50 protein-coding genes (1 of these 50 running past the window's edge) are annotated in these 55,950 nt (G+C 71.6%); 29 read left to right on the top strand and 21 right to left on the bottom strand.

The features are described 5' to 3' along the window. Positions 1-1,472, bottom strand: the 5' portion of a protein-coding gene (locus ACIBAG_RS16135; protein ID WP_399105362.1) for an FAD-binding dehydrogenase. Its footprint begins 202 nt before the window's first position; 1,472 of the gene's 1,674 nt are visible here — the first part of the coding sequence; its start codon is at positions 1,470-1,472; the stop codon falls past the left edge of the window. Between the two features lie 32 nt (positions 1,473-1,504). Further along, positions 1,505-2,131 carry a TetR/AcrR family transcriptional regulator gene (locus ACIBAG_RS16130; RefSeq protein ID WP_399105360.1) on the bottom strand — a complete coding sequence of 209 codons (627 nt, stop codon included), beginning with the start codon at positions 2,129-2,131 and terminating at the stop codon, positions 1,505-1,507. 123 nt (positions 2,132-2,254) lie between these two features. On the opposite strand from ACIBAG_RS16130, the gene ACIBAG_RS16125 reads away from it, so the two are divergent. The 4 genes from ACIBAG_RS16125 (at position 2,255) to ACIBAG_RS16110 (ending at position 6,245) form a co-directional block, all read left to right on the top strand. Next, positions 2,255-2,884, top strand: a complete 630-nt coding sequence (locus tag ACIBAG_RS16125) for an alpha-ketoglutarate-dependent dioxygenase AlkB family protein (protein ID WP_399105358.1) — start codon at positions 2,255-2,257, stop codon at positions 2,882-2,884. 113 nt (positions 2,885-2,997) lie between these two features. Further along, complete coding sequence (locus ACIBAG_RS16120; protein ID WP_399105356.1) at positions 2,998-4,176, top strand: acyltransferase; 1,179 nt, start codon at positions 2,998-3,000, stop codon at positions 4,174-4,176. A gap of 49 nt (positions 4,177-4,225) precedes the next feature. After that, entirely contained in the window at positions 4,226-4,972 is a 747-nt protein-coding gene (locus ACIBAG_RS16115; protein ID WP_399105354.1) for an MBL fold metallo-hydrolase, read from the top strand. Between the two features lie 40 nt (positions 4,973-5,012). After that, positions 5,013-6,245, top strand: a complete 1,233-nt coding sequence (locus ACIBAG_RS16110; RefSeq protein WP_399105352.1) for a DUF4032 domain-containing protein — start codon at positions 5,013-5,015, stop codon at positions 6,243-6,245. 9 nt (positions 6,246-6,254) lie between these two features. Here ACIBAG_RS16110 and ACIBAG_RS16105 read toward each other — a convergent pair whose 3' ends face one another. Continuing rightward, a complete protein-coding gene (locus ACIBAG_RS16105; RefSeq protein WP_399105350.1) occupies positions 6,255-7,127 on the bottom strand; it encodes a universal stress protein in 873 nt (290 codons plus the stop codon). A gap of 62 nt (positions 7,128-7,189) precedes the next feature. On the opposite strand from ACIBAG_RS16105, the gene ACIBAG_RS16100 reads away from it, so the two are divergent. From ACIBAG_RS16100 to ACIBAG_RS16085, 4 genes are all read left to right on the top strand, one after another. Continuing rightward, positions 7,190-7,543, top strand: a complete 354-nt coding sequence (locus ACIBAG_RS16100) for a VOC family protein (protein WP_399105348.1) — start codon at positions 7,190-7,192, stop codon at positions 7,541-7,543. 167 nt (positions 7,544-7,710) lie between these two features. Then, complete coding sequence (locus ACIBAG_RS16095; protein ID WP_399105346.1) at positions 7,711-9,387, top strand: FAD-dependent oxidoreductase; 1,677 nt, start codon at positions 7,711-7,713, stop codon at positions 9,385-9,387. Then, a complete protein-coding gene (locus ACIBAG_RS16090; RefSeq protein ID WP_399105344.1) occupies positions 9,384-10,829 on the top strand; it encodes an ATP-binding protein in 1,446 nt (481 codons plus the stop codon). The genes ACIBAG_RS16095 and ACIBAG_RS16090 overlap by 4 nt, the downstream gene beginning before the upstream one ends. Next, positions 10,826-11,179 (top strand): UBP-type zinc finger domain-containing protein, encoded by a 354-nt coding sequence (locus ACIBAG_RS16085; protein WP_399105342.1) that lies wholly within the window; start codon positions 10,826-10,828, stop codon positions 11,177-11,179. The genes ACIBAG_RS16090 and ACIBAG_RS16085 overlap by 4 nt, the downstream gene beginning before the upstream one ends. Positions 11,180-11,192: 13 nt before the next feature. Here the strand turns inward: ACIBAG_RS16085 and ACIBAG_RS16080 are convergent, their stop codons facing one another. The 4 genes from ACIBAG_RS16080 to ACIBAG_RS16065 form a co-directional block, all read right to left on the bottom strand. Continuing rightward, entirely contained in the window at positions 11,193-12,386 is a 1,194-nt protein-coding gene (locus ACIBAG_RS16080) for an SGNH/GDSL hydrolase family protein (protein WP_399105340.1), read from the bottom strand. Then, the gene (locus ACIBAG_RS16075) at positions 12,383-14,758 is read right to left on the bottom strand and encodes a glycosyl hydrolase family 95 catalytic domain-containing protein (protein WP_399105338.1); all 2,376 of its coding nucleotides are present in this window, start codon (positions 14,756-14,758) and stop codon (positions 12,383-12,385) included. The genes ACIBAG_RS16080 and ACIBAG_RS16075 overlap by 4 nt, the downstream gene beginning before the upstream one ends. A 62-nt stretch (positions 14,759-14,820) precedes the next feature. Beyond that, positions 14,821-16,632: an alpha-galactosidase D gene (locus ACIBAG_RS16070; RefSeq protein WP_399105336.1), complete on the bottom strand. Its 1,812-nt coding sequence runs from the start codon at positions 16,630-16,632 to the stop codon at positions 14,821-14,823. Positions 16,633-16,664: 32 nt separating this feature from the next. Next, on the bottom strand, positions 16,665-17,843 hold the full coding sequence (locus ACIBAG_RS16065) for an ROK family protein (RefSeq protein WP_399105334.1): 1,179 nt from the start codon (positions 17,841-17,843) through the stop codon (positions 16,665-16,667). 205 nt (positions 17,844-18,048) lie between these two features. Between ACIBAG_RS16065 and ACIBAG_RS16060 the strand changes: the two genes are divergently transcribed. From ACIBAG_RS16060 to ACIBAG_RS16030, 7 genes are all read left to right on the top strand, one after another. After that, positions 18,049-19,293, top strand: a complete 1,245-nt coding sequence (locus ACIBAG_RS16060) for a serine hydrolase domain-containing protein (RefSeq protein WP_399105332.1) — start codon at positions 18,049-18,051, stop codon at positions 19,291-19,293. Between the two features lie 149 nt (positions 19,294-19,442). Further along, positions 19,443-20,822, top strand: coding sequence for a CAP domain-containing protein (locus ACIBAG_RS16055; RefSeq protein ID WP_399105330.1), 1,380 nt, complete (start codon positions 19,443-19,445; stop codon positions 20,820-20,822). 66 nt (positions 20,823-20,888) lie between these two features. Further along, the gene (locus tag ACIBAG_RS16050) at positions 20,889-21,566 is read left to right on the top strand and encodes an AIM24 family protein (RefSeq protein WP_399105328.1); all 678 of its coding nucleotides are present in this window, start codon (positions 20,889-20,891) and stop codon (positions 21,564-21,566) included. 203 nt (positions 21,567-21,769) lie between these two features. Further along, positions 21,770-22,906, top strand: coding sequence for a tetratricopeptide repeat protein (locus tag ACIBAG_RS16045; protein ID WP_399105326.1), 1,137 nt, complete (start codon positions 21,770-21,772; stop codon positions 22,904-22,906). Further along, entirely contained in the window at positions 22,903-23,991 is a 1,089-nt protein-coding gene (locus tag ACIBAG_RS16040) for a polyprenyl synthetase family protein (protein WP_399105324.1), read from the top strand. Before ACIBAG_RS16045 ends, ACIBAG_RS16040 begins: the two co-directional genes overlap by 4 nt. 162 nt (positions 23,992-24,153) lie before the next feature. After that, entirely contained in the window at positions 24,154-25,113 is a 960-nt protein-coding gene (locus ACIBAG_RS16035) for a threonine/serine dehydratase (protein ID WP_399105322.1), read from the top strand. A gap of 156 nt (positions 25,114-25,269) precedes the next feature. Then, on the top strand, positions 25,270-26,865 hold the full coding sequence (locus ACIBAG_RS16030; protein ID WP_399105320.1) for a serine/threonine protein kinase: 1,596 nt from the start codon (positions 25,270-25,272) through the stop codon (positions 26,863-26,865). Here the strand turns inward: ACIBAG_RS16030 and ACIBAG_RS16025 are convergent, their stop codons facing one another. Next, positions 26,866-28,302 (bottom strand): serine hydrolase domain-containing protein, encoded by a 1,437-nt coding sequence (locus tag ACIBAG_RS16025; protein ID WP_399105318.1) that lies wholly within the window; start codon positions 28,300-28,302, stop codon positions 26,866-26,868. A gap of 116 nt (positions 28,303-28,418) precedes the next feature. Here ACIBAG_RS16025 and ACIBAG_RS16020 point away from each other — a divergent pair, with 116 nt between their 5' ends. Together ACIBAG_RS16020 and ACIBAG_RS16015 are read left to right on the top strand one after the other, a co-directional pair. Continuing rightward, on the top strand, positions 28,419-29,390 hold the full coding sequence (locus ACIBAG_RS16020) for an LLM class F420-dependent oxidoreductase (protein WP_399105316.1): 972 nt from the start codon (positions 28,419-28,421) through the stop codon (positions 29,388-29,390). A gap of 123 nt (positions 29,391-29,513) precedes the next feature. Further along, positions 29,514-30,557, top strand: coding sequence for a hypothetical protein (locus ACIBAG_RS16015; protein WP_399105314.1), 1,044 nt, complete (start codon positions 29,514-29,516; stop codon positions 30,555-30,557). A gap of 69 nt (positions 30,558-30,626) precedes the next feature. On the opposite strand, the gene ACIBAG_RS16010 is transcribed toward ACIBAG_RS16015, so the two are convergent. Then, a complete protein-coding gene (locus ACIBAG_RS16010; protein ID WP_399105312.1) occupies positions 30,627-31,109 on the bottom strand; it encodes a DUF6328 family protein in 483 nt (160 codons plus the stop codon). Between the two features lie 82 nt (positions 31,110-31,191). Then, positions 31,192-32,175 (bottom strand): aldo/keto reductase, encoded by a 984-nt coding sequence (locus tag ACIBAG_RS16005; RefSeq protein ID WP_399105310.1) that lies wholly within the window; start codon positions 32,173-32,175, stop codon positions 31,192-31,194. A gap of 136 nt (positions 32,176-32,311) precedes the next feature. Here ACIBAG_RS16005 and ACIBAG_RS16000 point away from each other — a divergent pair, with 136 nt between their 5' ends. Further along, positions 32,312-34,003 (top strand): cholesterol oxidase substrate-binding domain-containing protein, encoded by a 1,692-nt coding sequence (locus ACIBAG_RS16000; RefSeq protein ID WP_399105308.1) that lies wholly within the window; start codon positions 32,312-32,314, stop codon positions 34,001-34,003. On the opposite strand, the gene ACIBAG_RS15995 is transcribed toward ACIBAG_RS16000, so the two are convergent. Beyond that, positions 33,996-35,222 carry an FAD-dependent monooxygenase gene (locus ACIBAG_RS15995; RefSeq protein ID WP_399105306.1) on the bottom strand — a complete coding sequence of 409 codons (1,227 nt, stop codon included), beginning with the start codon at positions 35,220-35,222 and terminating at the stop codon, positions 33,996-33,998. The genes ACIBAG_RS16000 and ACIBAG_RS15995 overlap by 8 nt on opposite strands. A 342-nt stretch (positions 35,223-35,564) precedes the next feature. On the opposite strand from ACIBAG_RS15995, the gene ACIBAG_RS15990 reads away from it, so the two are divergent. Together ACIBAG_RS15990 and ACIBAG_RS15985 are read left to right on the top strand one after the other, a co-directional pair. Continuing rightward, positions 35,565-35,939, top strand: coding sequence for a tyrosinase cofactor (locus tag ACIBAG_RS15990; RefSeq protein WP_399105304.1), 375 nt, complete (start codon positions 35,565-35,567; stop codon positions 35,937-35,939). Between the two features lie 32 nt (positions 35,940-35,971). Next, positions 35,972-36,796, top strand: coding sequence for a tyrosinase family protein (locus ACIBAG_RS15985; RefSeq protein WP_399105302.1), 825 nt, complete (start codon positions 35,972-35,974; stop codon positions 36,794-36,796). 25 nt (positions 36,797-36,821) lie between these two features. Here ACIBAG_RS15985 and ACIBAG_RS15980 read toward each other — a convergent pair whose 3' ends face one another. Both ACIBAG_RS15980 and ACIBAG_RS15975 read right to left on the bottom strand, forming a co-directional pair. Then, positions 36,822-37,502 carry a ribonuclease H gene (locus ACIBAG_RS15980; protein WP_399105300.1) on the bottom strand — a complete coding sequence of 227 codons (681 nt, stop codon included), beginning with the start codon at positions 37,500-37,502 and terminating at the stop codon, positions 36,822-36,824. A 47-nt stretch (positions 37,503-37,549) separates the two neighbouring features. After that, positions 37,550-38,353: a VOC family protein gene (locus ACIBAG_RS15975; protein WP_399105298.1), complete on the bottom strand. Its 804-nt coding sequence runs from the start codon at positions 38,351-38,353 to the stop codon at positions 37,550-37,552. A gap of 150 nt (positions 38,354-38,503) precedes the next feature. On the opposite strand from ACIBAG_RS15975, the gene ACIBAG_RS15970 reads away from it, so the two are divergent. The 5 genes from ACIBAG_RS15970 (at position 38,504) to ACIBAG_RS15950 (ending at position 44,222) form a co-directional block, all read left to right on the top strand. Next, complete coding sequence (locus ACIBAG_RS15970) at positions 38,504-39,511, top strand: zinc-binding alcohol dehydrogenase family protein (protein WP_399105441.1); 1,008 nt, start codon at positions 38,504-38,506, stop codon at positions 39,509-39,511. A 256-nt stretch (positions 39,512-39,767) separates the two neighbouring features. Further along, positions 39,768-41,210: a family 2B encapsulin nanocompartment shell protein gene (locus ACIBAG_RS15965; RefSeq protein ID WP_399105296.1), complete on the top strand. Its 1,443-nt coding sequence runs from the start codon at positions 39,768-39,770 to the stop codon at positions 41,208-41,210. Positions 41,211-41,226: 16 nt separating this feature from the next. Continuing rightward, complete coding sequence (locus ACIBAG_RS15960; protein WP_399105294.1) at positions 41,227-42,273, top strand: family 2 encapsulin nanocompartment cargo protein terpene cyclase; 1,047 nt, start codon at positions 41,227-41,229, stop codon at positions 42,271-42,273. A 50-nt stretch (positions 42,274-42,323) separates the two neighbouring features. Then, on the top strand, positions 42,324-43,202 hold the full coding sequence (locus ACIBAG_RS15955; protein WP_399105292.1) for a geranyl diphosphate 2-C-methyltransferase: 879 nt from the start codon (positions 42,324-42,326) through the stop codon (positions 43,200-43,202). Positions 43,203-43,319: 117 nt separating this feature from the next. Further along, positions 43,320-44,222 (top strand): SGNH/GDSL hydrolase family protein, encoded by a 903-nt coding sequence (locus tag ACIBAG_RS15950; protein WP_399105290.1) that lies wholly within the window; start codon positions 43,320-43,322, stop codon positions 44,220-44,222. A 31-nt stretch (positions 44,223-44,253) separates the two neighbouring features. Here the strand turns inward: ACIBAG_RS15950 and ACIBAG_RS15945 are convergent, their stop codons facing one another. Continuing rightward, positions 44,254-44,736 (bottom strand): VOC family protein, encoded by a 483-nt coding sequence (locus ACIBAG_RS15945; RefSeq protein ID WP_399105288.1) that lies wholly within the window; start codon positions 44,734-44,736, stop codon positions 44,254-44,256. A 122-nt stretch (positions 44,737-44,858) separates the two neighbouring features. On the opposite strand from ACIBAG_RS15945, the gene ACIBAG_RS15940 reads away from it, so the two are divergent. The 3 genes from ACIBAG_RS15940 to ACIBAG_RS15930 all read left to right on the top strand — a co-directional run bounded on the left by ACIBAG_RS15940 (position 44,859) and on the right by ACIBAG_RS15930 (position 47,423). Beyond that, positions 44,859-46,070 carry an epoxide hydrolase family protein gene (locus ACIBAG_RS15940; protein ID WP_399105286.1) on the top strand — a complete coding sequence of 404 codons (1,212 nt, stop codon included), beginning with the start codon at positions 44,859-44,861 and terminating at the stop codon, positions 46,068-46,070. Between the two features lie 110 nt (positions 46,071-46,180). Beyond that, positions 46,181-46,819, top strand: coding sequence for a ClpP family protease (locus tag ACIBAG_RS15935; protein ID WP_399105284.1), 639 nt, complete (start codon positions 46,181-46,183; stop codon positions 46,817-46,819). Position 46,820: 1 nt separating this feature from the next. Then, positions 46,821-47,423 carry a ClpP family protease gene (locus ACIBAG_RS15930; RefSeq protein WP_399105282.1) on the top strand — a complete coding sequence of 201 codons (603 nt, stop codon included), beginning with the start codon at positions 46,821-46,823 and terminating at the stop codon, positions 47,421-47,423. Positions 47,424-47,438: 15 nt separating this feature from the next. On the opposite strand, the gene ACIBAG_RS15925 is transcribed toward ACIBAG_RS15930, so the two are convergent. The 3 genes from ACIBAG_RS15925 to ACIBAG_RS15915 form a co-directional block, all read right to left on the bottom strand. Beyond that, entirely contained in the window at positions 47,439-47,936 is a 498-nt protein-coding gene (locus ACIBAG_RS15925; RefSeq protein ID WP_399105280.1) for a helix-turn-helix domain-containing protein, read from the bottom strand. Positions 47,937-48,026: 90 nt separating this feature from the next. Beyond that, positions 48,027-48,482 (bottom strand): ATP-binding protein, encoded by a 456-nt coding sequence (locus ACIBAG_RS15920; protein WP_399105278.1) that lies wholly within the window; start codon positions 48,480-48,482, stop codon positions 48,027-48,029. 99 nt (positions 48,483-48,581) lie between these two features. Beyond that, positions 48,582-49,835: a DUF6777 domain-containing protein gene (locus ACIBAG_RS15915; RefSeq protein ID WP_399105276.1), complete on the bottom strand. Its 1,254-nt coding sequence runs from the start codon at positions 49,833-49,835 to the stop codon at positions 48,582-48,584. 178 nt (positions 49,836-50,013) lie between these two features. On the opposite strand from ACIBAG_RS15915, the gene ACIBAG_RS15910 reads away from it, so the two are divergent. Next, the gene (locus tag ACIBAG_RS15910) at positions 50,014-51,300 is read left to right on the top strand and encodes a streptophobe family protein (RefSeq protein WP_399105274.1); all 1,287 of its coding nucleotides are present in this window, start codon (positions 50,014-50,016) and stop codon (positions 51,298-51,300) included. 73 nt (positions 51,301-51,373) lie between these two features. Here the strand turns inward: ACIBAG_RS15910 and ACIBAG_RS15905 are convergent, their stop codons facing one another. The 4 genes from ACIBAG_RS15905 to ACIBAG_RS15890 form a co-directional block, all read right to left on the bottom strand. Further along, positions 51,374-52,372 (bottom strand): serine/threonine-protein kinase, encoded by a 999-nt coding sequence (locus ACIBAG_RS15905; RefSeq protein ID WP_399105272.1) that lies wholly within the window; start codon positions 52,370-52,372, stop codon positions 51,374-51,376. Next, on the bottom strand, positions 52,362-52,907 hold the full coding sequence (locus ACIBAG_RS15900) for a hypothetical protein (protein WP_399105270.1): 546 nt from the start codon (positions 52,905-52,907) through the stop codon (positions 52,362-52,364). The genes ACIBAG_RS15905 and ACIBAG_RS15900 overlap by 11 nt, the downstream gene beginning before the upstream one ends. A gap of 10 nt (positions 52,908-52,917) precedes the next feature. Continuing rightward, positions 52,918-55,266 carry an FHA domain-containing protein gene (locus ACIBAG_RS15895; RefSeq protein WP_399105268.1) on the bottom strand — a complete coding sequence of 783 codons (2,349 nt, stop codon included), beginning with the start codon at positions 55,264-55,266 and terminating at the stop codon, positions 52,918-52,920. Positions 55,267-55,337: 71 nt separating this feature from the next. Next, positions 55,338-55,748 carry a hypothetical protein gene (locus ACIBAG_RS15890; protein WP_399105266.1) on the bottom strand — a complete coding sequence of 137 codons (411 nt, stop codon included), beginning with the start codon at positions 55,746-55,748 and terminating at the stop codon, positions 55,338-55,340. Positions 55,749-55,950: the final 202 nt, after the last annotated feature.

Below are 55,950 nucleotides of genomic sequence, written 5' to 3'. Positions count from 1 at the left end.
AGGGTCTTGCGGGTCAGGACGTGCAGTTTGACGCCGATGAGGGGGCCGGCCGCCGGGTCGAGGAGGCGGTGCGGGGTGGCGACGCGGCCGAGGCGGTCGCCGATGTAGCGGCGGGCGTTGCGGATGCCCTGGACCTGGGCGTCCTTGCTGTACGGGTTGGTGATCTGGAGGTCGCGGGCCTCGATCTGGCGCCGGATGTCCGCGGCGTCGAGGAGCGGCTTGTCCGTCAACTGGTTCATCTTCTCGACCAGCTGCTCCAGGGCCGGGGCGGTGACGAAGTCGGCGCCGTTGCGCAGGAAGGCCGCCACCGGGCCCGGGGCGCCCTTGCCGAGCACCCGCTCCCTCAGGAAGCCCGCGCGGTCCTTGGCGGTGATGTCGGGGTTCTGCTCGGAGCCCGAGAGCGCGAACTCCTTCTCGATGATCTTCTGGCTGAGGATGAACCAGGAGTGGTCGTAACCGGCGATGTCCTCGTTCGTCCGCAGGTACTTCAGGGTGCTGAGGGTGTCGTAGCCCGGCAGGCACGGATCGGGCAGGCGGCGGCCGAGGGCGTCGAACCACATCGACGACGGGCCGGGCAGGATGCGGATGCCGTGGCCGGGCCAGATCGGGTCCCAGTTCTGCAGGCCCTCGGTGTAGTGCCACATGCGGTCGCGGTTGACCAGCCGAACGCCCGCCTCCGCGCTGATGTCGAGCATGCGTCCGTCGACGTAGGCGGGGACGCCGGTGACCATCTCGGCGGGCGGGGTGCCGAGCCGCTCGGGCCAGTAGCGGCGGACGATGTCGTGGTCGGCGCCGATGCCGCCGGTCGTCACGACGACCGCCTGGGCGGTCAGCTCGAACTCGCCGACGCGCTCGCGGCTGGAGGCGACACCCCGGGGCGAGCTGTCCTCGGCCAGGACGGTGCCGCGCACCCCGCGCGCGGAGCCGTCCTCGAGGACGAGCTCGTCGACCTGGTGCCGGTGGTAGAAGGTGAGCAGCCCGTCGCGCGCGGCCTGCTTGGCGTACCGCACGAACGGCTCCACGACGCCCGTGCCCGTGCCCCAGGCGATGTGGAACCGCGGCACGGAGTTGCCGTGGCCGTGGGCGCGCAGGTCGCCGCGCTCGGCCCAGCCCACGGTCGGCAGGAACTTGATGCCGTGCGTGTCCAGCCAGGCCCGCTTCTCGCCGGCCGCGAACTCGACGTAGGCCCGCGCCCAGCGCACCGCCCAGGAGTCCTCGTCGTCCACCCGGTCGAACTGGGCGCTGCCCTGCCAGTCGTTCCAGGCCAGGTCGAGGGAGTCCTTGATGCCCAGGCGCCGCTGCTCCGGGGAGTCGACGAGGAACAGCCCGCCGAAGGACCAGAACGCCTGCCCGCCGAGGTTGGCGGCGTTCTCCTGGTCCACCAGCGCGACCCTGCGGCCCCGGCTGGTCAGTTCGCTCGCGGCGACCAGGCCCGCGAGTCCCGCTCCGACGACGATGACGTCGGCATCCATGGCGACCGTCCCTTCCTCATTGGGTGGTGGCGCTATTCGGTGGGGGTGCTGCCGTCGGTGAGCAGCGCGGTGAGCAGTTGCTTCAGCCAGGCGCGGGCGTGCTCGACGTCCTTGTCCAGCAGCAATTGGGTGGTGACTCCGTCGTAGGCGGCGACCACGGCGTGAGCAGCGCCGTCGATGTCGCCGAGCACGGCGGGCAGTGCGGTGTGTCCCCGCGCCCGGGCGAGCCGGTCGGCGATCGCGCCGCGCAACCGCGCGCGGTGTTCCAGCAGGGTGTGGGCGACGGCCGGATCGCGCGCGGCATGCACCAGGAAGTCCGTCTTCACCAGCAGCCAGTCGCGGTCCAGGAGCAGCACCTCGGTCACCCGGTCCACGGCGGCGGGCACATCCAGGTCCGGCCCGTCCAGGGCGAGCGCGCCCGACACCTGGTCCGCGATCAGGTCCGCGCGCTGCTGGTAGAGCGCGAAGAACAGCTCGTCCAGGCTGGCGAAGTTGGAGTAGAAGGCGCCCCTGCTGTAGCCGGCGGCCTCGCAGACCTCCTCGATGGAGACGCGGCCGAACCCCTTGGCGGCGAATACCGCGAACGCGGCGTCCAGGAGGTTGGCCCGCGTGCGGACCCGACGCTTGGTGACGCGCCTGGTCGTCTCCTCCACCACCATGTCCCGACCTCCGTTCGATACATGAATGTATCCGATACAGCAATGTATCCAAAGGGGCAGGTCGAGAATCCAAGACGGGATTTCAATAGGAACAGATATTCGATTCAGGGGTACGCTGGAACCATGGCCACGCACCTCCAGGGCTCCCTGTTCGACCAGACCGACGAGCTGCGGCTCGGCTCCCTCACCGGGATCCTCCGTACGCGACTCACCCATGGCGCCTGGATCGACGTCCTGCCCGGCTGGCTCAGCGGGGCCGACGCCCTGTTCGAACAGCTGGCCGCGGAGGTGCCGTGGCGGGCGGAGCGGCGCACGATGTACGACCACGTCGTCGACGTACCGCGCCTGCTCGCCTTCTACGGCGCGGACGACGTGCTCCCCCATCCCGTGCTCGCCGACGCCCGCGACGCGCTGACCGCGCACTACGGCGAAGAGCTGGGCGAACCGTTCACGACGGCGGGGCTGTGCTACTACCGCGACGGCCGGGACAGCGTCGCCTGGCACGGGGACCGGATCGGGCGCGGCGCGCGGGAGGACACGATGGTGGCGATCCTCTCCGTGGGCGCGCCCCGGGATCTGCTGCTGCGTCCGATGCGCGGCGGCGGCGCGACGGTACGCCGTCCGTTGGGACACGGCGACCTCATCGTGATGGGGGGCTCCTGTCAGCGGACCTGGGAGCACTCGGTACCGAAGACCACGCGTGCCACGGGACCGCGCATCAGCATCCAGTTCCGCCCGCGCGGCGTGCACTGAGGCTCGCTTCAGAGGCGGCCGCTCCGGGCGCACGCGGGGCTGCCTCCGGCGGACGGTGCCGGAGGCGGCCCTTCCTCTGGGCGAAGCCCTGCCGTGCCCCCACACTGGGGCGGGTGAGCACGCAGGCACCGGCCACCGCTCCCCGGCGCGGCGAACTGGACGCGCTGCGGGTCCTCGTCGTCCTCGGGCTGGTCTTCTTCCACTCCGGCCTCGTGTTCTCGCCGGACGACGACTTCTACGTCAAGAACGCCGAGACGACCGACGCCGTCACCGTGCTCGCCGGTTTCGCGGTCGTCTGGGCGATGCCCATGCTGTTCCTGGTCGCCGGGCTCGGCTCCCGGTACTCGATCCGCCGACGCGGACCCGCCCGCTTCAGCCGTGAACGGCTGCTGCGCCTGGGCGTTCCGCTGGTCTTCGCGACGCTCGTGCTGTGCCCGCTCCCCCAGTGGCTGCGGCTGCGGGCCGCCGATCCGGGCTACGACGAGTCGTACTGGCGTTTCTGGCCCCGTTTCCTCACCGTCCGCCCGGACCTGGCCGACTTCCCCTTCGTCCTCGACGGGGAGTACTTCGAGACCGGGCACCTGTGGTTCGTCGTGCTGCTGCTGACCTTCAGCCTGCTCCTCGCCCCGGTCGCGGCTCCGCTCGCGGACGGGGCCGAGCGCGCGGGACGGACGGTGGAGCGGCGCCCCGCCCTGCTCCTCCTGCCCGCCCTGCCGCTCGCCGCGATCAACGCGTTCCTGGGCATGGAGGAGGGCTTCGCGGGCTGGAACCGCTGGGCCTACCTGGTGTTCTTCCTCTTCGGTTACGCCCTCGCCGACGACGGACGCGTCCGCGCCGCGCTGCGCCGGCTCGCCGTGCCGGTGGGGGTTGCCGGGCTGGTGCTGTTCGCGGGGACCGCGCCCGGGTTCCTCTCCCTGGACGACCCGTTCACCGAGTGGAGCCCGTTCGCCCTGGTGACCAGGGCGGTGTTCGGGGCGGCGGGCTGGTGCTGGGTGGTGGCGATCCTCGGGCTTCTCGACCGGCGGCCGCGCGAGGCCGGGCCGCCCTCGCGCGCGATGGTCTATCTCGGGCTCGCCGCCCTGCCGTTGTACGTGCTGCACCAGCCGGTCGTGGTCGCCCTCGCTTACGGCGTGGTGGGCCGGCCGGCGCCGATCGTCGTCGAGTACGCCGTGATCGTGACCGGTTCGCTGGCCGTGATCCTCGTGCTGTACGAGTGCGTGGTGCGCAGGACGCGGCTGACGCGGTTCCTGTTCGGGATGCGTCCGGCCCCGCCGGAGGCGCATTCACCCTGATCTGCTTTGCTGTGTCCGTCGGGCACGGACCTCACCACGCGGGGCGATCATGCGGGCAGATGTGCAGCAAGTCGCGGACGGCACCCATCTGGTGCACGGCAGCAACACGAACTGGGTGATCCTCGCCGAGGGCGACGCGGTCACGCTGATCGACACCGGTTATCCCGGCGACCGGGCCACGCTCCTCGCCTCGCTCGCGCAGGTGGGGAGTTCACCGGAGGCGGTCACGGCCGTACTGATCACCCACGCGCACACGGACCACCTGGGCAACGCCGAGTACCTGCGCGACACCTACGGCACGCCCATATACCTCCACGAGGCCGAAGTGCCGCACGCCCGCCGGGAGTTCCTGCACCAGGTGAACGTGGGGACGGTCCTGAGGAACGGCTGGCGGCCGGGTGTGCTGCCCTGGGCGATCCACGCGATCCGCTCCGGCGGCACCGCGCACGTGCCGGTCACCTCGCCCGAGGCGTTCCCCTCGGCCGGTCCGCTGGACCTGCCCGGCCGTCCCGTCCCCGTGCACACGCCGGGCCACACCGACGGGCACTGCGCCTACCACCTGCCCGACGCCGGTGTGGTGATCGCGGGCGATGCCCTGGTGAGCGGGCATCCCACCTCGCGGATCAAGGGGCCGCAGCTGCTGCCGGACATGTTCCACCGCGAGCGTGCCCGGGCCGTGGCCTCGCTGGCCGTATTCGAAGGCCTCAAGGGCGACGTGCTGCTGCCCGGGCACGGACCGTCGCACCGCGGATCGGTGCGGGAAGCCGCTCTTCAGGCCCGCGAGCGCGCACTTTAAGGTGAGGTGACGATCACCGCGAGGCGAGGACGAACGGCCCATGGCACTGCAGATCAGCGCGACGAACCCGGAGCATCCCGCGCTCCTGCTGGAGCTGCCCTGGCACCTGCCCCTGGAGGAGTGGCCGGAGGAGGTCCTGGTCCCGCTTCCGCGCGGCATCTCACGGCACATCGTGCGTTACGCCCGCGCCGGCAGCGAGGTGATCGCCGTCAAAGAGCTCGCCGAGCGCCCGGCGCTGCGCGAGTACGAGCTGCTGCGGGACCTGGACCGGCTCGGCATCCCGGCGGTGGACCCGCTGGCCGTCGTCACCGGCCGCACCGACGCGGGCGGCGACCCGCTGGAGTCGGTGCTGGTCACCCGGCACCTGCGCGGCTCGCAGCCGTACCGCTCGATGTTCGAGACGACGATGCGTCCGGCGACCATGCACCGCCTCATGGACGCGCTCGCCGTGCTGCTGGTCCGCCTCCACCTCGCCGGGTTCGCCTGGGGAGACTGCTCCCTGTCGAACACTCTGTTCCGGCGGGACGCGGGCGCGTACGCCGCGTACCTGGTGGACGCCGAGACCGGCGACCTGCACCCGCAGCTGAGCGACGGCCAGCGCGACTACGACCTGGACCTCGCCCGCGTCAACATCAGCGGTGAGCTGCTGGACCTGGAGGCGTCCGGGGCGCTGCACCCCTCGGTGGACCCGATCGAGTTCGGCACCGAGATCTGCGCCCGCTACCGGAGCCTGTGGCAGGAGCTGACCCGCACCTCGGTGTACCCGGCGGGCAAGTACCACTACATAGAGCGCCGGATACGCCGCCTGAACGAACTCGGTTTCGACGTGGCCGAGATGCAGATCGAGCACGCCGCGAACGGCGACACGGTCACCTTCGTGCCCAAGGTCGTCGACGCCGGCCACCACCAGCGTCAACTGCTGCGTCTCACCGGCCTGGACGCCGAGGAGAACCAGGCCCGGCGGCTCCTGAACGACCTGGAGAGCTGGATGGCCACCCAGGACGACTACGCCCCGGGCGACCCCCTCGGCGCCCGCCCCGAGGTGCTCGCGCACCGCTGGGTACGCGACGTCTTCCGGCCCACGGTGCGAGCCGTACCACTGGAGCTGCGCGGCTCCATGGACCCGGCCGAGATCTACCACGAACTGCTCGAACACCGCTGGTACCTGTCCGAGCGGGCGCAGCACGACATCGGGCTGGACGCGGTGGTCGAGGACTACATCAAGAACATCCTGCCCACGGCCCGGGAGACGCTCCAGCCGACCGCCGAGTGACACAGGCTCTCAGGCCGGCGGTACCACCGCCACCGGGCAGTCGGCGTGGTGCAGAACACCGTGCGCCACCGACCCGATCCGGGCACCCACGGCCGTACGGCGGGCGCGGCGCCCGACGACCATCAGCTGGGCCCGACCGGCGACCGACAGCAGCACCTGCCCGGCGCTGCCCATCTCGACGTGCTCGACGACATGGACGTCCGGGAAGCGTTCCCGCCACGGCAGCAGCGCCTCGCCCAGAGCCTTCTTCTCGTACGGCTCCAGGCCTCCGGCGTCGTCGAGGAGCTTCAGGGAGGCCGGGCTGTAGGCGAACAGCGGCGGCAGGGTCCAGGCCCGTACGGCACGCACGGTCGCTCCGCGCGCGGCGGCCGTCTCGAAGGCGAACCGCAACGCGGCGGCGCTGTCGTCCGCGTTGCCGTGCTGACCGACGACGATCTCGCGCCCGGCGGCCTCGGCGGAGGCCCGGTCCCCGGCCCGTACGAGAACGACGGGCCGCGCGGCCCCGGCGATCACCTGCTGTCCGACGGAGCCGAGCAGGAACCCGACGACCGCGCCGTGGCCCCGCGATCCCAGCACCAGCATCTCGGCGTCCGCCGCCGCGGCGACCAGCGTCTCGGCCGCCGGGCCGTCGAGGACGTCGGTGGTGACGTCGAGGCCCTGGTGCCGTTCGGTGACGGAACGGGCGGCCTCGGTCAGCCCCTCCCGCACCCACCGGACCTGGGTGTCCGGGTCCCCCGCGTCGATCGTCTCGTGCGGCTGGAACCTCCAGGCGTGCACCACCCGCAGGCCGAGCCCCCGGCGGACCGCCTCCCGGGCGGCCCAGGCCAGCCCGGCGAGACTCTCCTCCGATCCGTCGACCCCTACCGTGATCGGGCGCGTCATTCCGGCTGCCTCCTCAAGTCGCGATCTCGTCCGTCGGGCCCAGTCTTCACTACCCTGCAGCCATGGCTTTGGAGTGGGAGCAACTGAACGTCGACGCGGCCGATCCCGTGGCCCTGGGGCGCTGGTGGGCCGAGGCGCTCGGATGGGTCGTGGTGAACGACTCGGCCGAGGAGTACGAGATCCGGCCCGGGAAGGACCGCCTGCCCGGACTGCTCTTCGCGCCCGTCCCGGAGGGGAAGACCGTCAAGAACCGCCTGCACCTCGACTTCCGCCCCGACGACCAGGACGCCGAGGTGACCCGCCTCCTGGCACTCGGCGCGCGCCACGCGGACGTCGGCCAGGGCGACGAGCCGTGGGTGGTGCTCGCCGACCCCGAGGGCAACGAGTTCTGCGTGCTCGCCGCGCGCCACCCCTGACGACGACCGACGGCGGCCGCGCCGGGCGCCCTCGGAGTTCTCCCACCTGTCGCGTACCTGAGCGAAGCGGGCGGATCGAACATACGATGGCCGGGAGTCGGCTCGACGACCCGCCCCCTGAGGACGCTCGCCGTCGCGCCGAGAAGCGACGCCGGGGTGGGAGACGCATGGCACAGGCCGCCGAAGCAGCGCGGACCGTCATCCTGACCGTGGACGACGACCCGGGAGTGTCCCGGGCGGTCGCCCGTGACCTGCGCCGGCGCTACGGCGAGTCGCACCGGATCGTGCGCGCGGAGTCCGGCGAGTCCGCGTTGCAGGCACTGCGCGAGCTCAAGCTGCGCGGTGATCTCGTCGCCGTGATCCTGGCCGACTACCGCATGCCGCAGATGAACGGCATCGAGTTCCTGGAACAGGCCCTGGACGTGTACCCGGGCGCGCGCCGGGTGCTGCTGACCGCGTACGCGGACACGAACGCGGCGATCGACGCGATCAACGTCGTGGATCTCGATCACTATCTGCTCAAGCCGTGGGACCCGCCGGAGGAGAAGCTCTACCCGGTCCTGGACGACCTGCTGGAGGCATGGCGGCGCAGCGACTTCCGGCCGGTGCCGAGCACCAAGGTGGTCGGGCACCGCTGGTCGGCGCGTTCGTCGGAGGTGCGGGAGTTCCTGGCCCGCAACCAGGTGCCGTACCGCTGGTACTCGGCCGACGAGCCCGAGGGGCAGCGGCTGCTGGCCGCCGCCGGGCAGGACGGGCAGCGGCTGCCGCTGGTGGTCACGCCGGACGGCACGCCCCTCGTGGCGCCCGAGGCACCCGAACTGGCCGCGCAGGTGGGCCTGGCGACGACACCGACGGCGGACTTCTACGACCTCGTCGTCATCGGCGGCGGCCCGGCCGGGCTCGGCGCCGCCGTGTACGGGGCGTCCGAGGGGCTGCGGACCGTGCTGGTGGAGCGGTCGGCGACCGGCGGGCAGGCCGGGCAGAGCTCCCGGATCGAGAACTACCTCGGCTTCCCGGACGGTGTGTCGGGGGCGCAGCTCACGGACCGGGCGCGGCGGCAGGCGACGAAGTTCGGTGCCGAGATCCTCACCGCGCGCGAGGTGACCGGACTCGAGGTCAGCGGCGCCGCCCGGATCGTACGGTTCTCGGACGGCTCGGCGGTCGCCGCGCACAGCGTGATCCTGGCGACCGGCGTGTCCTACCGGCAGTTGCAGGCGCCGGGCTGCGACGACCTGACCGGTTGCGGGGTGTACTACGGGTCGGCTCTGACGGAGGCCCCGGCCTGCCACGGACAGGACGTGTACATCGTCGGCGGCGCCAACTCGGCCGGGCAGGCGGCGATGTATCTGTCGCGGGGCGCCAAGTCGGTGACGCTGCTGGTGCGCGGTGAGTCGCTGTCGGCGTCGATGTCGCACTACCTGATCCAGCAGATCGACGAGGCGCCGAACATCTCGGTACGCGCCCGGACCGTCGTCGAGGCCGCGCACGGCTCGGACCACCTGGAGCAGCTGACGCTGCGCGACGTGGACAGCGGGCGGACGGAACTCGTCGACGCGCAGTGGATGTTCGTGTTCATCGGCGCGGCCCCGCTCACCGACTGGCTGGGCGAGACGGTGCTGCGGGACGAGCGCGGGTTCATCCTGGCCGGGCCCGACCTGACCTCCGGCGGGCTGCCGCCGGCGGGCTGGGAGCTGGACCGGCCGCCGTACCACCTGGAGACCAACGTTCCCGGTGTGTTCGTGGCGGGCGACGCGCGTGCGGAGTCCGCGAAGCGGGTCGCGTCCGCCGTCGGTGAGGGAGCCATGGCCGTGATGCTCGTCCACCGTTATCTGGAGCAGTCATGAGCGGTCAGCCGATGCCGTGCAACCCCCAGGAGATCGGGGCGCTGTTCCTGTTCGAGAAGCTCACGCCCGAGCAGCTCGGCAGGCTGTGCAGCGAGGGACGGGTGGAGAGGTTCGAGCCGGGACCGGTGTACACCGAGGGAGATCCCGCCACCTGCTTCTACGTGATGGTCGAGGGCACGGTCGTACTGTCCCGGCGCGTCGGCGGTGACGACGTGGAGGTCACCCGAACCTCCCAGCGCGGTGTGTACTCCGGGGCCTGGCAGGCCTACCTCGGGGACCGGGTGCCGCAGGTCTACAACAGCTCGATGCGGGTCACGGAGCCGACGCGGTTCTTCGTCCTGCCCGCCGAGACCTTCGCGGCAGTGATCCGCGACTGGTTCCCGATGGCCCTGCACCTGCTGGAAGGCCTCTTCTTCGGGCAGAAGAGCACCCAGTTGGCCATCAACCAACGCGAACGGCTGCTGGCGCTGGGCTCGTTGTCCGCCGGTCTCACCCACGAGCTCAACAACCCCGCGGCGGCTGCCGTACGGGCCACCGCGACGCTGCGCGAGCGGGTCGGCAAGATGCGGCACAAGCTGGCCGTCATCACGCAGGGGTCGTACTCCCCCGAGGTCATCGCGAACCTCGTCGACATCCAGGAACGCACCGCCGAGCGGGTCGCCAAGGCCCCCACGCTCAGTCCGCTGGAGGCCGCCGACCGGGAGGACACGGTCACCGACTGGCTCGACGACCACGACATCCCGCAGGGCTGGCGGATCGCGCCCACCTTCGTGCAGGCCGGTCTCGACGTGGACTGGCTGGACCAGGTCGCCGCGGCGGTCGACGAGGAGATCCTGCCGAGCGCGATCGGGTGGCTCAACTACACCGTGGAGACCGAGCTGTTGATGGACGAGATCAACGACTCGACCGCCCGCATCTCGCAGCTCGTCGACGCCGCCAAGCAGTACTCCCAGCTCGACCGCGCGCCCTTCCAGAACGCCGACGTGCACGAACTCCTCGACAGCACCCTGCTGATGCTGTCCGGCAAGATCGGCCGGCGGATCAGGGTCGTCAAGGAGTACGACCGTACGCTGCCGAAGATCCCCGCGTACCCGGCGGAGCTCAACCAGGTGTGGACGAACCTCATCGACAACGCGGTGTCCGCGATCAACAGCGCGGGCGGCGAAGGGACGTTGACCGTGCGGACGGCTCCGGATCACGACCGGCTGCTGGTGGAGTTCCGGGACACGGGGGTGGGCATCCCGGCGGAGATCCGCGGCCGGATCTTCGATCCGTTCTTCACCACGAAGCCCGTGGGTGAGGGCACCGGGCTCGGTTTGGACATCTCCTGGCGGATCGTGGTCAACAAGCATCACGGCAACATCCAGGTGGAGTCGGAGCCCGGTGACACGCGGTTCCAGGTGCTGCTGCCGCTGGCAGCGGCCGAGGAGGAGTCCGAATGACCAGCGACGACGGAATCGATCCGAGCGTGCCGCCGAGCGGGAGCGGGTGTGCCGAATGCGACGCCGACGGGGGGTGGTGGTTCCATCTGCGGCGGTGCGCGCAGTGCGGGCACGTGGGCTGTTGTGACAGTTCACCCGCCAAGCACGCCACCGCGCACTTCCGACAGACCGGGCATCCGTTCGTGCAGAGCTTCGAGCCGGGTGAGGAGTGGTTCTGGAACTACGCCACGAACGAGATCTACGAGTCGGGGCCCGAGCTCGCGGCACCGGTGAGCCATCCCGCGGACCAGCCGTCGCCGGGGCCCGCGGGACGGGTTCCGCAGGACTGGGCGAAGACGCTGCGCGCCTGAGGTCCGGTGCCGATCAGCCGGTGACGTCGCAGTCCAGCGCGTTCAGGTCGACGGCGTCGGCCATGGCCTGCATGCCCTTGTCGTTGGGGTGTATGCGGTCGCCGCCGTCGAGGGCGGGCAGCATCCTCGCCCGGTCGTAGGGGCTGCGCAGGATTCGGTCGAAGTCGGTGACGGCGTCGAACTCGCCGCTGCCGCGGATGAAGTCGTTGACCTCCTGGCGTACGGCCTCGGCGGCCGGGTCCCATTCGTGCCAGCCCTTGAAGGGGCCGATGGTCGCGCCGACGACGCACTTGCCGGCCGCGTGCGCCCGGTCGACGATCTCGCGGTAGCCCTCGATCAGGTCGTCGGCCGTGACGCCCGTGTGGGCCTTGATGTCGTTCACCCCCTGGAAGAGGAACACGGTCCGCACGCCCGGCTGCGACAGGACGTCCCGCTCCAGCCTGTTCAGCGCACTCTGACCGGGGCCGTCCGCGAGCACCTTGTTCCCGGACATGCCCTCGTTGGCCACGCCCTTCACCGCCGTGTCCGCCCGCTGCAGGCGGCGCGCCAGGTAGTCGGGCCAGCGACGGTTGAGGTCGGAGGTGGACTGCCAGCCGTCGGTGATGGAGTCGCCGAGGGCCACCACCGCGCCCGTGCCCTGCGAGGCGTGTACGGAGACGGCGTCGAGGTAGAACCAGGAGCCGGTCGGGATCGTCCAGGCGGCGCCGCTCTCCTCGGCGGTGTGGTCGCCCTGGGTGGCGTACGAGGTCTGCATGGCCATCCAGTGGCCGCTCGCCGGGCCACCCGCGTCCGGGCTGTGCAGGCTGACGACCAAGTTGGTCGCGGCGGGCAGCCGGCCGGGCAGCGGGTCGCTCCATACGGTGGCGCCCGCCGGCACGGTGACCGTGCGCGCGCCGCCGAAGCTCAGGCGCCGGTTGCTGCCCGGTCGTAGCTCAGCGCCCTGCTTCTGGATGCCCGCGTAGACGCTGTCGATGGTGAGCGGCCGGTCCCCGAAGGCGTTGGAGAGCCGGATCCGCAGGTCGGTTCCGGCCGCGCTGGTGTGCACGACGAGGCGGTAGCCGCGGCCGGCGACTCCGTCGCCCATGCGGTCGGCGCTCGCCGCCCAGGTGACGACGCCGCTGCCGTCGGCGGCCGTCCGGGCGGCGGGCGCGGACTGACAGGCGGCGACCGTCAGCAGGACGACGGCCAGCGGGAGCGCGGGCCTCACCGGGCGAGGCCCTTCAGCGTGACGGAGGCGCCGGGGTTCAGGGTGACCGTGCGCGACACGTGGCCGTACGCGACCGCCGTGGCGCGGCCGCCGACGCTGCGGACGCGGACCTCGGTCGGTTTCCCGTCGCGCCAGCTCAGGTCGATCTCGAAGCCGCCGCGTGCGGCCACGCCCTTGATGAACCCCGAGGCGGCCCAGGCGTCCGGGAGCGCGGGGAGGAGTTCGATGTGTCCCGGCCGGGAGTACAGCAGCATCTCCACCATCGCGGCCGGCGTGCCGAAGTTGGCGTCGATCTGGAAGATGCCCCGGCCGCGTTCCGCCTCGTAGATGTCGAAGAGGTTGAAGGCCGTGCCGTTGCTGCCGTCGGTCGAGGGGCGCAGGTTGTCGACGACCAGTCGGTAGGCGTTGTCGGCGTTCTTCAGGCGGGCCCAGCACAGGCTGCGCCAGGCGTTGGCCCAGCCGAAGCTGTCCATGCCGCGTGCGGTGAGCAGGGCGGTGGCGCCGGCGACGATGCCGGAAGGGGTGGAGCCGTCGGGGCGGATGCGGTCGCCGGGGAACAGGCCGTAGAGCGGGGACAGGTGCCGGTGCGTCGTCTCACCCAGGTTGTCCGGCGACATCCACTCCTCCAGCCACCCGGTGGTCGGGCTGACCCGGGGCAGGTACAGCTTTCCGCGCAGTGCGGCGATCGTGTCCGCGTGGTCGGTGTCCCTCCGCAGCTCGGCCGCCGCGGTGCAGTAGTTGCCGAACAGCGCCCACACCAGTTCCTGAGCATAGGTGATGCCCTTGGCGTCCTGCGGGCCGTGCTCGGGAGACCAGTCGCTGTCGTCGACGAGCACCTCCTTCGCGGTGCCGGGCAGGGTGACGGCGATCAGCCGCGCCTCCCAGAACTCGCAGGCGCCCTTGAGGAGCGGGTAGATCTTCTTCAGGTACTCCCGGGACCCGGTGTACTCGTAGTGCTCCCACAGGGTGGTGCAGAGCCAGGCGTTGCCCGCCGGGTGCCACCACCAGCCGGATCCGCCGTAGGGGTTGGTGGAGAAGGCGACGGCCCAACCGGCGGTCCTTCCCGAGGAGTTGCGGTAGCGGTTGCGCGGGTCGTCGAACAGGCGGCGGGTGAGGTCGGTCCAGGACGGCAGCTGGGCGACGCAGTAGTCGGCGAGGGCGTCGAAGCACGGCTGCAGTGCCGTGCGGTCGGCCATCCAGTAGTTCATCTGGATGTTGATGTCGGTGTGGTAGTCGCCCATCCAGTCCGGGTCGTTGCCGTCCAGCCACAGGCCCTGCAGCCCCATGGGCAGGCTGTCGCGCGAGCCGGTGATCATGAGGTAGCGGCCGTACTGGAGGTAGGCCGCTTCCAGTTCGGGGTCGGGTTCCGGGTCGCGGCTGCGGGCGTGCAGGCGCTCCCAGGTGTCCAGTTCGCGTTGCGCGGCCGTGGACGTGCCCAGGGAGAGGCCGAGTCGTCCGTACAGGGCGCGGTAGTCGGCGACGTGGGTGCGGCGCAGGGCGCCGGCCGATTCCGCGGCGGCGGCGCGGACCTTCGTACGGGCCAGTCGCTCGGGGTCGAGGGCGAGGTCGCGGAAGCCGGCCGCGGCGTCGGGTGCGTAGTCGGTGCCGGCGCTGACGACCACGGTGAGGTCCGCGCAGCCGGAGAAGTCGATGCGGGTGCCGTGCACGGTGACCTTGCCGCCGCTGCCGCGGGCCTTGACGGCGGCGCCGTAGCGCAGGCCGTTGGGGAGGGTCGCGCCGAAGGACCCGGCGGCGGTGGGCTGTTCGCCGTGGGTGCCGGTGAGGGTGATGGTCCCGGTGTAGCGGCCGCCGCCGCTCTGGGTGAAGTGCAGGACGATGACGTCGTCGGGGTGGCTGGCGTACATCTCGCGCCGGTAGGTGACGCCGGAGCGGACATAGGTGCTGGTGACCAGGCCCTGGGCCAGGTCGAGCATGCGGCGGTAGCCGTTGACGGCGCCGAGGTCGTGGTCGGGGAGGTCGACGGTGAGCCGGGCGAGCAGCGTGAACGAGCCGAAGTCGGAGCGGCCGTAGGGGAACTGGCCGTGCTGGTCGAGGGTGTCGTTGAGGCCGCCGGTCCACATGGTGGCGTCGGTGATCAGCAGCAGTTCGCGGCCGGGGTCGTTGCTCGCGAGGGCGCCGATACGGCCGTTGCCGATCGGGAGGCCCTGTTCGATCAGCGAGCCCTCGTCGCCGGGCGCCCGCCACCACAGTCGGTGGCGGGAGGAGTCGGCGGGGAGCGGGACTTCGGCGGGGCGGGCGGGTGCGGCGGAGGCGGTGAAGGCGGGCAGCGAGCCGAGGGCGGTGATGAGGCCTGCGGTGCTGGCGAGGGAGAGGAGGGTTCTTCGGCTCGGCTCGTTCGGGCTGGAGTTCATGTGCGGCTCCGAAGGCGTCTGGGCCGGGGCCCGGCGCGCGGCCGGGCCCCGATGGAGGGAGGTCAAAGAGACGTCTGTACGTCGACGCGGTCGATGTCCGGCGCGTAGCCGGTGCCGCTGTCGAACGTGATCGTGTTGGCCCCGGCCTTCAGCTTCACCGGCACGTGGACGCTGTTGACGGTGGACCAGTCCCCGGTGGACGCGAACTTGTGAGAGGTGGCGCCGCCTGCGTTGGCGGAGACGAGGACCGTACGGGAGTCACCGCTGACGTAGGCGACCTTGATCTGGTAGGTGCCGGCCCTGGCGACCACGATGTCGTTGACGGTGACCTTGCCGCCCGTGTAGAGGTTGCCGATCTTGCGGCCGCCGGAGCAGGCTGCGCAGTCGGCCACGGAGGCGTTGCCGCTGAGGGTGTTGGTGCCCGCCTCGGCCTCGTGGGCGGTCCAGGCGAGGTCCGTGCCGCGCGCGGTGACGGTGAACAGGCGCGAGCCGTGCGCGGGGAGCGCCTGGGTGATCTTGTCGGTGTAGGTGCCGAGGTTCTCCTTGTTCCACACGTCGCGCACGGAGGCCCTGCCCCCGAAGCCGAGGGTCGACCAGTCGGCGGTCACGGAGGCGGGTGCGTCGGCGAGGTTGAACAGGGCGACGGTGTAGGTGCCGTCGGGGTTCTTGGCGGCCCACACCTGCTGCGGGTCGGAGGCGGTGACGGGCTCGGCGGGCGGTCCGCCGCGCTGGTTGATGGCGATGACCTCGCGGTCGGTCAGCAGCCGCAGGCCGTAGGAGTCGAGCCTGGTGAGGTCGTCGCCGGTGTACAGCGGGGACTTGGCTATCGCCCACAGGGTAGCGTAGCTCTGCCGCTCGGCCTTGGTGAGGCCGTCCATCTCACCGTTGCCGACGTTGAGGGAGTCGAGGTCGTTCCAGCCGCCGGGGCCGGCGTGGGCGGTCCAGGCCGGGGCGTCGTCCCAGCGGTCGTCGACGGAGTTCTCCCAGGTGACCAGGGTGTTGCAGTAGCACTCGACGTCGGTGTCGATGCGCCAGCCGTTGGAGTACTTCTTCCAGTCCTCGACGTGGCTGTAGGCGAGGGACCAGGAGAGCTCCAGGTGGATCGGGCGGCCGGCGGACCTGATGGCCTTCTGCCAGGCGGCGACATCGGCGACGTTGTCGTAGTTGTCGCCGCTCTTGAAGGAGCCGGGGCCGACGCCGTCGAGCTTCAGGAAGTCGTAGCCCCAGTCGGCGAACATCCGCGCCTGGGAGTCGATGTACTTCTGCGCGCAGGGGTCGGAGAAGTCGATCTTGTAGGCGCTGTCCCAGCCGTTGGTCGTGCGCAGGTCGTCGTACACGATGTCGCCGGTCGTGCAGCCCTCGGCGTTCCAGATCGGGTTCCCGCCGTCGTTGTAGGCGCCCTTCTCCAGGCCGACCGGGAGGTAGATGCCGGCCTTGAGGCCCTTGGCGTGGATACGGTCGGCGACGGCCTTCATGCCGCTGGGGAAGCGCTTCGGGTCGGCCTGCTGCCGGCCGTACTCGTCGAACCGCGGCGTCCAGGACCAGTCCATCCACCAGCCGGCGTCGATGTTGACGTATTCGTAGCCGTACTTCTTCAGTTTGGCGGCCATGGCGTCGGCCTGCTTGATGACGTTCGCCTCGGACAGATAGCTGTAGTCGCCCTTCGGGTTGAGACCCGGGTACTTCGACGACTGCATGGTCCAGCTCGTCCAGCCCATGTAGGGCTTGGCGGCCACGGGCGTGGTGACGGCCGGGGTCTCGGTGGTCCCGGCCCGCGCGGCGGGCACGGCGGCGGTGACCGCGGCGGTGAGGGCCAGGACCACCACGGTTCTCAGGGCGCGTACGGGCATGACGGAGTACGAGGATGACCGCATGGGTCGTACCTCCCGGGGTCGGTTCAGCGGCGCTACCGCTGGTCGTCGGCTCTGATGAAGGACTGGATTGCGGTGGCCGCGGCCCCGCGCGCCCACTCCTCGAAGGGCAGCGGGCGGGTCTGTACGTCGCACTCGGCGGCGGAGCCGAACGCGGCCGCGGCGAACGCGTCGCGGATCTGTTCGGCGAACAGGTCATGGGCGGCGAGACCCTCGCCGGAGATGATCACCCGCTCGGGGCCGAGCAGGTTGGCCACGGTGGCGATGCCGCGGCCGATCGCCTCGCCCGCGCGGGCGTACGCCTCGCGCGCACCCGCGTTCCCCCGGTGGGCCAGCGCCACGGCCTCGGCGGTGTCGGCGACTTCGAGGCCCGTGGTCTCGCGGATCCGCCGAAGGATCGCGGCGTCCCCCGCGATGGCCTCCACGCAGCCGCGGTTGCCGCAGTGGCAGTGCGGGCCGGCGGGGTCGACCGTCACATGGCCGATCTCTCCGGCCACACCGTGCGCTCCGGCCACCACCCGGCCGTGCACCACGAGGCCGCAGCCGATGCCGGCGCCGACCGTGACGACGGCGAAGCCGGACAGGCCCACGCCTGCGCCGAACCACTGCTCGGCGACGGTGAGGGCCCGGACGTCGTTGTCGACGGTGACCGGCAACCCGGTGGTCGTGGCGGCGAGTTCGGCGAGCGGAACATCCCGCCACTCCAGGAACGGCGAGTAGCGGACGACGCCCGCGCCCCGGTCGACATCACCGGAGACGGCGATACCGAGGCCGAGGACCGGGATCCCCAAATCGCCCGCCTCCGCGAGCAGTTCGCCCGCCAGCCCGGCGACGGAGGTCAGCACCCCCTTGGGTTCGCGGTCCGGGAGCGGGGCGTGCCGGGCGACGCGGATGCGGCAGCACAGGTCGGTGAGCACCGCGATGATCTCGTCGCCGGTCACCTTGACGCCGATGAACAGGGCCCGTCCCCCGTCGACCCGCACCGGGTTGGCGGGGCGGCCGAGCGCGGGACGGGCCTGGTCGTCCGCGCCCTCCACCAGGTATCCGGCCTCGATGAGCGGCCGTACCGCCTTCGTGACGGCGGCCGGGGACAGTCCCGCGCGCCGGGCCACCTCCAGGCGGGTGAGGGGCCCGTGGCTGAGAACCGTGGTGAAGATCTGCGAGGCGGCCGGCGTGCTCGCCGGGAAGGCCTCGGCGCGGCGGATCGAGGACATGCCCGGGAACCTAGAGTCATTATTTTCCGCCGTCAATAAAAGAAGCAGGATTCGCGGAGGCGGCCGCCGAGGAGCCCCACCCGGTGATCCATGACTGTCCAACTGCGCGGCGCTCGTGGCGATGTGACGGGGCGCGAGGAGTTGCCCGGCGCGAGGGTGATCGTTCTCGTATCAGCGGCACATCGACGGAAACGGGAGAAGGCGGATGGTCTCAGCAACGGTGGTCAGGGGTATGGCGGTGGCGGCGACCCTGGTGTCGCTCCTGGCGGTGCCCGCACACGCCGTGTCCTCGCCACCAGGCGCCACCAGGGCCCACACCTCGGCGAGTGCCCTGCCTCAGCCCGACGTCAAGGGCCTGTGGAGCGTCCTGCACACGGTGCGCCGGCAGGGCGCCCCCGGCGCGATGGCACGGCTCGACGACCACGGCACGGTCCACTGGGCGGCCACGGGTGTCGCCGACCGCAAGACCGAACGGACCATCAGCAACGCCGACCGGTTCCGCATCGGCAGCGTCACCAAGGTCTTCTCCGCCGTCGTCCTGCTGCAACTGGCCGACGAGAAGAAGCTGAAGCTCGACGCCCCGGTCAACCGCTATCTGCCGGGTCTGCTCCCCGACGACCGCATCACGGTGCGGCATGTGCTCAGCCACCGCAGCGGCCTGCACGACTACACCAACGAGATGTTCGCGCAGACGGTTCCCGGCTTCGAGGCGGTCCGAAGGAAGGTCTTCACCTACCGGCAACTGGTGAACCGGTCCCTGAGCAAGCCACGGACCACCGAGCCCGGCGGCGCGTACTCCTACTCCAACACCAACTTCGTCGTCGCCGGAATGCTCATCGAGAAGCTGACCGGCCACTCCGTGCGCACCGAGTACGAGAACCGCATCTTCGGCCCGCTGGACCTGCGCGACACCTTCTACGTACACCCCGGCACGAAGCTCCCCGGCCGCCACGCCCGTGGCTATCTCACCCCGGACGCGGCGGGCGCGGCGCTCGTCGACTCGACCGAGCAGACCGTGTCCTGGGCGCAGAGCGCGGGCGCGGTCATCTCCAGCACAAGCGACCTCAACACCTTCCTGTCGGCGCTGCTCGGCGGCCGCCTGACCTCCCGGGCACAGCTCGCCCAGATGCAGCGCTGGGTGGCGTCGGGGACGAACCAGGAGTACGGGCTCGGGTTGCGGCGCCGCCGGCTGTCGTGCGGGATCCGGGTGTACGGCCACACGGGCGCCGTCCAGGGTTACTACACCTACGCGTTCGCGTCCGAGGACGGCAGGCGCAGCCTCACCGCACTCGCCAACACCTCCAACAACGGCACGGTCCTCAACTCCCTGCTGGGCACCCTGGAGTCCTCGTTCTGCGGCAAGGAGGCGAAGGCGCGCCCGGTCACCGCACCGGTCGAGCGGCCCGAGGACACCGCGCCGGGGAACCGGCTGCGCCCGAACGCGGACTGAGCCGCGCACGTCGGGCGGGAACCCATGAGATCCGGTGGACGTTTTCCGGACATCCCCTTCACCGGATCTCGCACCACCACCAAGGTCCACCCGACTTCGAACCACCCACCCGGATCCACCGGATCTCGACCACCCACCTGGACGGCACGATGAGCGAGTTGGTTCCCGGGGGCAATCTGCCCCTCCCGGGCGGCAGCGTGACCGTACGGGTGCCCGGCCCCTTCGACGTGTCCGCGCTCGTCACCGACGACAGCGGCAAGGTCCGGGGCGACGCCGACTTCGTGTTCTACAACCAGCCGTCCGCACCCGGGGCCCGGCTCCACGGCGACACCCTGACCGTGGACCCGCCCCGACTGCGGCACGGGGCGACCCGGGTCACGGTGGTCGTCAGCCCCGCCGACCCCGGAACTGCCCTGGGCCGGCTGCCCGCCCCCACACTCCATGTCACCGGCCCGGGCGGCCGGGCGATCGCCCGGTTCGCCCCACCGCGCCCGCGGCAGGAGACCGTGCTGCTGCTCGCGGAGATCTACCGACGCGGCGACGGCTGGAAGCTGCGGGCCCTGGGGCAGGGGTACGCGGACGGACTGGCCGGGATCGCGCGTGACTTCGGCGTGGACGTCGTCGAGGACGCGACGCCGCCGCCCGCGCTGTCGGCACCCGCGCAGCCGGCAGCCGGCACTCCGCCGATGCCCACCGCACGGCCCACGATGCACACCCTGTCCGCCGTCGCCGCCCCACCGGTCACCTCCCCCGACCCCGACGGCTTCCTCGGCCTGGTCAACTCCGCCCGCGCCGGAGCTGGTTCACCCGCGGTCACCCTCGACGCCCGCCTCGCCACCGCCGCTCAGGCCCACGCCGCCGCCATGGCCGCGGCGGGACGGCTCGGCGTCGAGGGCCACGACGGCGTCTCGGTGTACCAGCGCGTCACCGCGGCCGGGTACGCGTATGTCACCGTCGGCGAGCACCTGGTCTCCGGCCCGCGCACACCGGCCGAGTTCGTCGCGTACTGCCTGCGCACCGAGCAGGCAGGCCGCACCCTGCACGACCCGGCCTTCAACCACGCCGCCCTGGGGTACGTCAGGGGCGGCCCCTCGGGCGACACGTACTGGACCGCTCTGTGGGCCCGGCCGCTCACGCCGGGGGATCTGTCCCGCACGGCGGCGGAGGTCGTCGGCCTCACCAACCGGGAGCGGGCCGGGGCCGGGCTGCGTCCCCTGGCCGTCGATCCCGCACTCGGCACCGCCGCGCAGGCCTACAGCGCCGACATGGCGGCCCGCGCCTTCTACTCCCACACCTCGCCCGAGGGAAGCCGGCCCTGGGACCGGGCCGCCGCCGCGGGCTCCCGCATGCGCACGATCGGCGAGAACATCGCGTGTGGCCAGCGCTCCCCCGCCGAGGTAGTGGAGGGCTGGATGAACAGCCCCGGCCACCGCGCCAACATCCTCAAGCGGGACTTCACCCACATCGGGATCGGCTTCGCGGGCGGCGGCCCTGCGGGCACCTACTGGACACAGCTCTTCGGCGCGTGACGGAGCTCGCGACGCAGACACGAGGCGAGCTGGCCGGAACGGGGCCGTCCGGGACACGATGCCCCCATGAAGGGTGACCTCTTTTCCAGCGAGCACATGGTCCAGCCGGCCACGGCGCCGGGTATGACGATCGAGAACGCCAAGTGCATCAAGTACGCGGTGAACGGCGAGATGCACGCCCGCCAGGGCGCGATGGTGGCCTACCGCGGCAACCTCCAGTTCGAGCGCAAGGGCCAGGGCGTGGGCGGCATGCTCAAGCGAGCCGTGACCGGTGAGGGGCTGCCGCTGATGGCGGTGCGCGGGCAGGGCGAGGCCTGGTTCGCGCACGAGGCGCAGAACTGCTTCGTCGTCGACGTCGATCCCGGGGACGAGTTCACGGTCAACGGCCGCAACGTCCTGTGTTTCGACGCCTCGTTGTCGTACCGGATAGCGACGGTGAAGGGTTCGGGCATCGCCGGTGGCGGCCTGTTCAACAGCGTCTTCTCGGGTCAGGGCAGGCTGGGGCTGGTCTGTGAGGGCAATCCCCTGGTGATCCCCGTCTCACCCGAGTACCCGGTGTACGTCGACACGGACGCGGTGGTCGGCTGGACCGCCGGCCTGCAGACCTCGCTGCACCGCTCCCAGTCCCTGGGCTCGATGCTGCGCGGCGGCTCCGGGGAGGCGGTGCAGCTGATGCTGCAGGGCCAGGGTTACGTCGTCGTGCGCCCGAGTGAGGCGACGCCGCCGAAGGCCCAGCAGCACTGACGCCTCCCGTGAGGTGATCTGCGCCTCACGAGCAACCCGGTCCGCCCAACCGGCGTCTTGATCGACAACAAGCGAACAACATCAGGTGATCGTCCACAGCTGACGCCCTGGCCCTTTGGGCCAGGGCTGGTTTTCGACGCACTATACCCTCCATGTATACACACCGCGTATAGATGGCGTGTATACCGGATCGAGAGGCATACATGTACGGCAAGGCATTCGCCCCGGAGTACCAGGGCGCCCTGACCACCCTGTCCGTCAACTCCTCGCTGACCGACGTACTGGCCGCCGGTACCGAGCAGTTGGCGGCGGCCGAGCGGGCCGGGCAGCATGGCGAGGCGGCGCGTTCGGGGCTCGCGGTCGCCGAGGCGCACCGCCGACTGGGGCAGGTCGGTGACGCGGACCGGGCGTGGAAGGCCAGCTACCGTGCCGCCCGGGAGGCCGGCGACACCGGGGCGATGGCCTGGGCGCTGTGGAGCGGCGGCACCCTGGCCCGGCAGCGCGGTGCCTTTCCCCTGGCCCGGCGGCTGCTGCAGCTCGCGGCCGACCTCGGCGAGCGCGGCGGCGACATCGTCGTACGGGGCTACTCGCTGGCCGGTCTGGCGGAGACGGGCCGGATCCAGGGCGACTACGAGGCCGTCCACCGGCTGCACGAGCAGTTGCTGGCCGAGGCCCGGCGGCGCGGCGAGGCGCGGCACACGGTGTGGGCGCTGGAGGGCATCGCCCAGATCCATCGCAACACCGGGTCGTACGACACCGCGTACGCCCTGTTCGAGGAGGCCGCCGAGATCGCCGCGCGGGCCGAGGACCGGCGGGGTCACGCCTGGGCGCTGCGCGGGCTCGCCGACATCGTCTCCGTCCGGGACGGTGACACGGAGCGAGCGCTGGGTCTGCTGTCCGAGGCCGAGGCCGTCTGCCGTGCCATGAAGCTGTCCAGCGCGCTGGCCTACAACCACAAGATGCGCGGCAACGTCTTCTACCGCGCCGGGCGTTACGCCGAGGCCCGCGGCATGTACGAGCTGGCGCTCACGGAGTTCCGTGCCATGAGCGAGCCGCGCGGGGAGGCACTGTCCCGGCTCGGGCTGGTCAAGTCGCGGGCCCGGCTGGGGCGCGATCTGGCCGAGACGGCGGCCGAACTGGCCGAGCTGGCGAGGGTGTTGGAACGGATCGGGCTGCGACACGCACGGGAGATGGTCGCCCGGGCGCAGGAGGAGTTCGGCGCCGGGGAGGGCTCTGAGGGGCAGGAGGACGCGGCGGGGATGGCCGTGGCAGGTGCCCGTAGCGGTACCGGTACCGGTGCCCGTGCCGGTGCTCGTGCCGGGGCGGTGACCGCACGGTGACGGCGATCCCTTCGGCGGTGCGGACTCCGTTCGACGCCCATCAGAACAGCTCGCCGACGCACACTTTCGCTTCGTCGGCGCCCGCAGCCGACGTCCGCCAGGTCCTCGGCCGCTGCCGCGCCTTGGTGCGGCCCGCGCTGCGTGACGCCGTGGGACGTATGCATCCCTGGGTCGGTGAGATGGCCGCCTATTCCTTCGGCTGGTGCGAGGTGGGCGGCGCTCCGGCCGCCGCCCCCGGCGGGAAGGGCGTACGGCAGGCGCTGGCCGTGCTCGGCGCCGAGGCGGCCGGTGCTCCCGGGCAGGCCGGGGTGCCCGGGGCGGTCGCGGTGGAGCTGGTGCACGTCTTCTCCCTGCTGCACGACGACATCATGGACGGTGACACGATCCGGCGCCGCCGCCCCACCGTGTGGCAGGCGTACGGCACAGGACCCGCCGTTCTCGCGGGCGACGCCCTGTTCGCGCTGGCCGTCGAGACGCTCGCCGAGGCACCGGCGGGTCCGCGGGCGGTGCGGCTGCTGTCCGCGGCGTTGCAGGACCTGGTGCGCGGTCAGGCGGACGACCTGCTGTTCGCCGCGCGTGCGTGGACGGGGCCGGAGCGGGTCCGGCCGGCCGAGTACCGGGCGATGGCCGAGCACAAGACGGGCTCCCTGCTGGGCTGTGCGGCGGCACTGGGTGCTCTGCTCGGCGGTGCGCCACCCGCTTGCGTCGCCGCCCTCGACCGTGCGGGACGACATCTGGGCGTCGCCTTCCAGGTGGTCGACGATCTGCTGGGCATCTGGGGCGACCCCGCCGTCACCGGCAAACCCGTGCACGGCGATCTGCGGGAGCGGAAGAAGACGTTCCCGGTACTGGCCGCGCTCGACTCCCCCGCTGCCGGCCGTCTCCCCGCCCTGCTGGAGTCGGCCGCCGACCCCGCCGACGCGGCCACGCTGATCGAGGAGTCGGGAGGCCGCTCGGCCGCGCTGGCCGAAGCGCGGCGCCATGTGATCGCCGCTGAGGCGGCGCTCGCCGATGTGCCGCTCGAGGCAGGGGCCGCCGGCGAGCTCAGGTCACTGATCGACTTCCTTGTGCGGCGCGATGTGTGACAGCTCGGTCAGCGACTCGGGGACGGACGGCGTCCACGCCGTGCGGCGGTGATCGACGCATCGCCGTGGCGCGCGCCGAGTGACCGAGTTGACCGGGACCGGGTCCCGCGTCAGGGTGCGAAGCGGTGCGGATCACCGCCCCGCGCCGGAAGGGTGACTGCCTTGATCGGGATCTCGGACATCGAAGCCGCGGCCGGCCTCATCGCCGGACACGTCGTACGCACCCCGACCGTACCCAGCCCGGGCCTCACGGAACTGCTCGGCGTCCCGGTCTCGGCGAAGCTCGAACTGCTCCAGCGCACCGGCTCGTTCAAGGCGCGTGGGGCGACGGCGAAGCTGCTCTCGCTGAGCGACGCCCAGCGCGCCGCCGGAGTCGTGGCGGTCAGCGGCGGCAACCACGGAATCGCCCTGGCGATGACGGCCGCCGCCCTCGATGTGAAGGCCACGGTGGTGATGCCGCGCTCGGCGCCCGCCCGCGCCGTCGAGATCGCCCGGAACGCCGGAGCATCCGTGCGTCTGACCGACGACATGGACAGCGCGTTCTCGCTCGTCACGAGGTTGCGGGACGAAGGGCTGACGCTCGTCCACCCCTTCGACGACCCCGTGGTGATCGCCGGTCAGGGCACCGTCGGCCTGGAGTTCGCCGAGGACGCCGGCGAACTCACGGACGTGCTCGTCAGCGTCGGAGGCGGAGGCCTCGTCGCGGGCGTCGCGGTGGCGCTGCGGGCCCGTCGGCCGGACGTGCGGATCTGGGGTGTGGAGACCGAAGGCGCCGAGGCCATGTCCCGGGCACTGGCGGCGGGCGGGCCGGTGCCGGTGACACTGTCGTCGATCGTGACCACCTTGAGCGCGCCGAGCGTGTCCCGACTGACGTACGAGCATGTGTCCGCCCTCGTCGGCGAGGTGCTCGTGGTCCCGGACCGGGAGGCGGTGCGCGGTGTGCTCGACCTCGCCGAACACGCCAAGGTGTGGACCGAGCCCGCCGCCGGCTGTCTGCTGCCCGCGGCACGACGGGTTCGGGAGCGGGTCGGGGAGGGCGCACGCCTCGGGCTCGTCGTGTGCGGGGGCAACGCGACGACCTCGGACATGCTGCGCTGGACGGCGGATTTCGGTCTCCACTGAAGCCCCTCGGCTCAATTCCCATGGGTTTTCCGTTTCTTACTCACGCGTAAGAAACAACGGAAAAGAGCCGCCCTTTAGTTGTGGATTTCATTGAACGCTTCGCGCCACACCTCTCGTACTTCCTGTGAGAAATGAGAGCCAGGGGTTCAGCGAGGGATGGCCATGGTCAAGGCGCGCGTCTCCACAGCCGAGTTGGTCGCCGGAAGGTATCGGCTCGTCGATGTCGTCCATCGCGAGACGAACCGCGTCAGTTACTACGGCGAGGACATCGAGACCGGACACACGTGCCTCCTCACTCAGATCGGGCTGCCCGACGACACCGGCCCGGACGACCGGCGCCGGGCGACGTCGCGGATCCTGCGAACGTCCGAGCGGATCGGGCTGCTGCGTCCGGGCCGGGTCGCCACCGTTCTCGCGGCCGTCGAGGAGTCCGGGAGCCTGTGGATCGTCACCGAGTGGGTGGAGGGCACGCCCCTGAGTGAACTCCTCGCCCAGCAGGGCACGTTCAACTATGTCCGGGCCGCCCGCATCGGCCTCGAGCTGCTCGACGTGCTGGAGGCCGCACACGTCGCGGGCATCACCCATGGCGAGCTGAGCCCGGGCCAGGTGTTCGTGCGCGACGACGGCTCCGTCGTCGTCACCGGCTTCGGGCTGGCCGGCGCCACCCTCGCACCCCGGGTCGCCGCGCCGTCGTACGCCTCGCCGGAACAGGCCCGCGACGAGCGCATCGGCCCGGCCTCCGACCTGTGGGCGCTCGGCGCGATCCTCTACACGATGGTCGAGGGGCGCCCGCCGTACCGTGAACGCGACCGGCCCGAGGCCACGCTGAAGGGCGTGGACCGGCTTCCGCTGCGCGCCCCGGTGCGTGCCGGGCCGCTCACCCAGGCCGTGCAGGGGCTGCTGCGCAAGGACTCCCGGGAGCGGCTGAGCAGACCGGTGGTCCGTGACGCGTTCGTGCGTGTCCTCAACGAGGACCCCGAGGCCGCCCTGCAGGAGATGCCGCGCGCCCGCGTGCGCGGTCGGTGCGCCGTCGGGCCGGCCTGGGGCAGACGCGCCATGGTCGTCGGTACGGCCCTGGCGGTGGTCAGCGTCGCGGCCGCCGTACTCGTGGTGACCAACGGCCGGCCCGACGACTCGGACCCGTCGGCGGCCGGCACCGCGCCCGGTCCGTCGGCCACCGCCGGGACGCCGACCGGCGCCCCCTCCACCCCCACGGGCAGCCCGACCCCCACCCAGGAGCCGACGGAGGCAGGCACGCCCACCGCTTCTCCCACGGACCCGGCCCTGCCCGACGGCTACCGGACGTACGAGTCACCGGAGGGCTTCTCCGTGGCCCTGCCCGAGGGATGGAAGCCGCTGCGCACCCAGCGCGCCTCGGACCTGGCGTACCGGGTCTTCTTCAGCGCCGACGGCGATCCGCGCAAGCTGGCGATCACCTACAGCGAGCGCCTTGGCCCGGACCCCGTCGCCGTGTGGCGCGACGACGTCGAGCCGGGCCTGGAGGAGTGGAGCGGTTTCCGGCGGATCGGCGAGATCGAGGCGACCACGTACCAGGGATACCGGGCCGCCGACATGGAGTGGCTCTCGGAGAAGGAGGGCACCCGGGTGCGCACCTTCGGCCGCGGCTTCCTCATCGCCGAGCACCGTGGCTACTCGTTGCGCTGGACGACCCCGGAAGGCGACTGGGACGACCCCGGGAACCAGGAGGCCCTGGAGGTCTTCCTGCGGACCTTCCGGGTGCCCGGGGACTGATCAGACCGACGCGCGGGCTGCCCGCATCGCCCGCAGGGGCAGGCCGTGCAGCGGATCCGTGCGCCAACTCGCCTTGAACGTGCGGTCCTTGAGCGAGCACCTCACATCGAGGTGGTGCGGCGTCTCCAGGAAGGCCAGGTCCACGACCAGAGTGTCCGGGTCGGTCCACCCGCCGCTCACCGCGGTGGGCACCGGCTCCTCGGCGACGGTCCACCCGGTCTCCCCGAGCCGCACGCGCAGCGGGTGGCCGTCCTCGGTGAGCGTCAGCGTCCAGCCGTCCGTGTGCTGCTCGAGGTCGATGGCGGTCAGCCCGGGCACGTGGCCGCAGACCCCGCCGTCCGGGGTGAAAGCGGCGGCGGTCCAGGCCTCGGCCTGCTCGGGCGGTGCGGGCTTGCCGGCCGCGGGCGGCAGCGCGAGGCCCGCCAGCCGCTCGGCCAGGGCCTCGTCCGCCGCCTCGCCGCCGGTCACGGGCGCGGGCCCGAACGCGGGCAGCAGATGCTCCCAGACCAGGTTCAGCAGGGCCTGCATGTCCCAGGTGTCCGCGGTCGTCGCGATCACGGCGTCCTGCTCGGGCAGCACGATGCAGAACTGGCCGAACGCGCCGTCACCGCGGTAGCCGTGCCGGGACATCCAGAACTTGAAGCCGTACCCCTGCTGCCAGTCGCCCCCCGGCATGACACCCGCGTTCGGGATCTGCGGACGGGTGGCCTCGGTCACCCACCACTCGGGCAGCAGCCGCTCGCCCTCCCACACCCCGCCCCGCAGATACAGCTGGCCGAGCCTGGCGACGGCGTCGGTCGTGGCGTGCAGCCCGCTGAAGCCGAGCTCCCGGCCGCTGCGGTCGCACAGCCACGACACGTCGCCGATGCCGAGCGGGTCCAGCAGGCGGGGCCGGAGAAACTCGGTCAGCGACTGGCCACTGGCGCGCTGCACGATGGCGGAGAGGGTGAAGGTGGCGGGCTGGTTGTAGGCGAAGACGGTGCCCGGGTCGCGGGTTGGCGGTATCAGCAGGAACCCGCGCACGAGGTCCTCGCGGTCGAGGTCGCGCGCGTCGAAGAGGGTGTCGCTCTCGTGGCCACTGGCCATGGACGCCACGTGCCGCACGAGCATCGCGCGGCTGCGCGGATCGGTGATGTCGGCGTCGAGCTCGGGGAAGTACGAGATCACCGGGTCGTCGAGCCGTATCAGCCCCTCGGCGGCGGCGATTCCGGCGGCGGTCGCGGTGAAGCTCTTGCTGATCGAGTAGAGCAGGTGCGGGCGTTCGGGCGTGTACGGCGCCCACCAGCCGGAGGCGACGAGGTGGCCGTGCCGCAGGATCATCAGGCTGTGCGGCTCGATGTCGGGGGCGGAGTCGAGGGCGTCGAGGAAGGCGAGGACACCGCAGGCGTCGACGCCCTGCGCGGCGGGGGTGCTCGAGGGCAGAGGGCGAGCAGGCATACGGGCATCCTCTCCCGGCACTCGTTCGGTGAGCGAGCGAGTTTCGCACCGCGAACCGCGGCGGCGCACCCCGTCCGTCCCGTTTTCATCACCTGCGGGCCGGGGACTCGGCCCGCATGGTGCAGATCGGATACACAATGATGACCGAGCAGGCCGGCCCCCGGGAGCTGGTGGACCACCTGGTCCGCGCCGAGGAGGCGGGCTTCGACTTCTCCGTGACCTCCGACCACTACTTTCCGTGGCTGGCATCGCAGGGTCACTCGCCGTACGCGTGGAGTGTGCTCGGCGCCGCCGCCCAGGCCACGTCCCGGATTCCGCTGATGACCTATGTGACGTGTCCGTCGTTCCGCTATCACCCGGCCGTGGTGGCGCAGAAGGCGGCCACGATGCAGTTGCTGTCCGAGGGCCGGTTCCGGCTGGGGCTCGGCTCGGGCGAGAACCTCAACGAGCATGTCGTCGGCGGCGGTTGGCCGTCCGTGGACGTGCGGCACGAGATGCTCGAGGAAGCGGTGGAGATCATCCGGGCACTCTTCGAGGGCGGCCATGTGAACCGTCGCGGCACGCACTTCGACGTGGAGTCGGCCCGCCTGTGGGACCTGCCGGACCGGCCGGCGCCCATCGGGATCGCGGTGTCCGGGGAGCAGTCCTGCGAGCTCGCGGGCAGGCTCGGCGACCTGGTGATCGCCACGGAGCCCAAGGCGGACCTGCTGGCGGCCTTCGACCGGCACGGCGGCGCGGGCAAGCCGCGCGTCGGGCAACTGCCGGTCTGCTACGACCCCGACCGCGACAGCGCGATCAAGCGCGCCCACTCCATGTTCCGCTGGTTCGGCGGCGGCTGGAAGGTCAACTCGGAGCTGCCGCACCCGGATTCCTTCGAGGCGGCGACCCAGTTCGTCACTCTTGACGATGTCGCCGAGTCCATCCCGTGCGGCGACGACCCGGACACCTTCGTCGAGGCCGTGCGCCCGTACGCGCAGGCCGGGTTCACCGAGATCGCCCTGGTGCAGATCGGCGGCGAGGAGCAGATCCCCTACATCGACTGGGCGAGGAGCACGCTGCTGCCCGCCCTGCGGGACGCTCTCGGCTGACCGCTCGCCCAGCGCACCGGGCGCCGCGGGGACACCGCGACAGCGCGACAGCGCCGTCCACGGGTGCCATAAGCTGCCTGTCTGCACTTGTGCCGACCGAGCAGCCCTACAGGAGAGTCGCCCGTGACCCTTGCGTTCGTCCCGCCCGAGACGTCCCCCGCGCCCGAGACCCCGCTGTCCGACCTCGTGGCGCGGGACGCGCGCGAGTTCGGGGTCTACGCGCGGACCGGAGGGTGGGCCTTCGGCCTGATGGTGGCCCGCAGCGTGCGGCCCGGCGGCCAGAGCGCGGGCGAGACGCCGAAGGTGTCCGCGAAGGAGTTCGCCGAGCTCGCCGGGTGCTCTCCCGAGCGCGTCATGCGCTACTACAAGGCCTGGGACCGGGCCGCCGACGACGGCCTCGTCCCGCACTTCGAGGCGCTCGCGCCGGGCCAGGAGGTCCAGCTGCCGGACGCCGACGTGTGGCTCAGCTACTACGTCTCCCGCAACAGCGCCACCTCCGAGCGCGGCACCGCCATCGCCAAGGCCGCCGAGGCCGAGGGCATCCGCCCGACGAAGGCCCTGGAGGTCGCCGAGAACCCCACCGCGCTGCGCGCCGCGATCCTCGCCGACCCCTCGACCGCCCGCGCGGCCCGCCAGGCGCTCCTCGACCGGGTCCGTGAAGACCCGGAGCTGCAAGCCGAGTTGGCGCGGGACGTGGTCCGCACCGAGGAGCTGAAGAAGGCCGTGGCCGGCGAGAGCCGGGCGGCCGAACGGATCGACTACGTCCGCCAGATCGCCGAGTCCGGCCAGATCAAGACGCCCGCCGGGCAGACCGTCGACGCTCCGGTGGACCTGCGCCAGGAGGCCGAGCGGCACCTGTCGCTCATCGACGAGCTGGACGACGACGAGGATGCCGGTGATTGGGCCACCGAGGCCTACGGCACCATGAAGTCGCTCGTCGTCGAGGCCGTGGAGGCCGATCCGGAACTGCGCGTGCAGGAGCGGCGGACGAAGTTCTACAACAGCCTGCAGCGGGCGACGAAGGTCTTCGAGGAGCTGACCTTCGACGATGTGCAGGAGTTCGCCGAGGACGACATGGTCCAGCACCTGGAGGAGCTCCAGCAGGCCATCGCCACATGCATCGCCGCGCTGCGCGGGGCACCCGCGGGCTCGGCGCGACCGGAGTAGCCGCGTTCGTCCCTCGTTCCGCCGACGCGCCGCCGCTCACCCTGTGCGCCACTCACTCTGTGTAGCGTCTCACTCCGTGTAGCGGCGGCGTGTCCACAGCGGCAGCACGAACCAGCACAGCAGGTACCAGACGACCACGCCCGTGACCAGCCAGGGCACATAGCCGTCGTGCGTGGCCACCCTCAGGATCAGCAGGAGCGAGGACGCCATCACGGCGAGGAGCAGGATCAGGCCGACGAGGGTCAGCCGGGAGGCCCACGTCACCGCCTGCGGTTTGATGCGCCGCCCGGACACCAGACGGTGCAGGGACACCGGACCGATCAGGGCGCCGGTGGCGGCGGCGCCCAGGACGACGGTCACGATGTAGATGGTCTGCTCGGTGCCGTCGAGCGTGTCGTACTTCGGCGTGAACACGACGGTGAGCAGGAAACCGAACAGGATCTGGACGCCCATCTGGGCCACCCGGACCTCCTGGAGGAGCTCGCCCCACATACGGTCGGCGCGCTCGTCCGCGGTCTCGTCGCGTCCCGTCCGTCTGTCCCTCTCGGCCATGCGAGCCGGGTAACCCCGGCGCTGAGGCCTCAAACGACGGGGCTCCGGGAGCGGCGGGGCGCCGCTCCCGGGCCGCAGGCGGCTACCAGCGGTGCTCGACCTGGTCCTTGATCCGCCGGTCGTAGAGGTCCTGGATGGCGGCGAGCGTCTCGTCGGACAGGTCCGGCAGCGCGGCGGCTGCCGCGTTGGCGTGGGCCTGTTCGGGCGAGCGGGCGCCCGGGATCACGGTGGTCACGCCCGGCTGCTGGATGACCCAGCGCAGCGCCAGCTGGGCCGGGGTGAAGCCCTCGGGGGCGAGGGCGGAGAACTCGGCGGCCGCCTCCACACCGGAGTCGTAGTCGACGCCGGAGAAGGTCTCGCCCTGGTCGAAGGACTCGCCGTGGCGGTTGTAGGTGCGGTGGTCGTTGGCCGGGAAGACGGTGTCCTTGGTGTACTTGCCCGACAGCAGGCCGGAGGCCAGCGGGACGCGGGCGATGATGCCGACACCCGCCTCCTGGGCGGCGGGCAGCACCTCGCGCAGGGGCTTCATACGGAACGCGTTCAGGATGATCTGCACGCTGGCCACGCCGGGCCGGGCGATCGCGGTCAGCGCCTCCTCGCAGGTCTCCACGCTGACGCCGTACGCCGCGATGCGCTCCTCCTCGACTAGGGTGTCCAGGGCGTCGAACACCTCGTCAGTGGAGTAGACGGGCGTCGGCGGGCAGTGCAGCTGGACCAGGTCGAGGCGGTCCACGCCGAGGTTGCGCCGGGAACGGTCGTTCCAGGCGCGGAAGTTGTCGAGAACGTAGTTCTCGGGGATCTGGTCGACCCGGCGGCCCATCTTGGTCGCCACGAAGATGTCCAGCTCGGGCCTGCCGCGCAGGAAGGTGGCGATGGTCTGCTCGCTGCGCCCGTCGCCGTACACGTCGGCCGTGTCGAAGAAGGTCACCCCGGACTCGACCGCCGCGTCCAGTACCGCAAGGGCTTGCCTGTCGTCGACGTCTCCCCAGTCCGCACCCAGCTGCCATGTGCCGAGTCCGACGACGGATGCCCGACGGCCCAACCTACCGATTACACGCTCGTCCATGGCGTAAGTGTGTCATTGGTCCCGCACGCGCGCGGAACAGGCCCCTCCGCTCCGCCCATCGGGAATCCATCACCCACAAGAGTGAATCGGCTCGACGGGCAAGCGCTTGCCGTCAGGGCGATCCTAGCTTGGGCCTGTGATCGACGACTTCAGCCGCAGGGGGTTCCTGCGCACCGCCGCCGCCCTGGCCGCCCTACCGACCCTGATCCCGGCCGATCCCGCCGTCGCGGCACAGGAGTTGCCGGACTTCCCGGCGGATGTGGCCCTGTACCGCTCCGCGTACCGCAACTGGGTCGGCGAGATCACCGCGGACGGGCTGTGGGCCTGCGCACCGGCCACCCCGGACCAGGTGGTCGCCGCCGTCAACTGGGCCTGGCGGCACGGCTGGAGGGTCCGCGCCCGGGGCGCCTCGCACGGCTGGTCACCGCTGACGATCCCCCGGGGGACACCGTCGGACACGCCGGTCCTGCTCGTCGACACCGCCCGGCATCTCACCGGCCTGTCCCTGGAGTCGCCGGACGCGGTGCGTGTCGGCACCGGCGTCACCGTGGAGGCCCTCCTCACCCGCCTGGAGGAGCACGGCCTCGGCGTGACCGCCGTACCCGCGCCCGGCAACCTCACCCTGGGCGGCGCCCTGGCCGTCGACGCGCACGGCACCGCGGTACCGGCGCGGGGCGAACGGCGGCTGCCCGGGCACACGTACGGCTCGCTCAGCAATCTCGTGCTCTCGCTGACGGCGGTCGTCTGGGACGAGGCCAGGGGCGCGTACGTGCTGCGGACCTACGACCGTGACGAGGCGGACTGCGCGGCGCTGCTCACTCATCTCGGCCGCTCCCTGGTGACCGAGGTCGTGCTGCGCGTGGGCGCGAACACCGACCTGCGGTGCGTGAGTCGTACGGACATCCCGGCCGCCGAGCTCTTCGCGGCGCCCGGAACCGACGGACGCACCTTCGAGAGCTTCCTGGACCGGGCAGGCAGGGTCGAGGCGATCTGGTTCGCCTTCACCGAGTTCCCCTGGCTGAAGGTGTGGAGCGTCTCCCCCACCCGGCCGCTGACGTCGCGGCCGGTGCGGACGCCGTACAACTACCCGTTCTCCGACAACGTCCCGCGGCCGGTGGCGGACCTGGTCGGGCGCATGGTGTCGGACGGGGCCTGGTACCTGGCACCGGTGCTGGGCAACGCTCAGTACGACGTGGCCGCGCTCGGACTGGTGGCGACACTGTCGGCGGACATCTGGGGGCCGTCCAAGAACACGCTGCTGTACCTGCGGCCGACGACGTTGAGGATCGCCACGAACGGCTGCGCGGTGCTGACGAGCCGGGCCCGAGTGCAGCGCGTGGTCGCCGAGTTCACGTCCTTCTACCGGGAGCGGCTCACGGCGTACGCCGCGCGGGGGCGGTTCCCGGTCAACGGCTCGCTGGAGATCCGGGTGACCGGCCTCGACGAACCGGCGGACGTCGGTACGGACGGTGCGCGGACGCCGCTGCTGTCGGCCCTGCGACCTCGCGAGGACCGTCCCGAATGGGACACGGCCGTGTGGCTGAACATCCTGACGCTGCCCGGGACGCCGTACGCGGAGGCCTTCCTGCGCGAGATCGAGCAGTTCGTGCTGACTGCCTTCGACGGCGGGTACGCCATGCCCCGGGTCGAGTGGTCGAAGGGCTGGGCCTACACGGACGAGGCCGCCTGGAGCGACGGTGAGGTGCTGGGCTCGGTCGTGCCCGGCAGTTTCGGGGAGGCCGGCTGGCGGGAGGCTTCGGCGATCCTGGACCGGCTGGATCCCCATGGCGTGTTCGGCAACGCCTTTCTCGACCGGCTGTTCAGGTGAGACCCGGCCGGCTCCGCGACGCCCTGGCGTGCACGGCGCTTGCGACCTTCGGTCCCAGCCGGCGTTTGAGGCGGCGCAGCACCTCCAGCTGCCCGGTCGCCCTGTCGATCCGGTAGTACAGCTCGGGCGGCAGGTACGGCAGCAGCGGGGAGTGGCGCTGGCCGAGCAGCGCGAACATCCGGTGCGGGGGCAGGTCGATGTAGCGGGGCAGGTTCTCGTACCACTGGGCGCTGTGGCGGGCCGCGCTCTGGATCGGCAGCAGTGCCTGTCGGCGCTCCTGTTCGTAGCGGGCGAGAGCCTGGGGGAGGGCGGGCTGCTCGTGCAGTGCGCCGGCGAGGGTGATGGCGTCCTGCAGGGCGAGCGTGGTGCCGGCGCCGATGGAGTAGTGGGTGGTGTGGGCGGCGTCGCCGATGAGGACGAGGTTGTCACGGTGCCAGGTGCGGTTGGTGACGGTGTGGAAGGTCAGCCACTGGGCGCCGCCGTCGGCGCCGGAGCGGCCGGCGAGGGGGTGGCCGTCGAGGACGTCGGCGAAGAGCTTCTCCAACAGGGCGAGTGCGTCGGCCTCGTTCGCGGTGTCGAGGCCGAGGCCGGTCCAGGTCTCGGGGGCGCATTCGACGACGCACGTGCCGGCATCGGGGCCGTAGCCGTAGCCGTAGCACCAGATCCAGCCGTGCCCGGTCTCGACGAAGGCGAAGGTGAAGGCGTCGAAGGCCTTGCTGGTGCCGAGCCAGGTGTAGCGGTTGCGGCCGGCTCCGATCCGGGTGCCGAAGTGGTCGGTGTGGCGCCCGCGCAGGGCGCTGTGGACGCCGTCGCCCGCCACGACCAGGTCGGCGTCGGGCAGGTTCTCCGGTGCGATCCGGTACTCGAATTCGAGCCGGACGCCCAGCGAGCGGGCGCGGGCGGCGAGGATCTCCAGCAGCCGGTGGCGGCCGATGCCGCGCCCCTCGTCGCCGGACCGACGGGTCGTCAGGCCTCGTACGTGGGCGACTCCCTCGCTCCAGCCGACCGAGCTCTCGTCAATGGCGCGGGCGGACTCGGGGTCGTGCTCGTGCAGCGTGTCGAGCAGTTCGCGCCAGTACGTGACGCCCCAGCCGTAGGTGGCGCCCTCCGGGTCGCGTTCGTGGACGGTGATCTCGTGGGACGGGTCGCGCAGCTTCAGCAGGATCGAGAGGTACAGGCCGGCGGGCCCGCCGCCGACGCAGGCGACCTTCACACACACTCCCAGGCGTTACCAAAATCGGACATTTCGAATGCGCAGGGTAGCAGGGCGGGCACCTCGCACCGCGGCGTTCCGAATCGCGCCAGTTTCAGCAGGTGAGACAGACCACTGCGACCGCGGTCACCCGCGAAGGATCACCGGGATCGCGATCTCCAGGAGAAGGAATTCCCCGTTCCGGCGACTCGGGGCCCTCGTGAACAGCAAGATCATCTTTGTTCAAGCTTGCACGACATGTGGGTACTTGTCCGGATCGGAGCCAACCACTACCGACCGATTTCTCCCTCTCTCGTCCCGCCCGATAGGCATGCGGAGTCGTCATTCGAACGAACTTTGGAGTTCCGTATGCCACAACTCAGCCGTCGCCGTGCGCTCACCGCCGCGGCCGCCCTCGCCACCGCTGCGGGTGTCCAGACCGTCGCCGCCCCGGGTGCGTCCGCGGCCGGGCACGACGACCACCACTCCCCGGCGTCCTTCGACGAGGTCTACAAGGGCCGCCGGATACAGGGCCGGCCGGCCTCGGTCGGCGGTCATCAGCACCATGGCGGCGGATACGCCGTGTTCATCGACGGCGTGGAGCTGCATGTGATGCGCAATGCCGACGGCACCTGGATCAGCGTCGTCAGTCACTACGACCCGGTGCCCACCCCGCGCGCCGCCGCCCGGGCCGCCGTCGACGAACTGCGGGGCGCCGCACTCCTCCCCTTCCCCGCCAACTGACCCGCACCACCCGCACTCTGGAGCACCGCACCATGACCGTCCGCAAGAACCAGGCCCTGCTGACCGCCGACGAGAAGCGGCGGTTCGTCTCCGCCGTCCTGGAGCTGAAGCGCAGCGGCCGTTACGACGAGTTCGTCACGACGCACAACGCCTTCATCGTCGGCGACACCGACAACGGCGAGCGCACCGGCCACCGTTCACCGTCCTTCCTGCCCTGGCACCGCAGATTCCTGCTCGACTTCGAGCGTGCGCTGCAGCAGGTGGACGCCTCGGTCGCGCTGCCCTACTGGGACTGGAGCACCGACCGCTCCATACGGTCCTCGCTGTGGGCGCCCGACTTCCTCGGCGGCACCGGGCGCGCCCGCGACGGACAGGTGCTGGACGGGCCGTTCGCCGCGTCGACCGGCAACTGGCCGATCAACGTGCGCGTGGACGGGCGTACGTTTCTGCGCCGCTCACTCGGCGCGGCCGTGCGCGAACTGCCGACGCGGGCCGAGGTGGAGTCCGTGCTGGCCATGCCGACGTATGACATGGCGCCCTGGAACAGCGCGTCGGACGGCTTCCGCAACCACCTGGAGGGGTGGCGGGGCGTGAACCTGCACAACCGGGTCCATGTGTGGGTCGGCGGGCAGATGGCCACCGGTGTGTCGCCCAACGACCCGGTGTTCTGGCTGCACCACGCCTACATCGACAAGCTGTGGGCGGACTGGCAGCGGCGGCACCCCGGCTCCGGCTATGTGCCCGCCGCCGGGACGCCGAACGTGGTCGACCTGAACGACACGATGAAGCCGTGGAACGACACCCGTCCCGCCGATCTGCTCGACCACACCGCGCACTACACCTTCGACGCGGCCTGAGCCACCGCCCCCGGCCCGCCCCGGGTCAGGCCTCCGCGGTGCGGCACTCCGGGTGGCCCCAGCCCTGGGCGTTCTTGGCGATGGACTCGCCGGCCGCGTAGCCGCGGCCGCAGACGCAGCGGCCGGGGAACTTGGCCTTGATGGTGCGCGAGGAACTGCCGTTCTTCCGGGGGGCCGCGGCCTTGCGGCGCGGGGCCTTGGCCGGCGGGGTGTCCGGGGCGGGCGGCGGCTGAGGTGAGCCGAGGCCGCTGCCCGCGGGCTCCTGGACACTGGCCGCCTGGCTGGCGGCGCGGTCGGCGAAGTCGTTCAGCGGGTCGCCGTCGACCTGGTGGGCGGGGACGTAGCGGAACTCGACCGTGCGGCCGGCGAGCAGTTCGTCGATGCGCACGACCAGGTCCTGGTTGGCGACCGGCTTGCCGGCGGCCGTCTTCCAGCCGTTGCGCTTCCAGTTCGGCAGCCAGGTGGTGACGGCCTTCATGGCGTACTGCGAGTCCATCCGGATCTCCAGCGGCACGCCGGGATCGGTCGCCGTGAGCAGGCGTTCGAGCGCGGTGAGTTCCGCGACGTTGTTGGTGGCCCGGCCGAGCGGGCCCGCCTCCCAACGGGTCGGCGTTTCCTTGTCGTCGGCGACGACCCAGGCCCAGCCCGCCGGTCCGGGGTTTCCCTTCGAAGCCCCGTCGCACGCGGCCACAACACGTTCACGCATGTGCCGATCATGCCATGGGCGGGCCGGGCGCCCGGTCACGGAGCCGGTCAGGAGACGTCGCTGAGCTTGGGCATGTCGCCCTCGGTGGTGCTGGTGTCGATCACCGAGAAGTTCGCGCCCTGCGGGTCGCTCAGCGCGGCGAAGCGGCCGAAGGGGCTGCTCATCGGGCCGAAGCGCAGGACTCCGCCGAGCTTGGTGGCCTTCGCCACGGCGTCGTCGCAGTCGGGGACGTTGAAGTAGACGTTGATGTACGGCGGGACCTCGGGCGGGAACTCCTCGGTCATCGTCATCCGGCCCAGGGCCATGGTGTCCTTGCCGAGGGTGTAGAGGCGGAAGTCGATCGCGTCGTCCTCCATCTGCTGCTGCCCGTAGCCGAAGACGGCGGGGAAGAAGGTGTCGGACTTCTCCGGGGTACGGGTGAAGACCTCGGCCCAGCAGAAGCCACCGTGGTCGTCCATCGCCGTCTCGAAGCCCTCGTGGGTGCCGGCCTGCCACACGCCGAAGACGACGCCGCCCGGGTCGCGGGCCAGGCACATGCTGCCGAACTCTCCGACGGCCATCGGCTCCATCAGGATCTCGCCACCGTTGTCGCGGATCTTTCCCGCGGTGGCGGCGACGTCGGGGGAGGCGAAGTACAGGCACCACTGCGACATGCCCTCCTGCCCCGGCATGGGCGGGACGACCGCGGCGGCGGCCTTGCCGCCCGCGTAGGCCTGCGTGTAGTTGCCGTACTCCGACGACTCCTCGCCGAACGTCCAGCCGAGGACATCGCCGTAGAAGCTCTTGGCCCCCTCCATGTCGCTGAACATCGCGTCGGCCCAGATGGGGGTTCCTTCAGGTTTCGCGGCCATGTCTGCGGCCCTCTCCCGGATCGATGAGTTGTCCGGATTCTCACGCTAGTCACCCGGAAGTCCGGTCGCGCGCCGAATGGCTGATTCCGTTCGAAACTGGGGTCAGAGGGCGGCCGGGCGTCGAAGGGGCACGGGATGGCCTGCGGGACGATGCGCGCGTGGTCGGTGGCCGAGCCGGGCCCGGTCGAGTCGGGGTCCCTGCGGCTGGTCGGGAAGCCGGTGCCGGTGCCGGGCGACGACGAGTTGCTGGTGCGGGTGCGGGCGTGCGGGGTGTGCCGTACGGATCTGCACGTCACCGAAGGGGATCTGCCGGTGCACCGGCCGGGAGTGACCCCCGGGCACCAGGTCGTCGGCGTGGTGGCCGGGTTCGGGGCGGCGGTGCACGGCTTCGACGTCGGGGAGCGGGTGGGCGTGGCCTGGCTCCGGCGTACCGACGGCACGTGTGCGTACTGCGCGCGGGGCGCCGAGAACCTGTGCCCGGCGTCGCGGTACACGGGGTGGGACGCCGACGGCGGTTACGCCGAGTACACGACCGTACCGGCGGGGTTCGCCTACCGGTTGCCGGGCGGCGTCGACGACGTGACGCTCGCGCCGCTGCTGTGTGCGGGGATCATCGGCTATCGCGCGCTGCGGCGGGCGGCGCTCCCTCCGGGCGGGCGGCTCGGGCTGTACGGCTTCGGGGGCAGTGCCCATCTGTGTGCGCAGGTGGCGCTGGCCGAGGGCGCCGTCGTGCATGTGCTGACGCGGGGTGCGGCGGCCCGCAGGCTCGCGCTGGACCTGGGGGCCGCCTCGGCGCGGGACGCGACCGAGCTGCCTCCGGAGCCGTTGGACAGCGCCATCCTGTTCGCGCCGGCCGGCGACCTGGTGCCGGTGGCGCTGCGGGCCCTCGACCGGGGCGGCACGCTGGCGATCGCGGGCATCCGCCTCAGCGACGTCCCGGCGCTGCGCTACGAGACCGACCTCTTCTACGAGAAGCAGGTGCGCAGCGTCACCTCGAACACGCGCGAGGACGGCCGTGAGTTCCTGGCGCTCGCCGCCGAGCACGGCGTACACGCCACCACACACCCCTATCCCCTGTCCCGGGCCGACCAGGCGCTGCGGGACCTGAAGGCGGGCCGGTTCGACGGTGCGGCGGTGCTGGTGGACTACCTGGCGTGAGGGCCGCCCCGCGCGAGTGACGACCTGGTGTGAGCGCCGCCGCTCGGCCGTGACCACCGGTCCGGAGCGGCGGCACACAGGCGTGCGGGGGCACAGGAGAGGAGCGGGGTCACTCACGGTGTGTCCGCTGCCCCATGCGGCAGGTTTGCACCTCCTGGGCCTGAAGCCGCCCCTTTCACGCCCTGATCCGGTTGCCCCTGCGGCTGTTTGGCTGGTGCACGCGCTCGGCCAGCCCGCTCACCTCCCGGGAGGGAATGTGTCCACACCGGACAGCGCCACCGGTCCCGCCATCGACGAACCCGATCCCGAACCGAACCCCGACGCCCCGCTCACCAGTCTCAGCACCCAGGCGGCCCGGCAGCTCGCCACGACCACCAAGTCCGAACCCCAGATGCAGGCCATCAGCTCGCGCTGGCTGCTGCGCATGCTGCCCTGGGTCGACGTCAAGGGCGGCACCTACCGCGTCAACCGGCGTCTGCAACTGCGCGTGGGCCGGGGTCGGGTGCAGTTCGACCAGAACGGCGCCGACGACATCAAGGTCATCCCCGAGACCCTCACCGAACTGCCGGTCCTGCGCGGCTACCCCGACATCGACGTGCTGAGGGAGGTCGCCACCCGGTTCCGGGTCCGGGAGGTCCGGGCCGGCCAGGTACTCGTCGAGGCCGGGCAGCCCGTCACCGAGGCCTACCTCGTCGTGCACGGCCGATTCACCCGGTTCACGGAGGGCAAGTACGGCGAGGAGGAGATCCTCGGCGTCGTCACCGACGGCGACCAGCTCGGCGACGAGGCCATCGGCCAGCCCGATCCCTTGTGGCTGAGCTCGGTGCGGGCGGAGACCGCCGGCGTGCTGCTCATGCTGCCCTGGTCCGTGGTCGAGGAGTTCACCGACCGCGTGCCGTCCCTCGCGGAGCACCTTCAGGCCTACGCCGCCCGGCAGAGCCTGCCCATGAACCGCAAGGGCGAGGCCGACGTACCGGTGCAGGCGGGCCATGTCGGCGAGCCGACCATCAGCGGCGGCTTCGTGAACTACGAACTCGCGCCGCGCGAGTACGAGTTGTCCCTGACGCAGACCGTGCTGCGCGTCCACACCAGGGTCGCCGACCTCTACAACAACCCGATGGACCAGACCGAGCAGCAACTCAGGCTGACGATCGAGGAGATCCGCGAACGCCAGGAGTGGGAGCTGGTCAACAACCGGGAGTTCGGGCTGCTGCACAACGTCGACTACGGGCAGCGCATCAGCACGTTCACCGGGCCGCCGACCCCGGACGACATGGACGAACTGCTGTCGATGCGCCGCAAGACGAAGCTGTTCATCGCCCATCCGAAGGCGATCGCGGCGTTCTTCCGGCAGTGCAACCGGCGCGGCCTGGTACCGGGCACGGCGAGCGTCGAGGGGCACGAGATCCCCGCCTGGCGCGGTGTCCCGATCTTTCCCTGCAACAAGATCCCGATCAGCCCGCAGCACACCAGCAGCATCATCGCGCTGCGCACCGGGGAGGGCGACCAGGGCGCCATCGGGCTGTACCAGACCGGGATCCCGGAGGAGTTCCAGCCCGGTCTGAACGTGCGGTTCATGGGCATCGACGCCAACTCGATCATCCGCTATCTCGTCACCGCCTACTACTCGCTGGCGATCCTCGTCCCCGACGCCGTCGGGATCCTCGAGAACGCCCAGATCGGCCGGACGGCCGAGTGACCGCGTGGAGCACGCCATGAGCACGTCGTCCTCCTTCTCGCTGCCGGGCCCGCCGAACATGGCGAGCACCCTGAGCGCCCGGCGCGGCGGGGCGATCCCGGGGCTGCGGTACCGGCAGGTCGAGCCCGCCGACCCCGCGAAGGCCGCGGAGGTCGACCGCAGGCTGGAGGCCTGGGCGCGGCGCCTCGATCTGTTCCCCGAGGCGTGGAACGGGGACTTCGCGGGGTTCCAGTTCGGGCGGGCCGTGGTGCTGCAGCATCCGTGCGCGGTCGATCTGGAGCGGCTGACGGTCGCCGGGGAGCTGCTGCTCGCCGAGAACGTCGTCGACTCCTGCTACTGCGAGGAGGACGAGGGCCGGGGCGGGGAGCGCCGGGGCCTCGCGGGCCGGCTGATCATGGCCCAGTCGGCGATCGACCCCTTCCACGGCGTTCCGGAACTGGAGGAGGAGTGGCGGCAGGGGGTGCGGGCCGACGGTCCGCTGCGCTCGTACCACTTCGCCCTGCAGGACTACGCCGCCCTCGCCACGCCCAGCCAGACCGACCGCTTCGTGCACGACATCGCCCGGCTGCACCTGGGCTACCTCGCCGAGGCCGCCTGGGCGGAGACGCGGTATGTGCCCCGGGTCTGGGAGTACCTGGTGATGCGGCAGTTCAACAACTTCCGTCCGTGTCTGTCGATCGTGGACGCCGTGGACGGCTACGAACTGCCCGAGGCGGTCTACGCCCGTCCCGAGATCCAGCGGATCACGGCGCTCGCCTGCAACGCGACCACGATCGTCAACGACCTGTACTCCTTCACCAAGGAGCTGGCGAGCGACCCGACCCACCTCAACCTGCCGCAGGTCGTCGCCGCCAACGAGCGGTGCGGGCTCAAGGCCGCCTATCTGAAGTCCGTCGAGATCCACAACCGGATCATGGAGGCCTTCGACGAGGAGTCGGCGCTGCTGTCCGCCACCTCGCCGCTCGTCGAGCGCTACGCACGGAGCCTGTCCGACTGGGTGGCCGGCAACCACGAGTGGCACGCCACCAACACCCACCGCTACCACCTGCCCAACTACTGGTAATGCGCGATCGAATGACACAGCGTCACAGAAACCAGCACGAGGAGTCACCGTTGACCATCGCCCCCGAAGCCGGCACCACCCGTCTCCCGGTGCCGTCCCAGTCCACGTACCAGACCCGCGTCGCGGACTACTGGAACGCCGAGGAGAACCCGGTCAACCTCGAACTCGGAAAGATCGACGATCTCTACCACCACCACTACGGCATCGGCGACGCCGACCGCTCCGTGCTCGACGAACCCGACCCCGTCCGGCGCCGGGAGCGCATCACCGCCGAACTGCACCGGCTGGAGCACGCCCAGGCGGAGCTGCTCGCAGAGCGGCTCGGCCCGTTGACGCCCGACGACCGGGTCTTCGACGCCGGCTGCGGGCGCGGGGGCGGCAGTGTCGTGGCGCATCTGCGGTACGGCTGCGAGGCCGACGGCGTCACCCTGTCCGAGAAGCAGGCCGCGTTCGCCAACGAGCAGGCCCACAAGCGGGGCATCGACGACCGGGTGCGCTACCACTGCCGCAACATGCTCGACACCGGGCTGCCGTCCGGGGCGTTCGCGGCCTCGTGGAACAACGAGTCCACCATGTACGTCGAGCTCGACCTGCTGTTCGCCGAGCACGCCCGGCTGCTGCGCCGCGGCGGCCGCTACGTGGTGATCACCGGCTGCTACAACGACACCTACGGACGCGCCTCGCGCGAGGTGTCCCTCATCAACGCCCACTACATCTGCGACATCCACCCGCGCTCGGCGTACTTCCGCGCCATGGCCCGCAACCGGCTCGTGCCGGTCCATGTGGAGGACCTGACCGAGGCGGCCCTGCCCTACTGGGAGCTGCGCCGCGAGGCCGATCACCTGGTCACAGGCATCGAGGACACCTTCCTGACCGCGTACCGCAACGGCAGTTTCCAGTATCTGCTGATCGCGGCGGACCGCGTCTGAACGACCGTCGGACCCGTGCCGGCCGGGGCGCTCCCTGGCCGACACGGGTCTTCCCCCCTGGACCCGGCTGTGCTTGCCTGGGGAGCCGTTTTCGGTGTCCGGGGCGGGAGTTGCCGTATGCGCAGGCCGTGGCTCGTCGGGGTGTTGCTTGCCGCCGTGCTGCTCGGCGCGTGCGGGGATCCGGCGTCCGGCCCCAAGGCCGCGGCGCCTGTGGAGGTGCCGCAGGCGTCGGCCACCACACAGCAGCGGGCACCGGCCTCACCCGGCATGCCCGCGAAGACGCCGGCCGCGAAGGCTCCCACCGTGCTGTATCTGGGCGACTCGCTCGCGATGGAGGCCCAGGAGGTGGTGGGGCGGGAGCTGCGCCGGGACCTGCGGGCGGCGTACACGAGCGCCCCGTACTCGGGGACCACCCTGTGCGACTACCTGGAGGGCACGGGCAAGAAGTCCCTCGTGCCGGACTCGGACAAGGCGGCCGCCCTGGTCCGCAGGCTCAAGCCGGACTTCGTGGTGCTGCAGTTCTGGGGGAACGCGTGGGGTTACACGTGGTGCATGGACGGCATCACCCATGACGCCTCGCCCGACCGGTACTTCAGGCGCTACCAGGCCGACCTGAAGCGGCTCACCGATCAGATCTCCGCGGCCGGGGACGCCCGGATCGTCTGGGTGCTCCAGGGTCCGGACCCGATCACACCCGACCGGGTCCGGCGCGTCAACGCCCTGTACGAGCTGCGGGCCGGCGCCTCGGACGATCTGGTCGCCGACGCGGCCAAGGTGCTGAGTGCGGCGGGTGCCCGTAACTCCTGGGTCCAGTACCTGCCGTGCACGGCGTACGAGCGTGAGCACGCCGGGTACTGCACCCAGCCGGACCGCGACCGCACCGCCCTGCACCGCGACGACGACTACCTGCACTTCTGTCTGGCGCCCACGACGTCGACGCCGAAGCCGTGCCCGGTGCGCTCCCCCGGGATCCAGCGGGTCGCCCTGGAGATCACCCGGGTGATCCGCGAGAACCTGTAGGGAGGGGAGCCGGGGAGCAAGGGAGCAGGGCTCACTCCCCCGCGTACGCCTTCTCCAGCGCGGCGATGTCGAGCTTGTGCATCGACAGCATCGCCTGGGTGGCGCGCGTGGCCTTCGCCGGGTCCGGGTCGGACATCATGGCGTCGAGCCGGTCGGGGATGACCTGCCAGGACACGCCGTACTTGTCCTTGAGCCAGCCGCAGGGGCCGGGCTCGCCGCCGTTCTCGGTGAGCTTGGTCCAGTAGTAGTCGATCTCCTCCTGGTTCTCGCAGAAGATCATGAAGGAGACGGCCTCGTTGAACTTGAACTCGGGGCCGCCGTTCAGCGCCAGGAACTTGTGGCCGTTGGCCGTGAACTCGACGGTCAGCACGGTGCCGGCCGGGCGAGGGGCGCCCTCGGGGTAGCGGGCGACCTTGCCGATGCTGGAGTTCTTGAAGATCGAGACGTAGTGGTGGGCGGCTTCCTCGGCCTCGTTGTCGAACCACAGGCACGTGGTGAAACCGTCGGTGGCCATGTGTACCTCCTGGGTGGTGGAACCGGTCACCTGTGTCGACCGATCCTCGTCGCGAAACTCATCGGTCGCAGGCCGACCGAATTCAGATGGCCGTTACACCGTTCGGAACTAGCATCCCGGCCATGACGCCTTCGCCCGCCGAGACCGGCAGCAGCATCCACCCCTTCCGTATCGACATTCCGCAGAGCGACCTCGACGACCTGCACGACCGCCTCGACCGGACCCGGTGGCCCGACGAGCTGCCCGGCGTGGGCTGGGCGTACGGCGTGCCGTCGGGCTATCTGCGCGAGCTGGTGCGCCACTGGCGGCACGAGTACGACTGGCGGGCGGCGGAGGCGCGGCTGAACGAGTGGCCGCAGTTCACCACCGAGATCGACGGGGCGCATGTGCACTTCGCGCACATCCGCTCCCCCGAACCGGACGCCACCCCGCTGATCATCACGCACGGCTGGCCGGGTTCGATCGTCGAGTTCCTGGAGATCGTCGGTCCGCTCACGGACCCGGCCGCGCACGGCGGCGACCCCGCCGACGCCTTCCACGTGGTGCTGCCGAGCATTCCGGGCTTCGGGTTCTCCGGGCCGACCCGGGAGACCGGCTGGGAGGCACGGCGGATCGCCGACGCTTGGGCGGAGCTCATGTCGCGCCTCGGATACCAGCGGTTCGGCGCCCAGGGCGGCGACTGGGGCGCCGCCATCTCGCGCGAGCTGGGCCGTGTCCATCCCGACCGGGTCATCGGCATCCACCTGAACCTGCTGCCCGGCGCGCAGGCGACCACCGAGCCCACCCCCGAGGAACTGGCGGCGCTGACCCCCGGGGAGCGGGATCGGACGCTCACCTCGTGGCGCCGGTGGGCGGCCTGGTTCCGGGACGGGACGGGCTACTTCCACATGCAGTCCACCCGGCCGCAGACCCTCTCCTACGCCCTCACTGACTCGCCCGTAGGCCAACTCGCTTGGATCGTCGAGAAGTTCCAGGAGTGGACGGACTCCGAGCACCTGCCCGAGGAGGCGGTCGACCGGGACCTGATGCTCACCAACGTGATGCTGTACTGGCTGACGGGCACGGCGGGTTCGTCGGCCCGGGTCTACTACGAGCGCGCCCACGCCAAGGGGGACCGGGTAGCCGCCCCGCACGAACCCTCGACCGCCCCGACCGCGGTGGCGTCCTTCCCCGGCGACCCGCAGATCCCGCTGCGCCACAAGGCGGAGCACACGGAGAACATCGTGCGCTGGACGGAGTTCGAGCGGGGCGGCCACTTCGCGGCGATGGAGGAGCCGGAGCTGCTGGTCGGGGACGTGCGGGCGTTCTTCCGCCAACTGCGCGAGAAGGGCTGAGCGGGCGGCTCTGCCCGTAGCGAATCTGCCGCGGGCAGAGAATCCGCATTCCGGCATCGCCCGAGGTCAACAGTGGAGTCGACGGCATCCCGCCACCACGAGGAGAACCCATGACTCCACTGACGACTCTCGCTGCCCGGGCCGAGGAGGGCGACGCACCGCCGACGCGGTTCGACGACCACCTCGCCGCCCAACTGCTCGGCCAGCGCATCGTGTTCCTCGGCACCGAAGTCACCGAGGCCTCCGCCAACCGGGTCTGCGCCCAGCTGCTCCTGCTGTCGGCGGAGGACCCCCGCACCGACATCAGCCTGTACATCAACAGCCCGGGCGGGTCGGTGTACGCGGGCCTGGCCATCTACGACACGATGCGGCTCATCCCCAACGACGTCTCGACGCTCGCCATGGGATTCGCGGCCAGTATGGGCCAGTTCCTGCTGTGCGGCGGCACACCCGGCAAGCGGTACGCCCTGCCGAACGCGCGGATCATGATGCACCAGGGGTCGGCGGGCATCGGCGGCACCACCGCCGACATCGAGATCCAGGCGGAGAACCTGGACCACAGCAAGCGGACCATGGAGCGGCTCCTCGCCGAGAACACCGGCCAGACGCCGCAGACCATCGCCCGGGACGGCGACCGCGACCGCTGGTTCACGGCCGAGGAGGCCAGGGAGTACGGCATGGTGGACCAGGTCGTGACGTCGCTCGCCGACGTCCGCCCGGCCGCCTCCAAGCGACGGATGGGGCTGTGACATGGGGAACTACACGATTCCGTACGTCGTCGAGCGGACCGCCCACGGCGAGCGGTCCTCCGACGTGTTCAGCCGGCTGCTCTCGGAGCGGATCATCTTCCTCGGCACCGAGATCGACGACGGCGTCGCCAACGTCGTCATCGCGCAGCTCCTCCATCTGGAGTCGGCGGCGCCGGAGAACGAGATCGCGATCTACATCAACTCCCCCGGCGGCTCGTTCACTTCGCTCATGGCGATCTACGACACCATGACGTACGTGCAGGCGCCGATCTCCACGTTCTGCGTGGGGCAGGCGGCGTCGACGGCCGCCGTGCTGCTGGCCGGCGGGGACCCGGGGCGGCGGTTCGTGCTGGAGCACGCGCGCGTGCTGCTCGGTCAGCCCGCCACCGGCGGCAGCCGCGGCATGATCTCCGACCTCGCCCTGCAGGCCAAGGAGATGGTCCGGATCCGCTCGCAGGTCGAACAGGTGCTGGCCCGGCACACGCACCACGACATCGCGACACTGCGTGAGGACATGGACCGCGACAAGGTGTTCACCGCGCCGGAAGCCGTGGCGTACGGCCTGGCCGACGAGGTGGTGAGCCGGCGCCTCGCGGCGGTCTGAGACGCCGGCACGGCGTCAGGCGGCCAGGCACAGCCCGTCGTACGACGAACCCGCCCTGCCGCGGGTGGCGTCGGGTACTCGGCGGCCGGCGAGCCGGACCAGCTCGCTCTGCGCCAGCGACAGCAGGTCGCCGAGGCCGAGCCCCAGGGCGTGGGCGGCGGCCGCGAGGACCTCCGAGGAGGCCTCCTTGCGGCCGCGCTCCACCTCCGAGAGGTACGGCATGGAGATCCGGGCGGCGTCGGCCACATCCTTGAGCGTGCGCTCCTGGGCGAGCCGCTCACGGCGCAGCACGTCACCGATCAGGTCGCGCCACAGGGGCTCCTTGGGCGCGGGTGCGGAGGGCCGCGGTGTCCGCGGCACGGCGGCGGGGGTGGCGGGGGGAGGGGGAGCGGGTGGCGCGGTGGCAGGGCGTTCGGACGCTGGGCGGGTCGTTCCCGGGCGGGCGGCGTGCGGGCGCGCGGCCGGCGGGCGCAGGGGAATGACGCGGGCTTCGTTCGGCGCTTGTTCGCTCACCTCCCCAGCCTAGAAGCGTGGGAGGCGAGAGGAAGGGATCAGAATTCCGCCCTGGGGGAAATCACGGCCGGTGTCCGCCTGCCGCGCCCGTCACTCGTCGCTCAGCCGCAGCACCGCCCGCACCCGCTTGCCGACCGGCACGCGCTCGACGGCGACCTCCGCCGCCAGTGCGTGGACTATCTCCAGACCGTGCCGGCCGATCCGTTCCGGGTCCTTGGGGAAGCGGCGGGGCAGGGCGGAGCTGCTGTCGTACACGCAGACGGTCACCGCGTCGTCCGTGCCCTCCAGGTCCAGGATGTACGGGCCGTTGCTGTGCCGGTCGGCGTTGGTGACCAGTTCGCTGACCACGAGGAGGACCTTGTCCTCGGCGGACTCGCCGATCGTGGCGCACCACTCGGTCCTGAGCCGGCCGAGGAACAGTGCGGCGAAGGACCGTGCCTCGGCGATGCATCCCGGTTCACCGCTGTAGTGCGCCGCCCGCCGAAGCGGTTCCACGGGCACGTCGAAACCAGTCGGAATCACTGCCCCGTCCACGTGCTCGATCATGCGTATCTCTCTCGGAAGCCGGAACTGGCCGGACACTACTGCACCAGTCCTCGTACCCAGAGCGGAGCCGCGCAGTCACCGCGCAGGTGGCGCCGTACGTCACAGCGACGGCGGCTGCGGCGCACTCGTGGTGTACGCCGACTGTGACGTCGTGGTCGTGCCCGGGCCCGACGTCGGCGCAGAGGTGGATGTGTCGGGCGAGTCCGGCTTCGTCGTCGGCTCCGTGGTCGTCGGCTCCGTGGTCGTGGGCTCAGTGGTGGTGGGCTCAGTGGTGGTGGGCTCCGTGGTCGTCGGCTCCTTCGTCGTCGGCTCCTTCGTCGTGGGGTCCTTCGTCGTGGGGTCCTTCGTCGTCGTCTCGGAGCTCGGCGACGGCGTGGAGGGGGTGGTGGACGGGGAGCTGGGCGACGTCGGCGTCGACACGCTCACCGAGGGCGAGGGCCGCGCCGGGGGCTGGGTCTTCTTGTCCTTGTCGCCGTCGTCGCCGCGCGGGCGGGAGATCCACTCCTCGTGGTCGTGGTCGTAGATCACGAAGGTCTTGACCGTGGTCCTGGCGGGCGAGATCACCACGACGTCGGAGGAGCGGTACGACGGCCAGGAGTCACCGGTCCGCCGGGGCGTGCCCTGCTGGGCGACCGGCGAGGTCAGCGGGTTGCCGCAGGCGCAGCGGACCTGGGGCACCCCGCGGTCGTCGACCAGGACCGCGGTGCCGGCCTGGAGGACGGCCTGGTAGCTGGTCGCGGCGCCGTCGCGGTAGCCGTGGTTGGTGACGCGGGTGTCCATGCGCAGTTGCACGGGGGTGAGCGAGCGCAGGTAGGAGGGGACGTCGGACGGGTCGACGCGGGCGACCGAGGCGAACGCCCGGTTCTTCTCCGGGGCCTGCTGGAGGTAGGTGATCTGCTTGTCCACGTCGCAGGCCGCGACGTTGCGGGTGCCTCCGTACAGGCCGGGCGCGCCGCCGTCGACGCCTCGTACCGCGTTGGACGGCGCCGACTCGGTCGCCGGGGACGGGCTGACCGGCGGGGCGGAGCTGTCCTTCGCCGTGGACTCGGTGAACGGGTCGGGGCCCGCGTCGCCCGCGGCCTGGAGGAAGACCTCGCCGCTCTGCGCGGTGCCACCGCCCCCGCCGCGCGACAGGACGACGGCGACGACCACCGCGGCCACGACGATCGCGGTGAGCGCCGCGATGCGCGGTACCGACCTCCACCAGGGGTGGTGGGGTTCGGGGACCGGTGCTCCCCCGCCCGTGCCCGGCGGGGGCTGTGCGGGCGGGCCGGAGGGTGGCTGGGAGGGTCCCGACAGGGGGCCCGATGGCGGTCCTGTGGGGCGGCCCGACGACGGAGGTTCGACGCTCACGAGGCCTTCTTCCCGACGCTGGATTCCTGCGACAGTTAGTGGTTCTTCGCGACTTATGCCTCTTTAGCGGCTTTCCGCTCCTCTTCCATTTTGTGCGCCCGCCCCGTGTCACTCGCAAGCCGACGCGGACGGACCTCCCGGCGGGCGGGCCTCACGGGTGCTGCTTAGCGTGGGCAGGGTGAGTGTGCCCACCCCCTCTCGTCCGGTTCCGGCGCGGCACGGCTGGGTGCAGGCCGTCGCCGTGGTGGCGGCGGGCCTGGTGGCGATGGGCGTGGTCGCCGCCCTGGGGCTGTGGGCGGCGGGGGCCGCCGACCTCCCGGACGGCGCCTTTGCGGGGGTCGTCGCGGCGACCGTGGTCACGGCGGTCGGCGGCACGATCGAACTCTCGGGCGACGCCGGAGGGCTGGCCGAGTCCGACGCGGGGCTGACCGTGATCCCGTTGTCGGTCACACTCACCGGCGCCCTGGTCCTGGCCGCCGGTTTCCTGTGGCCGCTGCGGCACCGGGCGGTCGCCGGCACCCGGGAGCTGGCCGGGTGGGCCGCCAGGATCGCCGTGCTGTGGCTGGCCGCGCTCCTGGCGCTGTCCTTCGCCGCCCGCCAGACCTTCTCGCTCTCGCTCGGCGACTTGGGGGCGGACGAACTCGGCGACCTGGGCGACCTGTTCGGCATCTCCCCCGAGGTCGGCTTCACCACGGACGTCCCCGCGACGGTGTTCTTCGGCCTGCTGTGGCTGGCGGGCGTACTGGTGCTGGCCCTGCTGGTCGCGCGGGGGGCTCCGCTGCCCGGGCGGCTGCTGCGTTTCCAGGAGTCGGTGCGGCCGGCCGCGTACGCCATGGTGGCGATGCTGCTGGCGTGGGTCGGCGTGGGCGTCGTCATCGGTGTGGTCGTCGCGGCGACCCGCGGACGTCCGGCCGAGACCTTCGCGACGATCCTGCTCGGCCTGCCGAACCTGGTGTGGCTCTCCCTGACGCTCGGGCTCGGCGCGACCTGGGACGGCCGGGTGGACGGGGCGTTCGCGCTGCCCATGCCGCCTGTGCTGGACGAGGTGCTGCGCGGCGAGGAGGTCGCCGAGCTCAATCTGGGCACGCTCGCCGAGCACGACGGCAGGGTGTGGTGGCTGGTCGTCATCGACGCTCTTCTGCTGCTGGCCGCCGCGTTCGTGACGGCGAGGCGGTCGCCGGCAAGGATGCGCGCCTGGCAGCACGCCGTGCACCTGGCGGTCGCGCTCGGGCTCACGGTGCTGATGATCTGCCTCGTCGGACGCGTCTCGGCGCACTACGGCCTGTCGGTCCTGGGCATCGGCGACCCGGGCGGGGATCTGGGCGGCGAGTTGTTCCTGCGGCCCGAGATCTGGACCGCTGTCGGCCTGGCGCTGCTGTGGGGACTGGTCGCCGGGTTCCTCGGCGGCCTGCTGGCGCGCCGGGTGCGGCACCGGGGCGAGGTGGCGACGCGCCCGGAGGGATGAGCGGACCGGCGTTCACCCCCGGACGACCGACGGCGAGCCGGCGCGGCGCGCGGACCGATGAGCCGGCCGGCGTTCAGCGCCGGAAGACCGGCTGGGCCCAGCGCGGCGGTGGTCTCGGCGTGTTCTCGGCGGACTCCTCCGGGACGCGTACGCCCCCGAGGTCCACCCGCGTCGATGCCCTGCCGGCCGTCGCCCCACCGGCCACGGCGGCGCGCAGGTCGGCGACGAAGGCGAGGCAGTCGTCGTGGCGGTCGTCGGGGGTCTTGGCCAGCGCCATGGCGAAGACGGCATCGACGGTCGGGGCGAGGTCGGGGCGCTCCTCGGTCAGGGGCGGCGGCTCGTCGTACTGGTGGGCCCACAGCAGGGCCATGTCCTCGTCCCGCTGGAACGGGGGGTGGCCCGACAGGCACTCGTAGACCACGCAGGCGAACCCGTAGACGTCGCAACGTGCGTCGACCGGTTTGCCCGAGATCTGCTCGGGGGCCACGTAGTCGAGGGTGCCGACGAACTGGCCGACGGTCGTGAAGCCGGTCAGCGACAGGGACTTCTTCGTCAGCCCGAAATCGGTGAGGTACACGTGCTCGGGATGGTCGCTGTCCATGCCGCGCGCGACAAGGATGTTGCCCGGTTTCACGTCCCGGTGGACCAGCCCGTGCTCGTGCGCCGCGTCGAGGGCGGAGGCGACCTGGGCGGCGATGCGCAAGGCCGCCGGGGAGGGCAGCGGGCCTTCGCGGTCGAGGAGGTGGCGCAGGTCGCTGCCGGCGACGTAGCGCATGGCGATGTACAGGACGCCGTCCGTCTCGCCCGCCTCGTAGACGGGCACGATGTGCGGGTGGTCGATGGCGGCGGCCGTCCGGGACTCATGGGTGAAGCGGCGGCGGAAGGTGTCGTTGCGGGCGAGCTCGGGGGCGAGGAGCTTCAGCGCGACGGTGCGGTCCAGGCGCAGGTCCCTCGCGCGGTAGACCACGGCCATGCCGCCCCGGCCGATCTCGTGCTCGATGCGGTAGCTCGCCACCTGCCGACCGATCAGCTCGGAGGGCCGGCCGGAGAACAGGCTCGTGTCACGGGCCATCGGGGCTCACGACCCGGGTCGGGCCACGGCCGGGGTCCTCGCCGGCGCGGGGTCCGGCGTCCGCGGCGTAGGTGCTCAGGCGGGTGCCGTCCGCGTACGCCCACCGCGCGTCCTCGGCGTCGTACAGCCACATGGACTCGCCGTCGACGACCACGCCGATCCGCAGCTCCGAGGTGCGGGCGCGGAAGGTCTCGCCGTCCATTGCGCCGGCCGCCAGCTCCTCGACCGCGGCTCGGTAGTCGGCCAGTGCCCGCTCGACCCGGCCGAGCAGCGGGCGCGGATCGGCGGCGCCGGTGAGCGGGCCGCCGTCGGCCGTGGGCGGGTCCTCGGGTACGGCGATCAGGAAGCGGCCGTCGACCCAGGCCGCCCAGCCGTTGGCGCACAGGATGTGAGCCCAGTCGCCACGCCGTTCGACGAGCCGGACCGGCAGGAAGGCGTCTAGGGGCACGGTGGGCCGGGCGGGGTCCGGGGCCTCCCAGGCGGGCATGCCGTTGCGGGGGACGACGTGGGTGGGCCGGAAGGCGGGGGAAGCCATCAACGCGCGCCTACTTCCGCATCACGACGGGTTCGCGCCGGCGCAGCAGCCCGGAGACGACGAAGCCGAAGGCCGCGGAAAGCACGACCAGCATGCCCACATCGAGCAGCCACACTCCGGCCGAGTGCTCGAACAGCGGATCGCCGGTCAGGTCGCCGGGCACGATCCGGGACAGCTCGACGGTGCCGGCCATCGCGGCGAACGCCCACCGCGAGGGCACCAGCCACGACAGCTGCTCCAGAACCGGCACGCCGTCCAGCTTCAGCAAGGCGCCGCAGAAGACGACCTGGACGATGGCGAGCAGCACCAGCAGCGGCATCGTCACCTCCTCCTTGCGCACCAGCGCGGAGACGACCAGGCCGAGCATCATCGCGGTGAAGCCCAGCAGGGCCACGATGACGGTGATCTCGACCAGGGGCGGCATCAACACGCCTTCGCCGTCCGGGGCGTTGAGGTCCACGCCGAGCAGGGCGACCAGGGTCAGCACGACCGCCTGCAGTACCGTGATCGTCCCCAGGACCACCACCTTGGACATCAGGTACGCCGATCTGGACAGTCCGACCGCCCGTTCCCGCTGGTAGATGACGCGCTCCTTCACCAGCTCGCGCACCGCGTTCGCCGCGCCCGTGAGCACCGCGCCGACGCACAGGATCAGCAGCGCCGCCGGCGCCTTGTCCCGGGTCAGTTCGGTGCCCGTCAGCGCCCGTGTCAAGCCGCCCATCACGAACGGCAGGGCGATCATGACGGCTAGGAAGGTGCGGTCGGCGCCGAGCGCGGTGGTGTAGCGGCGGATCAGCGTGCCGAGCTGGGCGCCGCGGCTGCGCGGCCGGGGCGGTGGGGTGAGCGCCACCGGGCCCGGGTCGGGGTGCCGGGGCTGGCCGGTCGCGTCCGCGATGTACTGCCGGTGCAGGAGGGAGGCCCGGTAGTCGCCGGCCCAGTCCCGGTCCTGGTCGTGTTCGAAGGCCTCGAAGGCCTCCGGCCAGTGCGCGAAGCCGAAGAAGAGCAGCGCCTCCTCGGGCGGGCCGTAGTAGGCGATCCGTCCGCCGGGTGCGAGGACGAGGAGCCGGTCGCAGACGTCGAGGCTGAGGACGCTGTGGGTGACGACGATGACGGTGCGTCCGTCGTCGGCCAGGCCGCGCAGCATGTGCATCACGGAGCGGTCCATGCCGGGGTCGAGCCCGGAGGTCGGCTCGTCGAGGAACAGCAGCGACGGCTTGGTCAGCAGCTCCATGGCGACGCTCACGCGCTTGCGCTGCCCGCCCGACAGGGTGTGCACGGGCTGTCCGGCGCGCTGCTCCAGGCCCAGCTCGCGGATCACCTCGTCGACCCTGGCCCGGCGTTCGGCCTTGGCGGTGTCCTGCGGGAAGCGCAGCTCGGCGGCGTAGGAAAGGGCGCTGCGGACGGTGAGTTGCGCGTGCAGGATGTCGTCCTGCGGGACCAGGCCGATGCGCTGGCGCAGTTCGGCGTAGTCGTGGTAGAGGTCGCGGCCGTCGTAGAGCACGGTGCCGTGGTCCGCGGGGCGCTGCCCGGTCAGGGCGCCCAGCAGCGTGGACTTTCCGGCGCCGCTGGGGCCGACGACGGCGAGCAGGCACTTCTCCCCCACCGGGAAGGAGACGTGGTCGAGCAGGGTCCTGCGGCCGCGGTCGACGGCGACCGCCAGGTCCTGCACCTCCAGGGAGATCTCGCCGGTGTCGACGTACTGCTGCAGCCGGTCCCCGACCAGGCAGAACGCGGAGTGGCCGATGCCGACGATGTCGCCGGGGGCGATCGGGGCGCGGTCGACCGGACTGCCGTTGAGGTAGGTGCCGTTGTGGCTGCCCAGATCGGTGATCTCGTACGTGCCGTCGGGCAGGGCGCGCAGCTCGGCGTGGTGGCGGGAGACGATCAGGTCGTCGATGACCAGGTCGTTGTCGGCGGCGCGGCCGATGCGGACGCTGCGGGCGGGCAGCGGCCGGACGGTGGTGGGCCGGCGGAACGTGCCGGTGAGGCTGGGCATGGAGACCGACGAAGGGCGCTCCGGCGCACCCGACGGGGCGGGGCGGTCGTCGAGCAGCACGGCGCGGGGGCCGTCGGCGGGGTTGCCGAAGCGGATGACGGTGCCGGGGCCGACGTGCCACTCGTGGACGCGGTGGCCTTCGGTGTAGGTGCCGTTGGTGCTGTTCTCGTCCTCGAGGGTCCAGTGGTCGGCCTCGGGGCGCAGCACCGCGTGGTGCCAGGAGACGCGGGCGTCGTCGATGACGATGTCGCTGAGGGGGTCGCGTCCGACGTGGTAGTCGCGGCCGGGGGTCATCACGGTGGAACCCGACTCGGTCTCCAGGACCAGTACGGGCGCCGTCGGTGCGACCGGCCGCTCCGCCATGTCAGGATTCTATCGATCTATACCCTGGTGCGCCGCTTGCGCCGGGGTCGGCGATCACCCGGGGGCGGGGCTCAGGCGACGGGCACGACCAGTGCCGGGACGGTCCGCTGCATCCGCAGGGCGTCCACCGACTCGGCGAGCAGCTCGTACTCGGTGGTGTCGTCGCTCACGGCGATCCGCACCAGCCGTCCGGCCGCCAACTCGTCGGCCACCAGCTCCTGTTGGCCGACGTCACCGCACCAGGCGCGCAGCACGGTCGGCACGTCGAGCACGGTGTCGGCGACGGGGACGAGCGCGCTCGGCGGGAAGTGCTCTGCATCGGGTTGCGGGTCTAATCGCTCCGCGATCCAGGACGCCCGGTCGCGTAACCACCACAGGGCCAGGGCCAGGGTGGGTGCCCGGTACGTGCCCAGGGGTACGCCGATGCGCTGGCCTCCGCAGACTCCGTATGCGGTGACATGGCAAAGGAACTCGTCGTGCACGTAGCCTCCCCCGTGTTGCCGTGTTCGCCTGCCGGCGGGCCTCGCTTTCCGTGCGGCTCGTGAGCGGTGGGTGAGGGGGCCGTCGCCCCATGTGAGGCTCCCTCGTAGTGAGTATGTTCACTACTGAAACACTGTCACCACGACTTTCCGGCCAGTCTCCTGGCATATTCACAGCCGGTATTGGCCGAAACACGACGAGTGC

This window comes from Streptomyces sp. NPDC051243, assembly GCF_044455405.1.
GTDB lineage: Bacteria > Actinomycetota > Actinomycetes > Streptomycetales > Streptomycetaceae > Streptomyces.
This window is presented reverse-complemented; position numbering and strand designations above follow the sequence as displayed.

What these genes read in the sequence shown, in the direction of transcription:
- ACIBAG_RS16130 (WP_399105360.1), bottom strand. Translation starts at nt 2,131, where the DNA reads ATGGTGGTGGAGGAGACGACCAGGCGCGTCACCAAGCGTCGGGTCCGC.
- ACIBAG_RS16125 (WP_399105358.1), top strand. Translation starts at nt 2,255, where the DNA reads ATGGCCACGCACCTCCAGGGCTCCCTGTTCGACCAGACCGACGAGCTG.
- ACIBAG_RS16115 (WP_399105354.1), top strand. Translation starts at nt 4,226, where the DNA reads ATGCGGGCAGATGTGCAGCAAGTCGCGGACGGCACCCATCTGGTGCAC.
- ACIBAG_RS16110 (WP_399105352.1), top strand. Translation starts at nt 5,013, where the DNA reads ATGGCACTGCAGATCAGCGCGACGAACCCGGAGCATCCCGCGCTCCTG.
- ACIBAG_RS16105 (WP_399105350.1), bottom strand. Translation starts at nt 7,127, where the DNA reads ATGACGCGCCCGATCACGGTAGGGGTCGACGGATCGGAGGAGAGTCTC.
- ACIBAG_RS16100 (WP_399105348.1), top strand. Translation starts at nt 7,190, where the DNA reads ATGGCTTTGGAGTGGGAGCAACTGAACGTCGACGCGGCCGATCCCGTG.
- ACIBAG_RS16095 (WP_399105346.1), top strand. Translation starts at nt 7,711, where the DNA reads ATGGCACAGGCCGCCGAAGCAGCGCGGACCGTCATCCTGACCGTGGAC.
- ACIBAG_RS16090 (WP_399105344.1), top strand. Translation starts at nt 9,384, where the DNA reads ATGAGCGGTCAGCCGATGCCGTGCAACCCCCAGGAGATCGGGGCGCTG.
- ACIBAG_RS16085 (WP_399105342.1), top strand. Translation starts at nt 10,826, where the DNA reads ATGACCAGCGACGACGGAATCGATCCGAGCGTGCCGCCGAGCGGGAGC.
- ACIBAG_RS16075 (WP_399105338.1), bottom strand. Translation starts at nt 14,758, where the DNA reads ATGAACTCCAGCCCGAACGAGCCGAGCCGAAGAACCCTCCTCTCCCTC.
- ACIBAG_RS16070 (WP_399105336.1), bottom strand. Translation starts at nt 16,632, where the DNA reads ATGCGGTCATCCTCGTACTCCGTCATGCCCGTACGCGCCCTGAGAACC.
- ACIBAG_RS16065 (WP_399105334.1), bottom strand. Translation starts at nt 17,843, where the DNA reads ATGTCCTCGATCCGCCGCGCCGAGGCCTTCCCGGCGAGCACGCCGGCC.
- ACIBAG_RS16060 (WP_399105332.1), top strand. Translation starts at nt 18,049, where the DNA reads ATGGTCTCAGCAACGGTGGTCAGGGGTATGGCGGTGGCGGCGACCCTG.
- ACIBAG_RS16055 (WP_399105330.1), top strand. Translation starts at nt 19,443, where the DNA reads ATGAGCGAGTTGGTTCCCGGGGGCAATCTGCCCCTCCCGGGCGGCAGC.
- ACIBAG_RS16050 (WP_399105328.1), top strand. Translation starts at nt 20,889, where the DNA reads ATGAAGGGTGACCTCTTTTCCAGCGAGCACATGGTCCAGCCGGCCACG.
- ACIBAG_RS16045 (WP_399105326.1), top strand. Translation starts at nt 21,770, where the DNA reads ATGTACGGCAAGGCATTCGCCCCGGAGTACCAGGGCGCCCTGACCACC.
- ACIBAG_RS16030 (WP_399105320.1), top strand. Translation starts at nt 25,270, where the DNA reads ATGGCCATGGTCAAGGCGCGCGTCTCCACAGCCGAGTTGGTCGCCGGA.
- ACIBAG_RS16025 (WP_399105318.1), bottom strand. Translation starts at nt 28,302, where the DNA reads ATGCCTGCTCGCCCTCTGCCCTCGAGCACCCCCGCCGCGCAGGGCGTC.
- ACIBAG_RS16020 (WP_399105316.1), top strand. Translation starts at nt 28,419, where the DNA reads ATGGTGCAGATCGGATACACAATGATGACCGAGCAGGCCGGCCCCCGG.
- ACIBAG_RS16010 (WP_399105312.1), bottom strand. Translation starts at nt 31,109, where the DNA reads ATGGCCGAGAGGGACAGACGGACGGGACGCGACGAGACCGCGGACGAG.
- ACIBAG_RS16005 (WP_399105310.1), bottom strand. Translation starts at nt 32,175, where the DNA reads ATGGACGAGCGTGTAATCGGTAGGTTGGGCCGTCGGGCATCCGTCGTC.
- ACIBAG_RS15990 (WP_399105304.1), top strand. Translation starts at nt 35,565, where the DNA reads ATGCCACAACTCAGCCGTCGCCGTGCGCTCACCGCCGCGGCCGCCCTC.
- ACIBAG_RS15985 (WP_399105302.1), top strand. Translation starts at nt 35,972, where the DNA reads ATGACCGTCCGCAAGAACCAGGCCCTGCTGACCGCCGACGAGAAGCGG.
- ACIBAG_RS15980 (WP_399105300.1), bottom strand. Translation starts at nt 37,502, where the DNA reads ATGCGTGAACGTGTTGTGGCCGCGTGCGACGGGGCTTCGAAGGGAAAC.
- ACIBAG_RS15975 (WP_399105298.1), bottom strand. Translation starts at nt 38,353, where the DNA reads ATGGCCGCGAAACCTGAAGGAACCCCCATCTGGGCCGACGCGATGTTC.
- ACIBAG_RS15970 (WP_399105441.1), top strand. Translation starts at nt 38,504, where the DNA reads ATGCGCGCGTGGTCGGTGGCCGAGCCGGGCCCGGTCGAGTCGGGGTCC.
- ACIBAG_RS15960 (WP_399105294.1), top strand. Translation starts at nt 41,227, where the DNA reads ATGAGCACGTCGTCCTCCTTCTCGCTGCCGGGCCCGCCGAACATGGCG.
- ACIBAG_RS15950 (WP_399105290.1), top strand. Translation starts at nt 43,320, where the DNA reads ATGCGCAGGCCGTGGCTCGTCGGGGTGTTGCTTGCCGCCGTGCTGCTC.
- ACIBAG_RS15945 (WP_399105288.1), bottom strand. Translation starts at nt 44,736, where the DNA reads ATGGCCACCGACGGTTTCACCACGTGCCTGTGGTTCGACAACGAGGCC.
- ACIBAG_RS15940 (WP_399105286.1), top strand. Translation starts at nt 44,859, where the DNA reads ATGACGCCTTCGCCCGCCGAGACCGGCAGCAGCATCCACCCCTTCCGT.
- ACIBAG_RS15935 (WP_399105284.1), top strand. Translation starts at nt 46,181, where the DNA reads ATGACTCCACTGACGACTCTCGCTGCCCGGGCCGAGGAGGGCGACGCA.
- ACIBAG_RS15930 (WP_399105282.1), top strand. Translation starts at nt 46,821, where the DNA reads ATGGGGAACTACACGATTCCGTACGTCGTCGAGCGGACCGCCCACGGC.
- ACIBAG_RS15920 (WP_399105278.1), bottom strand. Translation starts at nt 48,482, where the DNA reads ATGATCGAGCACGTGGACGGGGCAGTGATTCCGACTGGTTTCGACGTG.
- ACIBAG_RS15905 (WP_399105272.1), bottom strand. Translation starts at nt 52,372, where the DNA reads ATGGCCCGTGACACGAGCCTGTTCTCCGGCCGGCCCTCCGAGCTGATC.
- ACIBAG_RS15900 (WP_399105270.1), bottom strand. Translation starts at nt 52,907, where the DNA reads ATGGCTTCCCCCGCCTTCCGGCCCACCCACGTCGTCCCCCGCAACGGC.
- ACIBAG_RS15895 (WP_399105268.1), bottom strand. Translation starts at nt 55,266, where the DNA reads ATGGCGGAGCGGCCGGTCGCACCGACGGCGCCCGTACTGGTCCTGGAG.